Genomic DNA, 53,450 nt, shown 5'->3' on the forward strand with positions numbered 1-53,450 from the left:
TGGTAGTGTGGGGTTTCCCCATGTGAGAGTAGGTCATCGTCAAGATTAAACACCGCAGAACCCCGGTCGTGAAAACGATCGGGGTTTTGTCTTTTCTGCATCCCGCCAGATGTGACCATTTCTTTGCATTAGCGCCCGGCATGGCTATCATGCGGGCCTTGTTCAGAAGCAGGTTCTGCCATGCTGGCTTTGTTGAAATTACTGGCGGACGGGCGCTTCCATTCTGGCGAAGTGCTCGGCCAGGCCTTGGGCGTCAGCCGCAGCGCTGTGTGGAAACAGCTGCAGCAGTTGGAGGCGCAGTACCAGGTAGAGGTGCACAAGGTCAGGGGCCGAGGTTATCGCCTGGCGGCCCCGTTGTCCTTGCTTGATGAGGGTGCCCTGCGCCCGACCATCGAAGCACAGGGCATCGCCCTTGAGTTGCATGCCGAGATCGGCTCCACCAATGCCCAGGCACTGAAGCTTGTCACCGAGCGGCGTAATCAGCCTTGCTTGGTACTGGCCGAGTCGCAGAGCGCTGGCCGTGGTAGGCGAGGGCGCCAGTGGGTAAGCCCATTCGGAGTAAACCTCTATTACAGCCTGGCGCTGCCAATCGAAGGCGGCATGCACCGTATCGAAGGGTTGAGCCTTGTCGTGGGCCTTGCCGTGCAAGCGGCCCTGCTCGAGGCTGGCGTGAATAACGCTGCGTTGAAGTGGCCAAACGATGTGCTGGTGGGCGGGCGCAAGATTGCCGGCATCCTTCTGGAGATGGTGGGTGATCCCGCGGACCTGTGCCACGTCGTGCTGGGTATCGGCATCAATGTGAACATGAAACTGGCGCCTGAAGTCGACCAGGCCTGGACATCGCTGCAGCTGTGCAAGGGGGCGATGGTGGATCGTAATGCACTGGTACTCGCGCTGACCCAGCAATTGTGGGCTTATCTTGAAAAGCATAGGCTGCAAGGCTTTACCGCCCTGCGCGGTGAGTGGGAGCGGAACCACGCCTGGCAGGGGCGCGAAGTCACTGTGCACGCCGGCGTTCACCAGACCAGCGGAACGGTATTGGGGATCGACGACCATGGTGCGTTGCGTTTGCACGTGGATGGCCAAGAGCGGGTGTTCAATGGCGGCGAACTCAGCTTGAGGTTGCGAGATGATTCTTGAGCTTGATTGCGGTAACAGCTTCGTAAAATGGCGCGTGACTTCCAGTACCGGGCAGCCGCTGCGCGGCGGAGTGGTCGAGTCCAACAATGAGCTGCTCCACACCCTCAGTGCGGCGAGCGATATTCACCTGCGCGTGGGCAGGGTGGTCAGTGTGCGTAACGAGGAAGAAACCCGAAAACTGACAGACGCCATCGAAGCTGCGTTCTCAATCGAGATGCACGTTGCTTTGCCCCACCAGGAGCAGGCCGGTGTGCACAACGGCTACGACGATTACCAGCGCTTGGGAATGGACCGCTGGGTTGCCGTGTTGGGTGCTTATACGCAAGCGCAAGGCGCCTGTGTGGTCATCGACTTCGGCACCGCCGTGACTTCCGATTTCGTTGATGCGCAGGGCCAGCACCTGGGTGGTTACATCTGCCCTGGGCTTCCACTGATGAGAACGCAACTGCGCACCCACACCCGGCGTATTCGTTACGATGACTTCTCCGCCGAGCAGGCCTACCACGCGCTTCGCCCTGGCACGGCGACGGTCCAGGCAGTGGAGCGTGGCTGCATATTGATGCTGCGTGGTTTTGTGACCACCCAGCTCGAGCAGGCCGCGTTGTTGTGGGGTGAGGCCTATACCTTGTTCCTCACCGGCGGCGATGCGCAACTGGTGGCGGATGTCGCCCCTGGCGCGCGTTACATTCCGGACTTGGTGTTCCAAGGGCTGGCTATCGCCTGCCCATTGAAGTGAGGTCATGATGCGCTGGTTGTTCGTGCTGCTGGTGGTACTCAATGGTTTCTATTTTGTCTGGAGCCAACTGGAAGCGCCGGTCAGGCCCAAGGAAATCGCCGGCGCCGCCGCTGGGCGCCCGGCCGGTAAAGACATCCGCCTGCTCAGCGAAGGGGGAGACGGGCCGGGTTGCTTGTATCTCGGCGGCTATGCCGATCGCGGCGGCTTGGCTCCGTTGCTGGAGCGGCTCCAGGCGCAGGGCATAGAGGCGCGCGCCTACGCGCTGCCGGCCTCCGCAGGTGGTGGCCATTGGGCGCGGGTCTCGCCGCAGCGCCGCGAAGCGGCCGACGATCAGGTGGTGGAACGGCTCTCCAAGGATATCAAAGACTTAAAACGTAAAATAATGATGTGCGAAGGCATTGCAACTCCCGAATAAGTTGCATAGAATGGCGCCCGCTTCGCAGGGTAAAGCAACACCGCGAAGCGCTGTCAAAATAGCTAACCTCAAGATTTTAATGAGAAAATGCTTGACAGTGATGTGGGATAGGTTAAAATGCCGCCCACGTTCGGAGGGGTTCCCGAGCGGCCAAAGGGATCAGACTGTAAATCTGACGTCTACGACTTCGAAGGTTCGAATCCTTCCCCCTCCACCAGTTTTAGCGAGAGCCGCAAGCTCCGCGGGTATAGTTTAGTGGTAGAACCTCAGCCTTCCAAGCTGATGATGCGGGTTCGATTCCCGCTACCCGCTCCAAGTTTGCAGCTGTTGCGCAGTGTTTCGCTCTTGTAGCTCAGTTGGTAGAGCACACCCTTGGTAAGGGTGAGGTCAGCGGTTCAAATCCGCTCAAGAGCTCCACTTTTACAGAGGCAGATATGAAAATATCTGCCTTTGTTTTATCGATCAAAGTGTTTCGCTTAATTCTTCCGCCGGAGATCGCGTAGATGGCTAAGGAAAAGTTCGAACGGAATAAGCCGCACGTTAACGTGGGCACCATCGGTCACGTTGACCATGGCAAAACTACTCTGACCGCGGCGCTGACCCGCGTTTGCTCGGAAGTTTTCGGTTCCGCTCGCGTTGACTTCGACAAGATCGACAGCGCCCCGGAAGAGAAAGCCCGTGGTATCACCATCAACACCGCGCACGTAGAGTACGACTCGAACGAGCGTCACTACGCGCACGTTGACTGCCCGGGTCACGCCGACTACGTCAAGAACATGATCACCGGTGCTGCCCAGATGGACGGCGCTATCCTGGTCTGCTCGGCCGCTGATGGTCCGATGCCTCAGACTCGCGAGCACATCCTGCTGTCCCGTCAGGTTGGCGTGCCGTACATCGTCGTGTTCCTGAACAAGGCCGACATGGTTGACGACGCTGAGCTGCTGGAACTGGTCGAGATGGAAGTTCGTGACCTGCTGAGCACCTACGACTTCCCAGGCGACGACACGCCGATCATCATCGGTTCGGCGCTGATGGCCCTGAACGGCCAGGACGACAACGAGATGGGCACCACTGCCGTCAAGAAGCTCGTTGAGACCCTGGACAGCTACATTCCGCAACCAGAGCGCGCTATCGACAAGCCGTTCCTGATGCCGATCGAAGACGTGTTCTCGATCTCGGGTCGCGGTACTGTAGTCACCGGTCGTGTTGAGCGTGGCATCGTCCGCATCCAGGAAGAAGTCGAGATCGTTGGCCTGCGTCCAACCACCAAGACTACCTGCACCGGCGTTGAAATGTTCCGCAAGCTGCTCGACGAAGGTCGTGCGGGTGAGAACTGCGGCGTTCTGCTGCGTGGTACCAAGCGTGACGACGTAGAGCGTGGTCAGGTTCTGGCCAAGCCGGGTTCGGTCAAGCCGCACACCAAGTTCACCGCTGAGGTGTACGTGCTGTCGAAAGAAGAAGGTGGTCGTCACACACCGTTCTTCAAAGGCTACCGCCCACAGTTCTACTTCCGTACCACCGACGTAACCGGTTCGTGCGAACTGCCGGAAGGCGTTGAAATGGTCATGCCAGGTGACAACGTCCAGATGGTCGTTACCCTGATCAAAACCATCGCCATGGAAGACGGCCTGCGCTTCGCTATTCGCGAAGGCGGCCGTACCGTTGGCGCCGGTGTTGTGGCAAAGATCATCGAATAAAAGCTTGAAATGTCTCCATCAGGCCGGCATAATGGCCGGCCTGATTCAGTTCTAGGTCAGTAGCTCAATTGGCAGAGCGACGGTCTCCAAAACCGTAGGTTGGGGGTTCGATTCCCTCCTGGCCTGCCAGATTCACTCTCGGTGAACCTGGCTTTCTTCTCCACAGGATTTCCCTAGATGACTCCGAAGGCCGAAGCCCAAGATTCCCGTTTCGATCTGCTCAAGTGGTTGGTCGTTGTCGTGTTGGTGGTCGTTGGTGTTGTTGGTAATCAGTATTTCGCCGGCACGCCTCTGCTTTATCGTGTGCTTGGCTTGATCGTGATTGCCGCCGTCGCTGCCTATGTGGCGCTGCAAACCGGCAAGGGTAAGTCGTTCTTCGTCCTGGCGAAGGAAGCGCGCACCGAGATTCGCAAAGTCGTTTGGCCTACGCGCCAAGAGACTACGCAGACCACCATGATCGTGGTGGCTGTGGTTCTGGTTATGGCCTTGCTGTTGTGGGGGCTCGATTCCCTCCTCGGCTGGCTGGTTTCCTTGATTGTAGGCTAAGGGTGTCCCGTGGCTAAGCGTTGGTACGTCGTGCATGCTTACTCGGGTTACGAGAAGCATGTTATGCGCTCGCTGATCGAGCGTGTAAAGCTGGCTGGCATGGAAGACGGGTTTGGCGAAATTCTGGTCCCTACCGAAGAAGTGGTAGAGATGCGTAATGGCCAGAAGCGCAAAAGTGAACGCAAGTTCTTCCCGGGCTACGTGCTGGTACAGATGGAAATGAACGAGGGCACTTGGCACTTGGTCAAGGATACCCCTCGTGTAATGGGCTTTATCGGTGGTACTGCCGACAAGCCTGCGCCGATCACCGACAAGGAAGCTGAAGCTATCCTCCGTCGCGTTGCTGATGGCAGCGATAAGCCCAAGCCGAAGACGCTCTTCGAGCCGGGTGAAGTGGTTCGCGTTATCGACGGTCCGTTCGCAGATTTCAACGGCACGGTCGAAGAGGTCAACTACGAAAAGAGTCGCATCCAGGTGGCTGTGCTCATTTTCGGCCGCTCTACTCCGGTGGAGCTGGAATTCAGCCAGGTCGAGAAAGTCTGACCCGGCAATAGATCCCATACCCCGCAGCGTTGGCTGCGGGGTTTTGTCGTCACTGGGATAAACGAAAGCAACCGGGGAGCCGCAGCGCGGCGTTCGTACCCGACAGTGGAGTAGCTCATGGCTAAGAAGATTCAGGCTTATATCAAGCTGCAAGTCAAGGCCGGCCAGGCCAACCCAAGCCCGCCCGTAGGCCCGGCTCTGGGTCAACATGGCGTGAACATCATGGAATTCTGCAAGACCTTCAACGCCCGTACCTCGGGTATGGAGCCAGGTCTGCCGACTCCGGTGATCATCACTGTTTACAGTGACCGTAGCTTCACGTTCGAAACCAAGAGCACCCCGGCTTCGGTACTGCTGAAAAAAGCAGCAGGCCTGACCAGCGGTTCGGCTCGCCCGAACACCGTTAAGGTCGGTACCGTGACCCGTGCTCAGCTCGAAGAGATCGCGAAAACCAAAAACGCTGATCTGACTGCTGCCAGCCTGGACGCCGCTGTGCGCACCATCGCCGGCTCTGCCCGCAGCATGGGCCTGAACGTGGAGGGTGTGTAATGGCTAAGCTGACCAAACGCCAAAAGGCGATTGCTGCCAAAGTAGAAGCTGGCAAACTGTACGGCTTCGAAGACGCCGCCACCCTGCTGGCTGAAATCTCCAACGTCAAGTTCACCGAGTCGTTCGACATCGCCGTGAACCTGGGCGTTGACCCGCGTAAATCCGACCAGGTCGTGCGTAGCGCTACCGTGCTGCCTCACGGCACCGGCAAAACCGTTCGCGTAGCCGTCTTCACCCAGGGCCCAGCTGCTGAAGCCGCTCTGGCTGCCGGCGCTGACCGCGTTGGCATGGACGAACTGGCTGCCGAAATGAAAGGCGGCGACCTGAACTATGACGTCGTCATCGCCTCCCCGGATGCCATGCGCGTTGTAGGCCAGCTCGGCCAGGTACTGGGTCCTCGTGGCCTGATGCCTAACCCGAAAGTCGGCACCGTAACTCCTGATGTCGCCACCGCGGTTAAAAACGCCAAGGCTGGTCAGGTTCGTTACCGCACCGACAAAAACGGCATCATCCACACCTCCGTTGGCAAGGTTGGCTTCGAAGCCGGCAAGCTGAAGGAAAACGTCGAAGCGCTGATCGCTGACCTCAAGCGTATCAAGCCTGCCTCGTCGAAAGGTATTTACGTCAAGCGCGTCACCCTGAGCACCACCATGGGCCCAGGTCTGGTCATCGACCAGAGCTCGCTGGACGCTTGATGTCGCGGCGCGGGCTTGGCCCGCGCCCAACCAAATTGGGGTCCCTGCCTGGCGGGGGCTATCCAAGACCGTAGGCGGCGCAAGCCTTAAACCCTACAGCCTACGCAGATGGTGCTCCCGATTCGTTACCGAATCAGACACCAAAACGACACCCGGCTCCGGCCAGGTAACGGTAAAAACCAGGAGTAAACCCGTGGCAATTAAACTCGAAGACAAGAAGGCCATCGTCGCTGAAGTCAACGAGGCTGCCAAAGTCGCTCTGTCTGCTGTCGCGGCTGATGCCCGTGGCGTGACTGTGAGCGCAATGACCGGACTCCGTAAAGAGGCCCGCGAAGCTGGCGTATACGTACGTGTCGTACGTAACACCCTGCTGCGCCGCGCCGTTGAAGGTACTGCTTTCAGCAACCTCAACGACGTGTTCAAAGGCCCGACCCTGATCGCGTTCTCCAATGAACATCCGGGCGCTGCTGCCCGTATTTTCAAAGAGTTCTCGAAGGGTCAGGACAAGTTCGAGATCAAGGCAGCATCGTTCGAGGGCCAGTTCCTCGCAGCTAACCAGATCGACGTACTGGCATCCCTGCCGACCCGCGACGAAGCCATTTCGCAGCTGATGAGCGTGATCCAAGGCGCCACCAGCAAGCTGGCTCGTACTTTGGCGGCTATTCGCGACCAGAAAGAAGCAAGCGCGGCCTAAGCCTCGTAAGCCTTTCAGTTTATTTGTTTATTCTGATGGCCGCGAAGGCTGTCCCCCAATACAGGAATTAGAGTCATGGCTCTGTCTCAAGAAGATATCATCAACGCCGTTGCCGAAATGTCGGTTATGCAAGTCGTTGAGCTGATCAAGGCAATGGAAGAGAAGTTCGGCGTTAGCGCAGCTGCTGCTGTTGCTGCTGGCCCGGCTGCTGCCGCTGTTGTTGAAGAACAAACCGAGTTCACCGTTACCCTGACCTCCGCTGGCGAGAAAAAAGTCAACGTGATCAAGGCTGTACGTGAGCTGACCGGTCTGGGCCTGAAAGAAGCCAAAGACCTGGTTGACGGCGCTCCGAAAGCAATCAAAGAGAACGTCTCCAAGGACGAGGCCGCCGCGGCCAAGAAATCCCTGGAAGAAGCAGGCGCCCAAGTCGAAGTCAAGTAAGCTTCGACCTTGGATCTGCAGCCTGAGCTTCACGCAGACGGCTGACGGCTGGTGGCTTACGCCACCGGCCTTTTTCCGTTACAGCATCTGATACGATCAGGGGTTGTGACGAGCGGTATCCACCCTGAACGGGTGCTGCAAACCAAGGGGTTTGCAAGATTTTCTGGCCACTCCCGCCGGGAGGGGCCAAACAAGCAGGTGACCAAGCTGGGGAACGCTGATGGCTTACTCATACACTGAGAAAAAACGTATCCGCAAGGACTTTAGCAAGTTGCCGGACGTCATGGATGTGCCGTACCTCCTGGCCATCCAGCTGGATTCCTATCGTGAATTCCTGCAGGCGGGAGTGACCAAGGATCAGTTCCGCGACGTCGGCCTGCATGCGGCCTTCAAATCTGTTTTCCCGATTATCAGCTACTCCGGCAACGCTGCCCTGGAGTACGTTGGTTATCGCCTGGGCGAGCCCGCGTTCGACGTTAAAGAATGCGTGTTGCGTGGTGTGACCTTCGCGGTTCCGCTGCGCGTGAAGGTGCGCCTGATCATTTTCGACAAAGAATCGTCGAACAAAGCGATCAAGGACATCAAAGAGCAAGAAGTCTACATGGGCGAAATCCCATTGATGACCGAGAACGGTACCTTCGTCATCAACGGTACCGAGCGTGTGATCGTTTCCCAGCTGCACCGCTCGCCGGGCGTGTTCTTCGACCACGACCGTGGCAAGACCCACAGCTCCGGTAAGCTGCTGTACTCCGCCCGCATCATTCCGTACCGCGGTTCGTGGCTCGACTTCGAATTCGACCCGAAAGACTGCGTGTTCGTCCGTATCGACCGCCGCCGTAAGCTGCCGGCCTCGGTACTGCTGCGCGCGCTGGGCTACAGCACTGAAGAAGTGCTCGACACCTTCTACACCACCAACGTATTCCACGTGAAAGGCGAGAGCCTGAGCCTGGAGCTGGTGCCTCAGCGCCTGCGCGGTGAAGTCGCTGCGCTGGACATCACCGACGGCAGCGGCAAGCTGATCGTCGAGCAGGGCCGCCGTATCACCGCGCGCCACATCAACCAGCTCGAGAAGGCTGGTGTGACCGAGCTGGACGTGCCTCTGGACTACATCCTGGGCCGGACCACCGCGAAGGCGATCGTGCACCCCGCAACCGGCGAAATCATCGCCGAGTGCAACACCGAGCTGACCACCGAGCTGCTGGCGAAGATCGCCAAGGCCCAGGTTGTTCGCATCGAGACCCTGTACACCAACGACATCGACTGCGGTCCGTTCATCTCCGACACGCTGAAGATCGATTCGACCACCAACCAGCTCGAAGCGTTGGTCGAAATCTATCGCATGATGCGCCCGGGCGAGCCGCCGACCAAGGATGCCGCCGAGACCCTGTTCAACAACCTGTTCTTCAGTGCCGAGCGCTACGACCTGTCGGCCGTGGGCCGGATGAAGTTCAACCGTCGTATCGGCCGCACCGAGATCGAAGGTTCGGGCGTGCTGAGCAAGGACGACATCGTCGCCGTGCTGCGTACCCTGGTCGACATCCGTAACGGCAAGGGCATCGTCGACGACATCGACCACCTGGGTAACCGCCGCGTCCGTTGCGTCGGCGAGATGGCCGAGAACCAGTTCCGTGTTGGCCTGGTGCGTGTTGAGCGCGCGGTCAAGGAACGCCTGTCGATGGCCGAAAGCGAAGGCCTGATGCCGCAAGACCTGATCAACGCCAAGCCTGTGGCTGCCGCGGTCAAGGAATTCTTCGGCTCCAGCCAGCTTTCGCAGTTCATGGACCAGAACAACCCGCTCTCGGAGATCACCCACAAGCGCCGCGTTTCCGCGCTTGGCCCGGGCGGCCTGACCCGCGAACGTGCGGGCTTCGAAGTTCGTGACGTACACCCGACCCACTACGGCCGTGTGTGCCCGATCGAAACGCCGGAAGGTCCGAACATCGGCCTGATCAACTCCCTGGCCGCTTATGCCCGCACCAACCAGTACGGCTTCCTCGAAAGCCCGTACCGCGTGGTGAAAGAGGGCGTGGTCAGCGACGACATCGTGTTCCTGTCCGCCATTGAAGAGGCCGATCACGTGATCGCCCAGGCTTCGGCCGCGATGAACGACAAGAAACAGCTGATCGACGAACTGGTTGCCGTGCGCCACCTGAACGAATTCACCGTCAAGGCGCCGGAAGACGTCACCCTGATGGACGTTTCGCCGAAGCAGGTTGTGTCGGTCGCCGCGTCGCTGATTCCGTTCCTCGAGCACGACGACGCCAACCGTGCGTTGATGGGTTCGAACATGCAGCGCCAGGCCGTTCCGACCCTGCGTGCCGACAAGCCGCTGGTCGGCACCGGCATGGAGCGTAACGTTGCCCGTGACTCCGGCGTGTGCGTCGTGGCCCGCCGCGGTGGCGTGATCGACTCCGTCGATGCCAGCCGCATCGTGGTGCGCGTGGCGGACGACGAAGTTGAAACCGGCGAGGCGGGTGTAGACATCTACAACCTGACCAAGTACACCCGTTCGAACCAGAACACCTGCATCAACCAGCGCCCGCTGGTCAATAAAGGTGACGTGGTCAACCGCGGTGACATCATGGCCGACGGCCCGTCCACCGACATGGGTGAACTGGCGCTGGGCCAGAACATGCGCATCGCGTTCATGGCGTGGAACGGCTTCAACTTCGAAGACTCCATCTGCCTGTCCGAGCGTGTGGTTCAGGAAGACCGCTTCACCACGATCCACATTCAGGAACTGACCTGTGTGGCGCGTGACACCAAGCTCGGCCCGGAAGAAATCACCGCGGACATCCCGAACGTCGGTGAAGCCGCGCTGAACAAGCTCGACGAAGCCGGCATCGTGTACGTAGGTGCTGAAGTCAGCGCCGGCGACATCCTGGTGGGCAAGGTCACCCCGAAAGGCGAAACCCAGCTGACCCCGGAAGAGAAGCTGCTGCGCGCGATCTTCGGTGAAAAAGCCAGCGACGTGAAAGACACCTCCCTGCGCGTGCCGACCGGCACCAAGGGTACCGTGATCGACGTCCAGGTCTTCACCCGTGATGGCGTTGAGCGCGACTCGCGCGCCCTGTCGATCGAGAAGAGCCAGCTCGACCAGATCCGCAAGGACCTGAACGAAGAGTTCCGTATCGTCGAAGGCGCGACCTTCGAGCGCCTGCGTTCGGCCCTGGTTGGCCAGATCGTCGACGGCGGCGCGGGCCTGAAAAAAGGCACCGAGCTGACCAACGAAGTACTGGACGGCCTCGAGCATGGCCAGTGGTTCAAGCTGCGCATGGCTGAAGACGCCCTCAACGAACAGCTGGAAAAAGCCCAGCAGTACATCGTTGACCGTCGCCGCCTGCTCGACGACAAGTTCGAAGACAAGAAGCGCAAGCTGCAGCAGGGCGATGACCTGGCTCCGGGCGTACTGAAGATCGTCAAGGTCTACCTGGCTATCCGCCGTCGCATCCAGCCGGGCGACAAGATGGCCGGCCGCCACGGTAACAAGGGTGTGGTCTCGGTGATCATGCCGGTCGAAGACATGCCGCACGACGCCTACGGTACCCCGGTCGACGTGGTCCTGAACCCGCTCGGCGTACCGTCGCGGATGAACGTCGGGCAGATCCTCGAAACCCACCTGGGCCTCGCGGCCAAGGGCCTGGGCGAGAAGATCAACCGCATGCTCGAAGAGCAGCGCAAGGTCGCCGAACTGCGCCAGTTCCTGACCGAGATCTACAACGAAATCGGTGGCCGCCAGGAAAACCTGGAAAGCTTCACCGACGCCGAAGTGCTCGAGCTCGCCAGCAACCTGAAGAAGGGCGTGCCGATGGCAACGCCGGTCTTCGACGGTGCCAAGGAAAGCGAGATCAAGGCCATGCTGAAGCTGGCAGACATGCCAGAAAGCGGCCAGATGGTGCTGTTCGACGGCCGGACCGGCAATAAGTTTGAGCGCTCGGTTACAGTCGGCTACATGTATATGCTGAAACTGAACCACTTGGTGGACGACAAGATGCACGCGCGTTCCACTGGTTCGTACAGCCTGGTTACCCAGCAACCGCTGGGTGGTAAGGCGCAGTTCGGTGGCCAGCGTTTCGGGGAGATGGAAGTGTGGGCACTGGAAGCATACGGTGCCGCCTATACCCTCCAGGAAATGCTCACGGTCAAGTCGGACGATGTGAACGGTCGGACCAAGATGTACAAGAACATCGTGGACGGCGATCACCGTATGGAGCCGGGCATGCCCGAGTCCTTCAACGTGTTGATCAAAGAAATCCGTTCGCTCGGTATCGACATCGATCTGGAAACCGAATAACACGTGACGTGAAGGGGAGTGGGCCGGGCGGCCCGCTCCCTGCTCCGCCAGGAGGAAAAGGCCTTGAAAGACCTGCTGAATCTGCTGAAAAACCAGGGTCAAGTCGAAGAATTCGACGCCATCCGTATTGGTCTCGCTTCGCCTGAAATGATCCGTTCGTGGTCGTTCGGTGAAGTCAAGAAGCCAGAGACCATCAACTACCGTACGTTCAAGCCTGAGCGTGACGGCCTGTTCTGCGCCAAGATCTTTGGCCCGGTCAAGGACTACGAGTGCCTGTGCGGTAAGTACAAGCGCTTGAAGCACCGCGGCGTGATCTGCGAGAAGTGCGGCGTTGAAGTCGCGCTGGCCAAGGTGCGCCGCGAGCGCATGGCTCACATCGAGCTGGCTTCGCCTGTCGCCCACATCTGGTTCCTGAAGTCGCTGCCGTCGCGTATCGGCCTGCTGATGGACATGACCCTGCGTGACATCGAACGCGTGCTCTATTTCGAGAGCTACGTCGTTATCGACCCGGGCATGACCACCCTCGAGAAGGGCCAACTGCTCAACGACGAACAGTACTTCGAAGCCCTCGAAGAGTTCGGTGACGACTTCGACGCCCGCATGGGTGCCGAGGCCGTTCGCGAGCTGCTGCACGCCATTGACCTGGAACACGAGATTGGTCGCCTGCGCGAAGAGATTCCGCAGACCAACTCGGAAACCAAGATCAAGAAGCTGTCCAAGCGCCTGAAACTGATGGAAGCCTTCCAGGAATCCGGCAACCTGCCGGAGTGGATGGTCCTGACCGTACTGCCGGTGCTGCCGCCTGACCTGCGCCCATTGGTGCCGCTGGACGGTGGCCGCTTCGCGACCTCCGACCTGAACGACCTGTATCGCCGTGTCATCAACCGTAACAACCGCCTCAAGCGCCTGCTGGACCTCTCCGCGCCCGACATCATCGTGCGCAACGAGAAGCGCATGCTGCAGGAAGCGGTCGACGCGTTGCTCGACAACGGCCGCCGCGGCCGTGCGATCACCGGTTCGAACAAGCGCCCGCTGAAATCCCTGGCTGACATGATCAAGGGTAAGCAAGGCCGCTTCCGTCAGAACTTGCTCGGTAAGCGCGTTGACTACTCCGGCCGTTCGGTGATCACCGTAGGCCCGACCCTGCGCCTGCATCAGTGCGGCCTGCCGAAGAAGATGGCCCTCGAGCTGTTCAAGCCGTTCATTTTCGGCAAGCTTGAAGTGCGTGGCCTGGCCACCACCATCAAAGCCGCCAAGAAGATGGTCGAGCGCGAGCTGCCCGAGGTTTGGGACGTTCTGGCTGAAGTGATTCGCGAACACCCCGTGCTGCTCAACCGTGCACCGACCCTCCACCGTCTGGGTATCCAGGCGTTCGAGCCGGTGTTGATCGAAGGTAAGGCAATCCAGCTGCACCCGTTGGTGTGTGCGGCGTACAACGCCGACTTCGACGGTGACCAGATGGCCGTTCACGTGCCGCTGACCCTCGAGGCGCAACTCGAAGCTCGCGCCCTGATGATGTCGACCAACAACATCCTCTCGCCGGCGAACGGCGAGCCGATCATCGTGCCGTCCCAGGACGTGGTTCTGGGCCTGTACTACATGACCCGCGAGGCGATCAACGCCAAGGGTGAAGGCCGCGTATTCGCCGACCTGCAGGAAGTCGACCGTGTCTTCCGCGCCGGTGAGGCCGCGCTGCACGCCAAGATCAAGGTTCGTATCACCGAAACGGTGAATGAGCGTGACGGCACCTCGCAGACCAACACCCGCATCGTCGACACCACCGTCGGCCGCGCGCTGTTGTTCCAGGTCGTGCCTGCTGGCCTGTCGTTCGACGTGGTCAACACGCCGATGAAGAAAAAGGCGATTTCCAAGCTGATCAACCAGTGCTACCGCGTGGTTGGCCTGAAAGAAACCGTTATCTTCGCTGACCAGCTGATGTACACCGGTTTCGCCTACTCGACCATCTCCGGTGTGTCGATCGGCGTGAACGACTTCGTTATCCCGGACGAAAAAGCCCGCATCATCGGTGTCGCCACCGACGAAGTGAAAGAGATCGAAAGCCAGTACGCATCGGGCCTGGTTACCCAGGGCGAGAAGTACAACAAGGTGATCGACCTCTGGTCCAAGGCGAACGATGAAGTGTCCAAGGCGATGATGGCCAACCTCTCGAAAGAGAAGGTCATCGACCGCGAGGGCAACGAAGTCGATCAGGAATCGTTCAACTCGATGTACATGATGGCTGACTCGGGTGCGCGGGGTTCCGCCGCACAGATTCGCCAGTTGGCCGGTATGCGTGGCCTGATGGCCAAGCCGGACGGCTCCATCATCGAAACGCCGATCACGGCGAACTTCCGTGAAGGCCTGAGCGTTCTGCAGTACTTCATCTCCACGCACGGTGCGCGGAAAGGTCTGGCGGATACCGCGTTGAAAACCGCGAACTCCGGTTACCTGACTCGCCGTCTGGTAGACGTGGCGCAAGACTTGGTCGTGACCGAGATCGATTGCGGTACCGAGCAAGGCCTGATCATGACCCCGCACATCGAAGGCGGTGACGTGGTCGAGCCGTTGGGTGAGCGCGTACTGGGCCGTGTTATCGCCCGCGACGTGTTCAAGCCTGGCACCGAGGACGTGATCGTTCCGGCCGGTACCCTGGTCGACGAGAAGTGGGTCGAGTTCATCGAAATGAACAGCATCGACGAAGTCGTCGTGCGTTCGCCGATCAGCTGCGAAACCCGTTTCGGTATCTGCGCCAAGTGCTACGGTCGCGATCTGGCTCGCGGGCATCAGGTGAACATCGGTGAAGCGGTCGGCGTTATCGCTGCCCAGTCCATCGGTGAGCCGGGTACCCAGCTGACCATGCGTACCTTCCACATCGGTGGTGCGGCCAGCCGTACTTCCGCCGCGGACAGCGTACAGGTCAAGAACGGTGGCGTGGTGCGCCTGCACAACCTCAAGCACGTCGAGCGCCTCGACGGCAACCTGGTTGCCGTATCGCGTTCCGGTGAGTTGGCCGTGGCTGACGAATTCGGCCGCGAGCGTGAGCGCTACAAGCTGCCGTACGGTGCCGTGCTGTCGGTGAAGGAAGGTGACAAGGTCGAAGCTGGCGCCATCGTCGCCAAGTGGGACCCGCACACCCACCCGATCGTGACCGAAATGAAAGGTACGGTGAACTTCGTTGGCATGGAAGAAGGCATCACCATCAAGCGCCAGACCGACGAACTGACCGGCCTGACCAACATCGAAGTCCTCGATGTGAAGGACCGCCCAGCCGCCGGTAAGGAAATCCGCCCTGCCGTCAAGCTGGTCGGCGCCGATGGCAAAGACTTGCTGCTGCCAGGTACCGACGTACCCGCGCAGTACTTCCTGCCAGCCAACGCCTTGGTCGGTGTGGCTGACGGTGCTCAGGTGGGCGTAGGTGACGTGGTTGCGCGTATCCCGCAAGAAACTTCCAAGACCCGCGACATCACCGGTGGTCTGCCACGCGTGGCCGACCTCTTCGAAGCGCGCCGCCCGAAAGAAGCCTCGATCCTGGCGGAAATCAGCGGCACCATCGCCTTCGGCAAGGAAACCAAAGGCAAGCGCCGCTTGGTGATCACGCCGACCGATGGCAGCGATCCGTACGAAGAGCTGATCCCGAAATGGCGCCACCTGAACGTGTTCGAAGGTGAGCAGGTCAACAAGGGCGAGGTTATCTCCGACGGCCCGAGCGACCCGCATGACATCCTGCGTTTGCTGGGTGTGAGCGCGCTGGCCAAGTACATCGTCAACGAGATCCAGGACGTGTACCGCCTGCAGGGCGTGAAGATCAACGACAAGCACATCGAGACCATCCTGCGTCAGATGCTGCGTAAGGTGGAAGTGGCCGAAGCCGGCGACTCCAGCTTCATCAAGGGCGACCAGGTCGAACTGACCCAGGTGCTGGGCGAGAACGAGCGCCTGGCCACCGAAGACAAGTTCGCGGCCAAGTACTCCCGTGTGTTGCTGGGTATTACCAAGGCTTCGCTGTCGACCGAGTCGTTCATCTCCGCGGCATCGTTCCAGGAGACCACCCGCGTCCTCACCGAGGCGGCGGTCACCGGCAAGCGCGATTACCTGCGCGGCCTGAAAGAAAACGTGGTCGTGGGTCGCCTGATCCCGGCCGGTACCGGTCTGGCGTATCACAGCGAGCGTAAGCGCCGCCGTGAAGCAGACAAACCACTGCGAGTGAGCGCGAGCGAGGTCGAAGCAGCACTGACCGAAGCGCTGAACTCCAGCGGTAACTGATCGAGGGCTGCACCTGCCCCTCCTGCCCGAAAGGGTAGGGTGGGGCAGGTGCTGTTGCCTTGACGGGGGGGAGTATCCTCTTTAGACTCTCGTACCCCTAAATTGGCGGGACTTCGTTCCTGCCTCTTTTTGTTTATGTCGAAAGACAACAGTGGAGCTAGTAGATGGCAACGATCAACCAGCTGGTACGTCAGCCGCGCAAGCGTATCGTCGAGAAATCCGACGTACCTGCGCTGCAGAACTGCCCGCAACGCCGTGGCGTGTGCACCCGTGTGTACACCACCACGCCGAAGAAACCGAACTCTGCATTGCGTAAAGTTTGCCGTGTTCGCCTGACCAACGGTTTCGAGGTTTCCTCGTACATCGGCGGTGAAGGCCACAACCTGCAAGAGCACAGCGTCGTCCTGATTCGCGGCGGCCGTGTAAAAGACTTGCCAGGTGTGCGTTATCACACCGTTCGCGGTTCGCTCGACACCTCGGGTGTCAAGGGCCGTAACCAAGGTCGTTCGAAATACGGTACCAAGCGTCCGAAGTAATCGGCCGCTTGCTGTGTTTTGCAGTCAACATTTTTACTGAGTCGATAAGAGTAAGGTCGGGCGGCAGCTTGCCAGTCCCGGGCTAACCTGAAGACCGTTTGAGGGCTTATCAATGCCAAGACGTCGTGTAGCAGCCAAGCGTGAGATCCTTGATGATCCGAAATACGGGTCCCAGATCCTCGCCAAATTCATGAACCACGTGATGGAAAGCGGCAAAAAGGCCGTGGCCGAGCGCATCGTTTACGGTGCTCTGGACACTGTCAAAGCTCGCAAGAACAGCGACCCCCTGGAGATCTTCGAGAAAGCTCTCGACGCCATCGCTCCGCTGGTCGAAGTTAAGTCCCGCCGTGTCGGCGGTGCCACTTACCAGGTTCCGGTCGAAGTTCGTCCATCCCGTCGTAACGCGCTGGCCATGCGCTGGCTGGTAGACTTCGCGCGCAAGCGCGGCGAGAAGTCCATGGCCCTGCGCCTGGCTGGCGAGCTGCTGGATGCTGCTGAAGGCAAAGGTGCTGCAGTCAAGAAGCGTGAAGACGTGCACCGTATGGCCGAGGCCAACAAGGCCTTCTCGCACTACCGCTTCTAAACCCAGCGTCACTCAATTTGCGAGGGCTTTATGGCTCGTACTACTCCGATTAATCGCTACCGTAACATCGGTATCGTTGCACACGTGGACGCGGGTAAAACCACTACCACCGAGCGCGTACTGTTCTATACGGGCGTGAATCACAAGATGGGCGAGGTGCACGACGGCGCCGCGACCATGGACTGGATGGTGCAGGAGCAGGAGCGGGGTATTACCATTACCTCCGCTGCGACCACCGCCTTCTGGGCTGGCTCGAACAAGCAGTTCGACAAGCACCGCTTCAATATCATCGATACCCCCGGCCACGTTGACTTCACCATTGAAGTAGAGCGTTCGCTGCGTGTACTCGACGGTGCTGTCGTGGTGTTCTGCGGCACCTCCGGCGTTGAGCCGCAGTCTGAAACCGTATGGCGCCAAGCCAACAAGTACGGTGTTCCGCGCCTGGTCTACGTCAACAAGATGGACCGCGCCGGTGCCAACTTCCTGCGCGTAGTCGGCCAGATCAAACAGCGCCTGGGTCACACCCCGGTGCCTATCCAGCTGGCCATCGGTGCCGAAGACAACTTCCAAGGTCAGATCGACCTGATGACCATGGAAGCCGTCTACTGGAACGACGACGACAAGGGCATGGCCGCACGCCGCGAGCCGATCCCTGCCGAGCTTCAGTCCCTGGCTGAAGAGTGGCGCGCGAACATGGTCGAGGCAGCCGCCGAAGCCACTGAAGAGCTGATGAACAAGTACCTCGAGGGCGAAGAGCTCACCATCGAGGAAATCAAAGGCGCCCTGCGTCAGCGTACCATCGCTGGCGAAATCGTCTTGGCTGTTTGCGGTTCTTCGTTCAAGAACAAGGGCGTTCCCCTGGTTCTCGACGCGGTCATCGACTTCCTGCCTGCGCCGGTCGACATTCCCGCCATCAAGGGTTCGCACCCGGATGACGAGACCAAGGAAATGGAGCGCCATGCAGATGACGCCGAACCGTTCTCCGCGCTGGCCTTCAAGATCGCAACCGACCCGTTCGTGGGTACCCTGACCTTCGCTCGCGTTTACTCGGGCGTGTTGAACTCCGGCGACGGCGTGGTCAACTCGGTCAAGGGCAAGAAAGAGCGTGTGGGCCGTATGGTTCAAATGCACGCCAACACCCGCGAAGAGATCAAAGAAGTACGCGCTGGCGACATCGCGGCCCTGATCGGCATGAAGGACGTCACCACCGGTGACACCCTGTGCTCGGCTGAACAGCCAATCATCCTGGTTCGCATGGACTTCCCGGAGCCGGTTATCTCGGTTGCCGTAGAGCCTAAAACCAAGGACGACCAGGAAAAAATGGGTATCGCACTGGGCAAGCTCGCTCAGGAAGACCCATCCTTCCGCGTCAAGACCGACGAAGAGACCGGCCAGACCATCATCTCGGGCATGGGCGAGTTGCACCTCGACATTCTCGTAGACCGTATGCGTCGCGAGTTCAACGTCGAAGCCAACATCGGCAAGCCGCAAGTGTCCTACCGTGAGCAGATCACCAAGGACAACGTCGAGATCGAAGGCAAGTTCGTTCGCCAGTCCGGCGGCCGCGGCCAGTTCGGTCACTGCTGGGTTCGTTTCTCGAAACCCGATGCTGACGAAAACGGCAACATCACCGAAGGCCTGGTGTTCTCCAACGAAGTCGTGGGCGGTGTGATTCCGAAGGAATACATCCCTGCTATTCAGAAGGGCATCGAAGAGCAGATGAAAAACGGCGTAGTTGCCGGCTATCCTCTGATCGGCCTGAAGGCGACTGTGTTCGACGGTTCGTACCACGACGTCGACTCCAACGAAATGGCGTTCAAGGTCGCGGCCTCGATGGCTACCAAGCAACTGGCCCAGAAGGGCGGTGGCGAGGTGCTCGAGCCGATCATGAAGGTCGAAGTAGTGACCCCTGAGGACTACATGGGTGACGTGATGGGTGACCTGAACCGTCGTCGTGGCATGATCCAGGGTATGGAAGACACCGTCTCCGGCAAGGTTATCCGTGCCGAAGTACCGTTGGGTGAAATGTTCGGTTATGCGACCGACGTTCGTTCCATGTCTCAGGGTCGCGCAAGCTACTCCATGGAATTCTCCAAATACGCGCCAGCTCCGTCGAACATCGTCGAAGCTCTGATCAAGAAACAAGGCTAACCAAGCCCTTTAGGCAAGAGGTTCACAGTCGTGGCTAAAGAAAAGTTCGAACGTAACAAACCGCACGTCAACGTTGGCACCATCGGTCACGTTGACCACGGCAAAACCACTCTGACCGCAGCGCTGACCCGCGTTTGCTCGGAAGTTTTCGGTTCCGCTCGCGTTGACTTCGACAAGATCGACAGCGCCCCGGAAGAGAAAGCCCGTGGTATCACCATCAACACCGCGCACGTAGAGTACGACTCGAACGAGCGTCACTACGCGCACGTTGACTGCCCGGGTCACGCCGACTACGTCAAGAACATGATCACCGGTGCTGCCCAGATGGACGGCGCTATCCTGGTCTGCTCGGCCGCTGATGGTCCGATGCCTCAGACTCGCGAGCACATCCTGCTGTCCCGTCAGGTTGGCGTACCGTACATCGTCGTGTTCCTGAACAAGGCCGACATGGTTGACGACGCTGAGCTGCTGGAACTGGTCGAGATGGAAGTTCGTGACCTGCTGAGCACCTACGACTTCCCAGGCGACGACACTCCGATCATCATCGGTTCGGCGCTGATGGCCCTGAACGGCCAGGACGACAACGAGATGGGCACCACTGCCGTCAAGAAACTCGTTGAGACCCTGGACAGCTACATTCCGCAACCAGAGCGCGCTATCGACAAGCCGTTCCTGATGCCGATCGAAGACGTGTTCTCGATCTCGGGTCGCGGTACTGTAGTCACCGGTCGTGTTGAGCGTGGCATCGTCCGCATCCAGGAAGAAGTCGAGATCGTTGGCCTGCGTCCAACCACCAAGACTACCTGCACCGGCGTTGAAATGTTCCGCAAGCTGCTCGACGAAGGTCGTGCGGGTGAGAACTGTGGCGTTCTGCTGCGTGGCACCAAGCGTGACGACGTAGAGCGTGGCCAGGTTCTGGCCAAGCCGGGTTCGGTCAAGCCGCACACCAAGTTCACCGCTGAGGTGTACGTGCTGTCGAAAGAAGAAGGTGGTCGTCACACCCCGTTCTTCAAAGGCTACCGCCCACAGTTCTACTTCCGTACCACCGACGTAACCGGTTCGTGCGAACTGCCGGAAGGCGTTGAAATGGTCATGCCAGGTGACAACGTCCAGATGGTCGTTACCCTGATCAAAACCATCGCCATGGAAGACGGCCTGCGCTTCGCTATTCGCGAAGGCGGCCGTACCGTTGGCGCCGGTGTTGTGGCCAAAATCATCGAGTAACACTTGATGGTTTAAGAAAAACCCCCGCTCAGCGGGGGTTTTTTTTATCCGGTTGACACTGCAATGGGCCGTCTATAGAATCACGCCTCCTTTTAACGGGCATAGTGCGCCCGTTGGGAATGAGCCTGGAGTCTGAAATCCAATGCAAAATCAGCAAATCCGTATCAGGTTGAAGGCTTTTGACCATCGCCTGATCGACCAATCCACCCAGGAAATCGTGGAAACCGCGAAACGTACTGGTGCACAAGTGCGTGGTCCGATTCCACTGCCTACCCGTAAAGAGCGTTTCACCGTTCTGGTCTCCCCGCACGTCAACAAAGACGCGCGTGACCAGTACGAGATCCGCACTCACAAGCGCGTTCTGGACATCGTTCAGCCCACCGACAAAACCGTCGATGCGCTGATGAAACTGGACCTCGCGGCAGGCGTGGAAGTACAGATCAGCCTCGGCTAAGCCCAGCTTGGTCGTGTAACGCTCTGAAATGGGCGGCCATAGCGGGTGAAAGCCCCGTACACTCATGAGGTTACAACATGACTATTGGTGTAGTCGGTCGTAAGTGCGGTATGACCCGCATTTTTACCGAAGATGGTGTCTCTATTCCGGTTACGGTCATCGAGGTCGAACCGAATCGCGTCACCCAGTTTAAATCCGAAGAAACCGATGGCTATCGCGCAGTGCAAGTCACTGTCGGTGAGCGTCGTGCTTCGCGCGTGACCGCTGCTCAAGCGGGCCACTTCGCAAAAGCGAACGTTGCTGCAGGCCGTAATGTCATGGAATTCCGCCTTGAAGAAGGCGAGTACCAGGCAGGTGACCTGATCAAAGCAGAACTGTTCTCCGCTGGCCAGCTGGTCGATGTGACCGGTCAGTCCAAGGGTAAAGGCTTCGCCGGTACCATCAAGCGTTGGAACTTCCGCGGTCAGGACAACACCCACGGTAACTCCGTTTCCCACCGCGTCCCGGGCTCCATCGGCCAGTGCCAGACTCCTGGTCGTGTATTCAAGGGCAAGAAAATGTCCGGTCACATGGGCGCCGAGCGCGTGACCGTTCAGTCCCTGGAAATTGTCCGCGTTGACGCTGAACGCAATCTGTTGCTGGTCAAGGGTGCCGTTCCGGGCGCAACTGGCGGCGACGTGATTGTACGTCCGGCTGTTAAGGCTCGCGGTTAAGGGGAAGCTGACATGCAATTGAATGTAAATGACGCGCAAGCGATCGAAGTTTCCGAGCGGACTTTCGGTGGCGAGTTCAACGAGACCCTGGTTCACCAGGCAGTCGTAGCCTTCATGGCCGGTGGCCGTCAGGGCAGCAAGCAGCAGAAGACTCGTTCTGACGTTGCTGGTGGCGGCAAGCGCCCATGGCGCCAGAAAGGCACCGGCCGCGCCCGTGCCGGTACTATCCGTAGCCCGCTGTGGCGTGGCGGTGGTACCACTTTCGCTGCTCGCCCTCAGGATCACTCGCAAAAGCTCAACAAGAAGATGTACCGCGCAGCACTGCGCTCCATCCTCGCTGAGCTGGTGCGTACCGATCGCCTGGTCGTGGTTCAGGACTTCGCTGTTGAAGCCCCGAAAACCAAAGACCTGCTGGGCAAGCTGAATGGTATGGGCCTGACCGACGTGCTGATCGTTTCCGAAGCCGTTGACCAGAACCTGTACCTGGCCGCTCGCAACCTGCCGCACGTTGATGTACGTGACGTCCAAGGTTCCGACCCGGTTAGCCTGATCGCCTACGACAAGGTGTTGATCACCGTGTCCGCCGTGAAGAAATTCGAGGAGCTGCTGGGATGAACCAGGAACGCGTATTCAAAGTTCTGCTTGGCCCGCACGTTTCCGAGAAGGCCACGAACCTGGCAGAGAAGAAGAGCCAGTTCGTCTTCAAGGTCGCGACCGACGCTACCAAGCTGGAAATCAAGAAGGCCGTCGAAACCTTGTTTGACGTGAAGGTCGACTCCGTCACTACCCTGAACGTTCTGGGTAAGACGAAGCGCACCGCTCGCGGTCTGGGCAAGCGTAATGACTGGAAGAAGGCAATCGTTGCCCTTCAGCCAGGCCAAGATCTCGATTTCAGCAGCAATGCTGAGTAAGGAAGGGGCGCATCATGGCAATCGTTAAATGCAAACCGACTTCCGCTGGCCGCCGTTTCGTGGTCAAGGTCGTCAACAAGGAGCTCCACAAAGGCGCTCCTCACGCCCCCCTGCTCGAAAAGAAATCGAAGTCTGGTGGTCGTAACAATAATGGCCGCATCACTACGCGTCACGTAGGTGGTGGCCACAAGCAGCACTATCGTCTGGTCGACTTCCGTCGCAACGACAAAGACGGCATCGCCGCCACTGTCGAGCGTATCGAATACGATCCGAACCGTACTGCTTTCATCGCACTGGTTCTGTACGCAGACGGCGAGCGTCGTTACATCCTGGCCCCGAAAGGCGTCAGCGCTGGCGACCAGATCGTTGCAGGTGCTCTGGCTCCAATCAAGCCGGGCAACACGCTGCAGCTGCGCAACATTCCGGTCGGTTCTACCGTTCACGCCATCGAGCTGAAGCCTGGTAAAGGTGCTCAGATCGCGCGTTCCGCTGGTGCTTCGGCTCAGCTGGTCGCTCGTGAAGGTGTATACGTGACCCTGCGTCTCCGCTCTGGCGAGATGCGCAAAGTACTGGCTGAGTGCCGTGCGACCCTGGGCGAAGTCTCGAACTCCGAGCACAGCCTGCGTTCGCTGGGTAAAGCTGGTGCCAAGCGCTGGCGTGGCGTTCGCCCAACCGTTCGTGGTGTTGCCATGAACCCGGTTGACCACCCACATGGTGGTGGTGAAGGCCGTACGTCCGGTGGTCGTCATCCGGTATCGCCATGGGGCTTCCCAACCAAGGGTGCGAAGACCCGTGCTAATAAGCGTACCGACAACATGATCGTCCGTCGTCGCAAGTAAATAGAGGGATACGACAGTGCCACGTTCTCTGAAGAAAGGTCCTTTTATCGATCTTCACCTGTTGAAGAAGGTCGAAGTGGCGGCGGAAAAGAATGATCGCAAACCGGTGAAAACCTGGTCGCGTCGTTCGATGATTCTGCCGCAAATGGTAGGTCTGACCATCGCCGTGCATAACGGCCGTCAACACGTTCCGGTTCTCGTGAGCGAAGACATGGTCGGCCATAAACTGGGCGAGTTCGCCGCTACCCGCACCTATCGCGGGCATGCAGCTGACAAAAAAGCCAAGCGCTAAGGGGTAAGGAAATGGAAGTAGCCGCTAAGCTGTCGGGCGCTCGAATCTCCGCCCAGAAAGCCCGCTTGGTCGCCGACCAGATCCGCGGGAAGAAGGTGGGCGAAGCGCTCAACCTGTTGGCCTTCAGCAGCAAAAAAGCCGCTGAAATCTTGAAGAAAGTCCTTGAATCGGCCGTTGCCAACGCCGAACACAACGAAGGCGCCGACGTCGACGACCTGAAAGTGTCGACTGTCTTCGTTAACGAAGGGCGTTCGCTGAAGCGCATCATGCCGCGTGCCAAAGGCCGCGCTGATCGCATCGTCAAGCGGTCTTGCCATATCACTGTCAAGGTTGCGGACAAGTAACGGAGTCGATCAGATGGGTCAGAAAGTACATCCCGTTGGCATCCGCCTGGGAATCGTCAAGGAGCACACTTCCGTCTGGTATGCAGGCGGCAAGACTTACGCAGACTATCTGCTTGCAGACCTGCAAACGCGTGAGTACCTCCAGGACAAACTAAAAAGCGCGTCCGTGAGCCGTATCGATATTCATCGCCCGGCTCAAACCGCACGCATCACCATCCACACTGCTCGCCCCGGCATCGTGATCGGCAAGAAAGGTGAGGATGTTGAGAAACTGCGTCAGGACCTGACCAAGCAAATGGGTGTGCCTGTGCACATCAACATCGAAGAGATCCGCAAGCCGGAGCTCGACGGTATGCTGGTTGCCCAGAGCGTAGCTCAGCAGCTGGAGCGTCGTGTGATGTTCCGTCGCGCCATGAAGCGCGCCGTACAGAACGCCATGCGCATTGGTGCCAAAGGCATCAAGATCCAAGTGAGCGGTCGTCTCGGCGGTGCTGAAATCGCACGTACTGAATGGTATCGCGAAGGTCGTGTGCCCCTGCACACCCTGCGTGCCGATATCGACTATGCCACCTACGAAGCGCACACCACTTACGGTGTGATCGGTGTCAAGGTTTGGATCTTCAAAGGCGAAGTAATTGGTGGTCGCCAGGAAGAGCTGAAGCCGCAAGCACCTGCGCCTCGTAAAAAAGCTGCCAAGTAAGGGGTACGCCAAATGTTGCAACCAAAGCGTACAAAATTCCGCAAGCAGATGACCGGCCACAACCGTGGTCTGGCTCAGCGCGGTAGCAAAGTCAGCTTCGGTGAATTCGCACTGAAAGCTGTCGCTCGCGGTCGCCTCACCGCTCGCCAGATCGAGTCCGCACGTCGTGCGCTGACCCGTCACGTGAAACGTGGCGGCAAGATCTGGATCCGTGTATTCCCGGACAAGCCGGTTACCAAAAAGCCCCTCGAAGTTCGTATGGGTAAAGGTAAGGGTAACGTGGAGTACTGGGTTGCCCAGATTCAACCGGGCAAAGTGCTGTACGAAATCGAGGGTGTTTCCGAGCAACTGGCTCGTGAGGCATTTGCCCTGGCTGCTGCGAAGCTGCCTCTGGCGACCTCCTTTGTTAAGCGGACGGTGATGTGATGAAAGCGAACGAACTTCGTGAGAAATCAGCACAGCAACTGAACGAGCAACTGCTCGGCTTGCTGCGCGATCAGTTCAATCTGCGTATGCAGAAGGCAACTGGTCAGTTGGGGCAGTCTCACCTGCTCTCGCAAGTGAAGCGTGACATCGCTCGCGTGAAAACTGTGCTCAACCAGCAGGCAGGTAAGTGATCATGGCTGAAGCCGAAAAAACCGTCCGTACGCTGACTGGCCGTGTCGTCAGCGACAAGATGGACAAAACTATCACCGTTCTGATCGAGCGTCGCGTTAAGCACCCGATCTACGGTAAATACGTCAAGCGTTCGACCAAGCTGCACGCCCACGACGAGACCAATCAGTGCCACATCGGCGACAAGGTCACCATCCGCGAAGTTCGCCCGATGGCCAAGACCAAGTGCTGGGACCTGGTTGAAGTCGTTGAGCGCGCTGTTGAAGTCTAAGGGCTAGGGGTCGGAGAAATTTTATGATTCAGACTCAATCGATGCTCGATGTGGCCGATAACAGCGGCGCTCGTCGCGTCATGTGCATCAAGGTGCTCGGTGGTTCCCACCGCCGTTACGCCGGAATCGGTGACATCATCAAAGTAACCGTGAAGGAAGCGATTCCTCGTGGCAAGGTCAAAAAAGGCCAAGTCATGACCGCGGTGGTAGTTCGTACTCGTCACGGCGTTCGTCGCCCTGACGGTTCGATCATCCGTTTCGACGGCAACGCTGCTGTTCTGCTGAACAACAAGCAAGAGCCGATCGGCACCCGTATCTTTGGGCCAGTGACCCGTGAACTTCGCTCTGAGAAGTTCATGAAGATCGTCTCGCTCGCCCCAGAAGTGCTGTAAGGAGATCCGACATGCAAAAGATTCGTCGTGACGACGAGATCGTCGTGATCGCCGGCAAAGACAAGGGCAAGCGCGGTAAGGTGCTGAAGGTTCTCGCTGATGACCGTCTGGTCATTGGCGGGGTCAACCTGGTCAAGCGCCACACCAAGCCGAATCCAATGGCTGGCATCCAGGGCGGTATCGTCGAGAAAGAAGCGCCACTGCACGCTTCCAACGTTGCCATTTTCAACAGCGAAACCAACAAGGCTGACCGCGTAGGTTTCAAGGTTGAAGACGGTAAGAAAATTCGTGTCTTCAAGTCGACCCAAAAAGCGGTTGATGCTTGAACACTGCTAGGTAAATGACCATGGCACGACTGAAAGAGATTTACCGGAAGGAAATCGCCCCCAAGCTTAAGGAAGAACTTAAGCTGGCCAACGTGATGGAAGTTCCGCGCGTTACCAAGATCACCCTGAACATGGGTCTGGGCGAAGCAATCGGTGACAAAAAAGTCATCGAGCACGCTGTTGCCGATCTTGAAAAAATCACCGGCCAAAAAGCCGTGGTGACCTTTGCTCGCAAATCGATCGCTGGGTTCAAAGTCCGCGAAGGTTGGCCGATTGGCGTCAAAGTCACCCTGCGTCGCGATCGTATGTACGAGTTCCTGGATCGCCTGCTGTCCATCTCCCTGCCTCGGGTTCGCGACTTCCGCGGCCTGAATGCCAAGTCCTTCGACGGTCGTGGCAACTACAGCATGGGCGTGAAAGAGCAGATCATCTTCCCGGAAATCGATTACGACAAGATCGATGCTCTTCGCGGTCTGGACATTACCCTGACCACCACTGCCCGTACGGACGACGAAGGCCGCGCTCTGCTGCGTGCATTCAAGTTCCCGTTCCGCAACTGATTGGAGTCGGATAATGGCTAAGACGAGCATGAAGAACCGCGAGCTGAAGCGCCAGAAACTGGTTGCCAAGTTCGCTACCAAACGCGCTGCGCTGAAAGCAATCATCGTGAATCAGGAAGCAACGCCTGAAGAGCGCTGGAACGCTACCATCGCACTGCAGAAGCAGCCGCGTGACGCGAGCTCCTCGCGCCTGCGCAACCGCTGCCGCCTGACCGGTCGTCCGCACGGTGTATACCGTAAGTTCGGCCTGTCGCGTAACAAGCTGCGCGAAGCTGCCATGCGCGGTGACGTACCAGGCCTGGTCAAAGCCAGCTGGTAAGCACTGCGCTCGGTACCGGTGGTCTCCGACCGCCGGTGCACCGGCACAACGATCAAGCCCCTTTTGGGGCTTGATTCGTTTCTGGTGTGTCTCTAGAATGACCGGCTCGCCCGAGCCCGGGTATCCCGGCTGCGTTCGGGCGGTCTATGCGGCCGAAAGGCCAGTTTTTTTCGTATCAGGAGCATCTAGCCCATGAGTATGCAGGACCCGTTAGCGGACATGCTAACTCGCATCCGTAATGCCCAGATGGCTGAAAAGTCCGTTGTAAGCATGCCTTCGTCGACTCTGAAGGTTGCTGTTGCCAAAGTTCTCAAGGACGAAGGCTACATCGCGGGTTATCAGGTCACTGGCGACGCGAAGCCTTCGCTCTCTCTCGAGCTGAAATACTACGAAGGCCGTCCGGTCATCGAAGAAGTCAAACGCGTCAGCCGTCCTGGCCTTCGCCAGTACAAGTCCGTCGATGATCTGCCGAAAGTACGCGGCGGTCTTGGCGTTTCCATCGTCTCCACCAACAAAGGTGTGATGACGGATCGCGCTGCGCGCGCTGCCGGTGTCGGCGGCGAAGTGCTCTGCACCGTGTTCTAAGGGGGGATCAGCAATGTCTCGCGTCGCTAAGAACCCCGTCAAGCTCCCAGCTGGCGTAGAAATCAAACTCGCTGGTCCGGTGCTGTCGATCAAGGGTGCAAAGGGTACTCTGGAACTGAACGTTCACAACTCTGTTGAAATCACCGAAGAAAGCGGCGAGCTGCGTTTCGCTGCCCGCAACGGCGACCAACAGACCCGCGCCATGGCCGGTACTACCCGCGCTCTGGTGAACAACATGGTCCAGGGCGTAAGCCAGGGCTTCGAGCGCAAGCTTCAGCTGGTTGGTGTTGGTTACAAGGCGCAAGCCAAGGGCCAAGTCCTGTCGCTGGCGCTGGGCTTCTCCCACCCTGTGGAATATCAGCTGCCGGAAGGCATCACCGCTGAAACTCCTAGCCAAACCGATATCCTGATCAAGGGCATCGACAAGCAGCTCGTAGGCCAGGTTGCCGCGGAAATCCGCGACTTCCGTCGTCCAGAGCCGTACAAAGGCAAGGGTGTCCGTTACGCGGATGAAGTCGTCCGCCGTAAAGAAGCCAAGAAGAAGTAGGGCCTAGCAAATGACCGACAAAAAAGTTACTCGTCTGCGTCGCGCTCGCAAAGCACGCCTGAAAATGCACGAGCTCGAAACCGTGCGTCTGTGCGTGTATCGCTCTTCGCAGCACATCTATGCCCAGGTCATTTCGGCCGACGGCAGCAAGGTTCTGGCCAGCGCCTCTACCTTGGACAAAGAACTGCGTGATGGTGCCACTGGCAACGTCGATGCCGCCTCCAAGGTCGGCAAACTGGTTGCCGAGCGCGCCAAGGCTGCCGGTATTTCTCAAGTCGCTTTCGACCGTTCCGGCTTCAAGTACCACGGCCGTGTCAAAGCACTGGCTGATGCTGCTCGTGAAGGCGGGCTGGAGTTCTAAGTTATGGCAAATAACGACCAAAAACGCGACGAAGGCTACATTGAGAAGCTGGTTCAGGTTAACCGCGTAGCCAAGACCGTCAAAGGCGGCCGTATCTTCACCTTCACCGCGCTGACCGTGGTAGGTGATGGCAAGGGCCGCGTTGGCTTCGGTCGCGGTAAGTCCCGCGAAGTGCCGGCTGCTATCCAGAAGGCTATGGAAGCTGCACGTCGCAACATGATTCAGGTAGACCTGAAGGGCACCACCCTGCAGTACGCCACCAAGTCCACCCACGGTGCGTCGAAGGTGTACATGCAGCCCGCTTCGGAAGGTACCGGCATCATCGCCGGTGGCGCCATGCGTGCCGTGCTGGAAGTGGCTGGCGTGCATAACGTTCTGGCCAAGTGCTATGGCTCGACCAACCCGGTGAACGTGGTACACGCCACTTTCAACGGCCTGAAAGCCATGCAGTCTCCTGATTCCATCGCCGCCAAGCGCGGTAAGAGCGTCGAGGAGATTCTGTAATCATGGCTACCGTCAAAGTCACGCTGATCAAGAGCACCGCCGGCCGTATCCCTAACCACAAACTGTGCGTTAAGGGCCTGGGTCTGCGCCGTATCGGTCACACCGTAGAAGTCGAAGATACTCCCTCCAACCGTGGGATGATCAACAAGGCTTACTACATGCTGCGCGTCGAGGGTTAATCGATGAAACTCAATGATCTGAGTCCAGCGCCGGGTTCCCGTCGCGAGAAGCATCGTCCAGGTCGTGGCATCGGCAGCGGTCTGGGTAAGACCGGCGGCCGTGGTCACAAAGGCCAGACTTCCCGTTCCGGTGGCACCATCGCTCCGGGCTTCGAGGGTGGTCAACAGCCGCTGCACCGTCGCCTGCCGAAATTCGGCTTCGTTTCCCTGAAAGCCATGGACCGCGCTGAAGTTCGCACTTCGGAGCTGGCCAAGGTTCAAGGCGACGTCGTTTCGGTTCAGTCGCTGAAAGAAGCAAACGTCATCAACCAGAACGTTCAGCGCGTTAAAGTCGTGCTGTCTGGTGATGTGACTCGTGCCGTAACCCTGAAGGGCATCAATGCCACCAAGGGCGCGCGCGCGGCTATCGAAGCAGCTGGCGGCAAGTTCGAGGAATAAATGGCTAAGCAAGGTGCTCTCTCAGCGCTCGGCAAAGGCGGGTTGTCCGAACTCTGGGCTCGTCTGCGTTTCCTGTTCCTGGCGATTATCGTCTACCGGATCGGCGCGCACATCCCAGTTCCCGGCATCAACCCGGACCGCCTGGCGGATCTGTTCCGACAGAATGAGGGGACCATTCTTAGCTTGTTCAACATGTTTTCCGGCGGTGCGCTGGAGCGCATGAGCATTTTTGCACTGGGGATCATGCCGTACATTTCGGCGTCGATCATCATGCAGCTCATGACCGCGATCAGCCCGCAGCTGGAGCAGTTGAAGAAGGAAGGGGAAGCTGGCCGTCGCAAGATCAGCCAGTACACCCGCTATGGCACCGTTGTGCTGGCACTGGTTCAGGCGATTGGCATGTCCATCGGCCTGGCCAACCAGGGCGTCGCGTTCGCGTCGGGCCCAACCTTCTACATCCTGGCAGTGTCCACCTTCGTGGCGGGCGCGCTGTTCATGATGTGGCTGGGCGAGCAGATCACCGAACGTGGTGTTGGCAACGGCATTTCGATGCTGATTTTCTCGGGCATCGTCGCCGGCTTGCCGCGCGCGGTGGGGCAGTCTTTCGAGTCTGCCCGTCAGGGTGATATCAACATTTTCGCTCTGGTCGCCGTAGGCCTGGTCGCAGTAGCGATCATCGGTTTCGTGGTGTTCATCGAGCGTGGGCAGCGCCGCATTGCGGTGCACTACGCCAAGCGCCAGCAAGGCCGCAAGGTTTTCGCTGAGCAGCGCAGCCACTTGCCGTTGAAAGTGAACATGGCGGGGGTTATCCCGGCCATTTTCGCGAGCAGCATCTTGCTGTTCCCGGCTTCGTTGGGCTCCTGGTTTGGTCAGTCTGAAGGTATGGGCTGGCTGCAGGATGTCTCGCAGTCGATCGCTCCTGGCCAGCCGTTGAACATTTTGCTGTTTAGTGCAGGGATCATTTTCTTCTGCTTCTTCTACACGGCATTGATGTTCAACCCGAAGGACGTAGCGGAGAACCTGAAGAAGTCCGGTGCCTTTATTCCGGGCATCCGTCCGGGCGAGCAGTCCGCACGCTACATTGATGGCGTTCTGACCCGCTTGACCATGTTCGGTGCTCTTTACATGACGGCCGTGTGCCTGGTGCCCCAGTTCCTGGTGGTTGCAGCAAACGTTCCGTTCTACCTTGGCGGGACCTCGTTGCTGATCGTGGTCGTGGTTGTGATGGACTTTATGGCCCAAGTACAATCCCACCTCGTTTCGCACCAGTACGAATCCCTGATGAAGAAAGCCAACCTGAAGGGCTACGGCGGCAGCAGCTTGCTGCGCTGAGAGGCCCGTAAGGTTCGAGGAGTTGGTCATGAAAGTTCGCGCATCGGTGAAAAAGCTGTGCCGCAACTGCAAGATTATTCGCCGTGAAGGTATCGTGCGAGTGATCTGCAGCGCGGAACCACGCCACAAGCAGCGCCAAGGCTGAGTGTGAGCCGTGCTAAAAGCCCAGCAGCTAGTGTGCTGCTGGGTTGATTATTTGTTACTACAGCGATATTATCGCGCGCCCTATTTCTTGGCTTCCGGGGCGCAGGTAGCTGTCAATTGGAGTCCCACTGAATGGCCCGTATTGCAGGCGTTAACATTCCAGATAACAAGCACACTGTTATCTCGCTGACCTACATCTACGGTGTTGGTCGCACGACTGCCCAGAAAATCTGTGCAGACACTGGGGTCAACCCAGCCGCGAAGATCAAGGATCTGAGCGACGAGCAAATCGAACAGCTGCGTAGCGAAGTGGCGAAGATCACCACCGAAGGTGACCTGCGTCGTGACATCAACATGAAGATCAAACGCTTGATGGACCTGGGTTGCTACCGCGGCCTGCGTCATCGTCGCGGTCTGCCGGTGCGCGGTCAGCGTACCAAGACCAACGCGCGTACCCGTAAGGGCCCACGCAAGCCGATCCGCAAGTAATCGCTCCAGCGAATCGACAGGAAAATAGACATGGCAAAGCCTGCTGCTCGTCCTCGTAAAAAAGTCAAAAAGACAGTGGTTGATGGGATCGCCCACATCCACGCGTCTTTCAACAACACCATCGTGACCATTACCGACCGTCAAGGTAACGCCCTGTCCTGGGCTACCTCCGGTGGTTCGGGCTTCCGTGGTTCGCGTAAGTCCACCCCGTTCGCTGCCCAGGTGGCTGCTGAGCGTGCTGGTCAAGCTGCCCTGGAATATGGCCTGAAGAACCTCGACGTCAACGTCAAGGGTCCAGGTCCAGGCCGTGAGTCTGCTGTTCGCGCACTGAACAGCTGTGGCTATAAAATCGCCAGCATCACCGACGTGACGCCTATCCCGCATAACGGGTGCCGTCCGCCGAAGAAGCGCCGCGTGTAATCCAGGAGGCAGAGAGAAATGGCACGTTACATTGGTCCAAAATGCAAACTGTCTCGTCGTGAAGGCACCGATCTGTTCCTGAAAAGCGGCGTTCGCGCCCTGGAATCGAAGTGCAACATCGAAACCGCACCGGGTATTCACGGCCAACGCCGTGGCCGTCAGTCTGACTACGGTACCCAGCTGCGCGAGAAGCAAAAAGTCCGTCGCATCTATGGTGTTCTCGAACGCCAGTTCAGCGGTTACTACAAACTGGCTGCGAGCAAGAAAGGCGCAACCGGCGAGAACCTGCTGCAACTGCTCGAGTGCCGTCTGGACAACGTCGTTTACCGTATGGGCTTTGGTGCTACCCGCGCCGAGTCTCGCCAGCTGGTTTCGCACAAAGCGATCAGCGTTAATGGCGCTACCGTAAACGTTCCGTCTTACCAGGTTCGTCCAGGTGATGTAGTGGCCGTTCGCGAGAAATCGAAGAACCAGCTGCGTATCGTTCAAGCCCTTGAACTGAACGCCCAGCGTGGCCGCGTTGAGTGGGTCGAAGTAGACAGCGAGAAAAAATCCGGTGTGTTCAAAAACATCCCGGCTCGCGCTGATCTATCGGCCGACATCAACGAAAACCTGATCGTCGAGCTCTACTCCAAGTAAGGGCTAGAAAGTAGGTGCATCCATGCAGATTTCGGTAAATGAGTTTCTGACGCCCCGTCACATTGATGTGCAGGTCGTCAGCCCAACCCGCGCCAAGATCACGCTCGAGCCTCTCGAGCGTGGCTTTGGCCACACCCTGGGCAACGCGCTGCGTCGCATCCTGTTGTCCTCCATGCCTGGCTGCGCAGTTGTAGAAGCCGAGATCGACGGTGTACTCCACGAGTACAGCGCGATCGAAGGCGTTCAGGAAGATGTCATCGACATCCTGCTGAACGTCAAAGGCCTCGCTATCAAACTGCACGGTCGTGACGAAGTTACGCTGACCTTGTCGAAAAAAGGTTCGGGGGTGGTTACCGCTGCCGATATTCAGCTGGATCATGATGTCGAGATCGTCAATCCCGAGCATGTGATCGCGAACCTGGCTACCAACGGTGCTTTGAACATGAAGCTCGTTGTTGCCCGTGGCCGCGGTTACGAGCCGGCTGACGCCCGTCAGAGCGACGACGACGAAAGCCGCAGCATTGGTCGTTTGCAGCTGGATGCTTCGTTCAGCCCGGTACGCCGTATCGCATACGTGGTGGAAAACGCCCGTGTCGAGCAGCGCACCAACCTGGACAAGCTGGTCATCGACCTGGAAACCAACGGTACCCTGGACCCAGAAGAAGCTATCCGTCGTGCCGCGACCATCCTGCAACAGCAGCTGGCCGCGTTCGTGGATCTCAAGGGTGACAGCGAACCAGTCGTCGTCGAGCAAGAAGATGAAATCGATCCGATTCTTCTGCGCCCGGTTGATGATCTGGAACTGACTGTTCGTTCGGCAAACTGCCTTAAGGCGGAAAACATTTACTACATCGGCGACCTGATTCAGCGTACCGAAGTAGAACTGTTGAAGACTCCGAACCTGGGCAAGAAGTCCCTGACTGAAATCAAGGACGTTCTGGCCTCCCGCGGTCTCTCCCTCGGCATGCGCCTCGACAACTGGCCGCCTGCAAGTCTTAAGAAGGACGATAAGGCCACTGCCTGATCGTCGTAATCACCGAACGTACAGTTTGGTAAGGAATTCACCATGCGTCATCGTAAAAGTGGTCGTCACCTGAGCCGCACCAGCGCGCACCGCAAGGCCATGTTCCAAAACATGGCGGTGTCGCTGTTCGAGCACGAGCTGATCAAAACTACCCTTCCGAAAGCCAAGGAACTGCGCCGCGTTGCCGAGCCGCTGATCACCCTGGCCAAAGAAGACAGCGTTGCCAACCGCCGCCTGGCTTTCGACCGTACCCGTTCGAAGTCGGCTGTGGGTAAACTGTTCAACGATCTGGGCAAGCGCTACGCCACCCGTAACGGCGGCTACCTGCGCATCCTCAAGTGCGGTTTCCGCGCTGGGGACAACGCTCCGATGGCTTATGTCGAGCTGGTTGACCGTCCGGTCGGCGGCGAAGCCGTAAGCGCTGAATAAGGCCTCGCGCCACTCAATAAAAAACCGGGCTTGCCCGGTTTTTTATTGCCTGTAATTCCGTGCAATCGCGCTTAGGGATTTTCTATCAGGCCGTAATAATTAATGCATTAGAACCTAGCGAGACGGTGAATATACTGGTCCTAAACGGCAGCCATAGCCGAACGGCATTCACCTGACAGAGGAAGATAGTGCATGAGCCAGGACAAGGTATTGACCACCGCCAGCGGCGCCCCCGTTGCAGACAACCAGAACTCCCGTTCCGCCGGCCCCCGCGGCCCCCTGCTTCTCGATGACTTCCACCTGATCGAAAAGCTCGCCCACTTCAACCGCGAGAACATCCCGGAGCGCCGTGTCCACGCCAAGGGTTCCGCGGCATTCGGTACCTTTACCGTCACCCAAGACATCACCGGTTACAGCAGCGCGGCGCTGTTCAGCGAAGTGGGCAAGCAAACCGACGTGTTGCTGCGCTTTTCCACTGTTGGCGGTGAACGCGGCTCGGCCGACACCGAGCGCGACCCCCGTGGCTTTGCGGTGAAGTTCTACACCGAGGAAGGCAACTGGGACATCGTCGGCAACAACACCCCGGTGTTCTTTATCCGCGACCCGCTGAAGTTTCCCGATTTTATCCACACGCAAAAGCGCCACCCGCAAACCAACCTGAAAAGCGCGCAGATGATGTGGGACTTCTGGTCTCATTCGCCAGAAGCCACCCACCAGGTCACCATTTTGTTCTCTGACCGCGGCATCCCTGACGGCTACCGCTTTATGCACGGCTTTGGCAGCCACACCTATAGCTTGATCAGCGCCAAGGGTGAGCGCCACTGGGTGAAGTGGCACTTCAAGACCCAGCAAGGCATCAAGAACCTCGCGCCTGCAGACGCCGCGCGCTTGGCCGGTACCGACCCGGATTACGCCCAGCGTGACCTGTTCTCGGCGATCGAGCGCCAGGACTTCCCGAAATGGCGGGTGTGCGTGCAGATCATGAGCGAGGCCCAAGCCCAGGCCCACCACGAGAACCCCTTTGACGTGACTAAAACCTGGTCGCAACAGGAATACCCGCTGATCGAGGTGGGCGAGCTGGAACTGAACCGCAACCCCGACAACTACTTCGCCCAGGTTGAGCAGGCCGCCTTCGCGCCCAGCAACATGGTGCCTGGTGTCGGCCTGTCGCCCGACAAGATGTTGCAAGGCCGTGTGTTCGCCTACGCCGATGCACACCGCTACCGGGTGGGCACCAACCACCAGCAGTTGCCGGTCAATGCCCCACGCAATGCCGCCAACACCTACCAGCGTGACGGCGCCATGGCGTTTGGCAGCAACGGCGGCGCGGCCCCTAACTACGAGCCCAACAGCTACAGCTACGCGCCCAAGCAGGCCCCTCGCTATGCCGAGCCGCCGTTGGCCCTCAGTGGTGCCGCCGACCGCTGGAACCAGCGTGATGACAAAGACTACTTCAGCCACGCCGGCGCGCTGTTCCGGCTGATGAGCGACGCCCAACGCGAGCTGCTGATCAACAACATCGCCGGGGCCATGGCCGGCGTGAGCAGCGAAGTGGTTCAACGCCAGTTGCAGCACTTCTTCCAGGCAGACCCTGCCTACGGCGAAGGCGTGGCCAAAGCCTTGGGGGTAACGCTCGGGTAAGTCGTAACGAGAAACATAACCGCCCGCAATTGGGCGGTTTTTCGCTTCTAAGCCCTGCATTTCGGCGAATTTCAGCCATTTTTGCCCAATGCGGCCGTGACCTCGGGCGGGGGATGGTTCACAATAGTGCTTTAGCAATCCCAGGAGAGTTGGCCGCCATGCAAGGTCATCCAGACGTCATCGATTACCTCAATACGCTGCTGACCGGCGAGCTCGCGGCCCGCGACCAGTACTTCATCCATTCGCGCATGTACGAGGATTGGGGCTTTACCCACCTGTACGAGCGGATCAACCACGAAATGGAAGAAGAGGCGCAACACGCGGATGCACTGATGCGCCGCATCCTGATGCTCGAAGGCACCCCGCGCATGCGCCCAGACGATCTCGACGTAGGCACCAGCGTGCCGACCATGCTCGAGAGCGACCTGCGCCTGGAGTACAAAGTGCGTGATGCCCTGCGCAAGGGCATCGAGTTGTGCGAGCGCCACAATGACTATGTCACCCGCGAAATCCTCCGCGTGCAGTTGAACGACACTGAAGAAGATCACACCTACTGGCTCGAAAAACAGCTGGGTTTGATCAAGGCCATCGGCCTGCAAAACTACCTGCAGTCCCAAGCCCAGGGCCTGTAAGGCGCGATAAAAAAAAGCCGCTCATTCGAGCGGCTTTTTCATGCCTGCTGCCTGGGCTCAGGCCCGGTCGCGTTCCAGCAGCGGCGCCAGGTACTTGCCGGTGTAAGACTGGGGCATCTTCGCCACTTCTTCCGGCGTGCCATAGGCGATGATCTGGCCACCCTTGGAACCGCCCTCGGGGCCGAGGTCCACCAGCCAGTCGGCGGTCTTGATCACATCCAGATTGTGTTCGATCACCACCACGGTGTTGCCGTGGTCGCGCAGGCGGTGCAGCACATCGAGCAGCTGCTGGATGTCTGCGAAGTGCAGCCCGGTGGTCGGTTCGTCGAGGATGTACAGGGTTTTGCCAGTATCGCGCTTGGACAGCTCGCGCGAGAGCTTCACCCGCTGCGCTTCGCCCCCAGACAACGTGGTCGCCGATTGGCCCAGCTTGATGTAAGACAGCCCCACGTCCATCAGGGTTTGCAGCTTGCGCGCCAGCGCTGGCACCGCGTCGAAGAAGCCGCGGGCGTCTTCGATGGTCATGTCGAGCACTTCGTCGATGCTCTTGCCCTTGTAGCGGATCTCCAGGGTTTCGCGGTTGTAGCGCTTGCTCTTGCACACGTCGCAGGGCACGTAGATGTCTGGCAAAAAGTGCATCTCGACCTTGATCAGGCCGTCGCCCTGGCACGCTTCGCAGCGCCCGCCCTTGACGTTGAACGAAAAGCGCCCCGGGCCGTAGCCGCGCGCGCGGGCCTCTGGCACGCCGGCGAAGAGTTCGCGGATGGGGGTGAACAGGCCGGTGTAGGTGGCCGGGTTGGAGCGCGGCGTGCGGCCGATCGGGCTTTGGTCGATGTCTACGACTTTATCCAGGTGTTGCAGCCCATTGATGCTGTCGTGGGGCGCCGCCTCGAGCGTGGTGGCGCCGTTCAGCGCCGTGGAGCTGAGCGGGAACAGGGTGTTGTTGATCAGCGTCGACTTGCCCGAGCCGGACACACCCGTCACGCAGGTGAGCAGCCCCACGGGGATTTCCAGGTCGACCTTTTGCAGGTTGTTGCCGCGTGCGCCCTTGATGGTCACGTTGAGCTTCTTGTTGCGCGGGGTGCGCTTGGCCGGGACCACGATCTTCTTGCGCCCGGAGAGGTACTTGCCGGTTTCCGAATCCGGGTGGGCCATCACGTCGGCCGGGCTGCCCTGGGCGACGATTTCACCACCGTGCACGCCGGCGCCGGGGCCGATGTCGACCACGTAGTCGGCCAGGCGAATGGCGTCTTCGTCGTGCTCGACCACGATCACCGTATTGCCGATGTCGCGCAGGTGGTTCAGGGTCGCCAGCAGGCGGTCGTTGTCGCGCTGGTGCAGGCCAATGGACGGCTCATCGAGGATGTACATCACCCCCACCAGGCCGGCGCCGATCTGGCTGGCCAAGCGGATGCGCTGGGCTTCACCGCCAGACAACGTGTCGGCGCTGCGGTCCAGGGTCAGGTAGTCGAGGCCGACGTTGACCAGGAACTGCAGGCGCTCGCGGATTTCCTTGAGGATCTTGTCGGCGATCTCGCCCTTGCGGCCGGTCAGCGCCAGCCCGCCAAAGTAGGCGAAGGCTTCGCCGATCGGCATGCCGCTGACCGCCGGCAGGTTCTTGTCGCCCACCCACACGTGGCGCGCCTCGCGGCGCAGGCGGGTGCCGCGGCAGTCGGGGCAGGGCTGGGTGCTGAGGAATTTGGCCAGTTCTTCGCGCACGGTGGCCGACTCGGTCTCGCGGTAACGGCGCTCCAGGTTCGGGATGATGCCCTCGAACGGGTGCGAGCGCTTGACGATGTCGCCGCGGTCATTGAGGTACTTGAAGTCGACGTTCTTGTTGCCGGTGCCGTACAGCAGCAGCTTTTGCTCGTCGGCGCCCAACGCGTTGAACGGGTGCTCGAGGCTGAAGCCGAAATGCCCGGCAAGCGAGCCGAGCATCTGGAAGTAGTACACGTTGCGCCGGTCCCAGCCGCGGATGGCACCCTCGGCGAGGGTGAGTTCGCCATTGACCAGCCGCTTGGCATCGAAGAACTGCTTCACGCCCAGGCCGTCGCAGGTAGGGCAGGCACCGGCGGGGTTGTTGAAGGAGAACAGCTTGGGCTCCAGCTCGCTGATCGAATGCCCGCAGATTGGGCAGGCGAAGCGCGCGGAGAAAATCATCTCTTCGCCTTCATCGCCGTCCATGGGCGCGACCAGGGCGATACCGTCGGCCAGGTTCAAGGCGGTTTCGAAGGATTCCGCCAAGCGCTGTTGCAGGTCTTCGCGCACCTTGAAGCGGTCGACCACCACCTCGATGGTATGTTTTTTCTGTTTGTCGAGCTTGGGCAGTTCGTCGAGCTCATGCAGGCGGCCGTCGACCCGGGCACGCACGAAACCCTGGGCGCGGAGTTCTTCGAACACCGCCAGGTGCTCGCCCTTGCGCTCGCGGATCACTGGCGCCAGCAGCATCAGCCGGCGGCCCTCGGGCAGCGCCAGCACTTGGTCGACCATCTGGCTGACGGTTTGCGCCTCCAGCGGGATGTCGTGGTCCGGGCAGCGCGGGGTGCCCACCCGCGCGTAGAGCAGGCGCAGGTAGTCGTAGATTTCGGTGATGGTGCCCACGGTCGAGCGCGGGTTGTGCGAGGTGGATTTCTGCTCGATGGAGATCGCCGGCGACAAGCCTTCGATGGTGTCGACGTCGGGTTTTTCCATCATCGACAGAAACTGCCGGGCGTAGGCCGACAGCGACTCGACATAGCGGCGCTGGCCTTCGGCGTAGAGCGTGTCGAAGGCCAGCGACGACTTCCCTGAACCCGACAGCCCGGTGATCACGATCAGCTTGTCGCGCGGCAGGGTCAGGTCGATGTTCTTCAGGTTGTGGGTGCGGGCCCCACGAATAAGGATCTTGTCCAAAACGGCCTCGCTCGGCGGGCTTAAACGCAGCAGTATAAGGGGGGAGGGTGGTGCACTGCACGGCTGTATGAAAAGCCGGCGCCGCGCGTAGGGCGCATCGGCCAGCCCAGGGTGAATTTCCCTTAATGTGGCAAAGCGTCGCCGCCTGTGCCGACACTCGATGGGACTGGTAGAATCGCCGCCGGTTCATACGAGGTTATTTATGCACGATCTTCAGCGAGAACGCATGAGCGCCGGCGAAACCCGCGCCGCGGGCAGCTTGGCACTGGTATTTGCGTTTCGCATGCTGGGCATGTTCATGGTGCTGCCGGTGCTGGCCACCTATGGCATGGACCTGGCGGGTGCCTCGCCGGCGTTGATCGGCCTGGCCATCGGTGCCTACGGGCTGACCCAGGCGGTGCTGCAGATCCCCTTCGGTATGCTCTCCGACCGCATCGGCCGGCGCCCGGTGATCTACGCCGGGCTGGTGGTGTTCGCCCTCGGCAGCTTGCTGGCGGCCCATGCCGACTCCATCTGGGGAGTGATCGGCGGGCGCGTGCTGCAGGGCGCCGGGGCGATCTCCGCCGCGGTGATGGCGCTGCTCTCAGACCTCACCCGCGAGCAGAACCGCACCAAGGCGATGGCCATGATCGGCATGAGCATCGGGGTGTCGTTCGCCGTGGCGATGGTAGTAGGGCCCCTGCTGACCCGTGCCTTTGGCTTGAGCGGGTTGTTCCTCGCCACCGCAGGCCTGGCGGTGGTCGGCCTGGGCCTGGTGGCGTTCGTGGTGCCGCGCAGCAGCGGTGTGCTGATGCACCGTGAATCCGGCGTGGCGCGCCAAGCGCTGCGGCCCACCCTGCGCAATACCGAGCTGCTGCGGCTCAATGCGGGTATCTTCATCCTCCACGCGATTCTCATGTCCAGCTTCGTGGCGCTGCCGCTGGCGCTGGTCGAGCGGGCCGGGCTGCCCAAGGAGCAGCACTGGTGGGTGTACCTCACGGCGCTGTTTGTGTCGTTCTTCGCCATGGTGCCGTTCATCATCTATGGCGAGAAAAAACGCCGGATGAAGCGCGTGTTGGTCGGCGCGATCGTGGTGCTGATGCTCAGCGAGCTGTTCTTCTGGGCCTTTGGCTACAGCCTGGCGGCACTGGTGATCGGCACCGTGGTGTTTTTCACCGCGTTCAACCTGCTCGAAGCCTCACTGCCGTCGCTGGTCAGCAAGGTCTCGCCGGCCGGCGGCAAGGGCACGGCGATGGGGGTGTACTCCACCAGCCAGTTCCTCGGCGCGGCGCTGGGCGGGATCCTCGGCGGCTGGATGTTCCAGCACGGTGGCCTGGGCGGTACATTCATAGGTTGTGCCGTTTTGCTGGCCCTGTGGGTTGCGATTGCTGGTACTATGCGTGAACCACCCTATGTCACCAGCCTGCGTATGCCGCTGCCTGCCCAGGCGCTGCGCGACGCCAGCCTCGGTGACCGGCTGATGGCCGTGCCAGGGGTAACTGATGCCGTAGTAGTGGCCGACGAGGCCGCCATCTACATCAAATTCGACACACAAACAGTGGATCGCGCGGCGATCGAAGCGCTGGTCAATCCGCCTTCGAACACCGGTGATGCCTAGGAGAACACTATGGCCCGCGGGGTTAACAAAGTCATATTGGTCGGTACCGCCGGCCAGGATCCTGAAGTGCGCTACCTGCCCAACGGCAACGCGGTCACCAACCTGAGCCTGGCCACCAGCGAGCAGTGGACCGACAAGCAGAGCGGGCAGAAGGTCGAGCGTACCGAGTGGCACCGCGTGTCGCTGTTCGGCCGCGTCGCCGAAATCGCCGGCGAGTACGTGCGCAAGGGTTCGCAAATCTACATCGAAGGCAAGCTGCAAACCCGCGAGTGGGAAAAAGACGGCATCAAGCGCTACACCACCGAAATCATCGTCGACATGCAGGGCACCATGCAGTTGCTCGGCAGCCGCCAGCAGAACTCGGCGGGCGGCGGTGACTGGAACCAGGGCGGCGCCGAAGGCGGCCAGGGTGGCAACCGTGGTGGCAACTACGATCGCCCGCAAGGCCAGGCTCCTCGCCAGCAGGCTCCGCGCCCGCAGCAGGCTGCCCCTCGCCAGCAACCCGCCCAGCCGGCGCCGCAGCCCGCCGCGGACTTCGACAGCTTCGACGACGACATCCCGTTCTAAGGGTGTTTCGTTAAGATGCAAAAAGCCCAGCCGATGCTGGGCTTTTTTGTGGCTGCGTTTTACACCTGGCGTCAGCGCCCTGCGAGAGTGCTACCACCGCACTTACAATCGATAAGCCATGAAACTTAATGTTATTTAAACAGTCTGTAACTTGCCTGCCTCATACTTCACTGTTGTGAAAACTTGTGAAATATCGTGCGCCCCGCGAATTGCTGTGAAACCGTCTCGCAGTGGCCTTTTGCTTCATGCTACCGTCATGGACGTGGGCCATCGTCCTACTGGTGTGTCCTAAACCTCATCTAGGGAAGCGAGCCAATGTCTACGACCGTTTCAGCAACTGGCGGCAATACCTCGACGCCGAACCCTTCAACTTCTGCTTTTGACGCGAAGTTGAACATCGCTCAATCCAGCAAGATTATCGCCGATTACATGCGCCAGACTGGCAAGGGTGCAATCAGTGGTAAAGACTTGGCCAACATGGCCAAGGATACTTCCGGCAAAGTACCGGCAGACGTTAAAGCCGCCGCGCAATACATGCAAAGCCACCCGGATGTATTCACCGCCATCGAAACCCACGACGTGGCTGGCGCCGACAGCTACTCCGGCACCTGGAACTTCGACTGGGCGGCCAACGGTGGCCTGAACGGCACCCCGACCGACGCCATCGCCAAGATGCAAGACACCTTCGACTTCGCCATCGCCAAGTCTGCCAAGATCACCGAGATCAGCACTGGCAAGAAGGCCGAGCTCGACGGCACCAAGCAACGCCCGCAAAACTGATTGCCCGCGCGGCAGGCAGTGGCTCGAAAATCCCGGTGGCGAAAGCCCCCGGGATTTTTTTCGAACTCACGCTGGCCCAGGCTTCTAGGCTGTGTGCGAAATTGATTGAGACGCGGGTTAGGCAAGGCGAAAACCGGCGAGGAAGCGGAGTTGACGGGTTGTCAATGAGCATTCCGAGCCGGTTTTCAACGCCGCATAACCAAGTTTCAAGCGATTTCGTACATAGCCTAAGCTGAGGAGTTCTCTCTGCCTATGGAGCCCCCCATGAAAGCCATGACCCTACGCGCCCCTGGTGGCCTCGACCAACTGCAGCTGCAAGACCTCCCCGACCCTGGCCAGCCGGGCCCTGGGCACATTCGCGTGGCGCTGCACGGCAGCTCGCTCAATTACCACGACCTGCTGGTGGCCAACGGCAGCATCCCAGCCGAGAACGGCCGTGTGTTGATGGCTGATGGCGCCGGGGTGGTCGAGGCCGTGGGCGCGGGCGTGAGCGAGTTCAAGGCCGGCGACGCGGTGGTGTCGACCTTCTTCCCCCACTGGCCTGCGGGCCCGGCGTTTACCGCCGTGGGTAATTTCGCCGGCACCCCGGGCGACGGCATCGACGGTTTTGCTTGCGAGGTCGCGGTGCGCTCGGCGCAGGCCTTCACCCACGCGCCCAAGGGCTGGAGCGCTGCCGAAGCGGCGACCATCACCACTGCCGGGCTGACCGCGTGGCGCGCCTTGGTCGGCGACGGCCTGCTCAAGGCGGGTGAAACCATTCTCACCCTGGGCACCGGCGGGGTATCTATCGCCGCGTTGCAGATCGGCAAGCTGATGGGCGCGCGGGTGATCGTCACCTCTTCTTCGGATGAAAAGCTCGAGCGCGCGCGGCAGTTGGGCGCCGACGCCACGGTGAACTACCGCACCCAGCCGCAGTGGGCCGAGCAGGTGCTGGCGCTGACCGGCGGGCGTGGCGTTGACCATGTGATCGAGCTGGGTGGGCCGGGCACCCTGGCGCAGTCGCTGCAGGCGGTGCGCGTGGGCGGCCACATCTCGCTGATCGGCGTGCTCACCGGGCGCCAGGGTGAAGTGCCCACGGCGCTGCTGATGGCCAAGCAGGTGCGCTTGCAAGGCTTGATCGTCGGCAGCCGGCGCCAGCAGCAGGACTACATCGCGGCCCTGGAGCAGGGCGGCGTGCGCCCGGTGATCGACCGCACCTACGGGCTCGAGCAACTGGCGGAGGCTTTTGCCCACCAGGCCAGTGGGGGGCACTTCGGCAAGCTGTGCCTGCAGTGGTGATCAGCGCACGCCGGGCACGAGCACGTCGTTCTGCTGGCATTGGCCCTTGAGCGGCGCGCCGCAACTGATCGGGCTGAGGTCTTTGCTCAGGCATACCCGCACCTCGCTGAGCTGGTTGCGGTTGCAATACACCGCGATGCCGCCCTCGGGCAGGGCCGGGTTGGCCTGCTGGAACAACGCTTTGATCTGCCGCGCTGGCAACCGCTGGGCGCGGGCCGAGGGTTCCAGGGCAGGCGGGATCTTCACCCGCGCCAGCGCGGCGTCGGTTGCCCGCAGATAACCCTCGGCGCCCAGGCCGCTGCAGGTGCCGTGTTTTGCCCATTCATGGGCCATCAACTGTGGGGAGGGGAACAGGCTCATGCCTTTAGCCCGCTCGGCAGCGCTCAGCGGCGTGAGCGGCGCGCAAAACTGCGGCCAGCGATTGTTGGCGAATTGCGGCCACAGCCCGTGCAGCACGAACCCGTAGCCCTTGCCGCTGCATTGTTGCGTGTCTTGCGGGTGTGCCAGGCACCAACTGGGTGACCACGACAGGCTCAACACATAGAAGTCGAACACCCCCGGCGCATCGCCCGAGGCTTGCGGCCCGCGGGCGTGGGCGGTGCTGGCGAGCAGGCAGAGCAAAGCGGCAGTGGCAAGGCGTTGGAAACAATGCATGATGGGCGGCCAGGCGGTGAGCGATGGCGCACCATAGCGCCCTGGCCCGCCTGCCCGCCACCCCGAGCGTGGCGGCACGCGGCCATGGGGTGACGAATGCGCCGGAAAGCCGCAAAATACTTCGCTTTGATTGATGCCGAGTTCCCCATGCTACCGAGACAGGACCTGCTGCCCCTATGCGAATGCGCCTGATGTTGCTGGGCGGTGGCAGCGCGCTGGGCCAGGCGCTGATCCGCCTGGGTGCTGAAGAAGACATCAGCTTCCTTGCCCCCCGCCCGCCCGAGGCCGGCTGGGACGCCGCGAGCCTGACCGAACTGCTCGAAGAAACCCGCCCCGCCGCGTTGATCAACCTGGCCTACTACTTCGACTGGTTCCAGGCGGGCGCGGTCAGCGCCGAACGCCTCGAAGCCCAGGAGCGCGGCGCCGAGCGCCTGGCCGGGTTGTGCCAGCAGTATTCGGTGGCGCTGGTACAGCCGTCGAGCTACCGGGTGTTCGACGGCGCCCGCGCGACGGCCTATAGCGAGAAAGACGAGCCGCTGCCGCTGGGTGAGCGGGGCCAGGCCTTGTGGCGCATCGAACAAAGCGTGCGCGCCATTTGCCCGCAGCACGTGTTGCTGCGCTTTGGTTGGCTGCTCGATGAAAGCGCCGGCGGTATTCTCGGGCGCTTTCTGGCCCGCGCCGAACGGGGCGAGGCCATTCCCTTGGCCGATGACCGCCGCGGCAACCCGACCCCGGTCGACGATGCCGCCCGGGTGATCCTCTCGGTGCTCAAGCAACTCGATTGTGACGCGCCGCTGTGGGGCACCTACCACTACGCCGGTAACGAGGCCACCACCGCCCTGGCGCTGGGCCAGGCAATCCTCGCCGAGGTCGGCGCCGCGCGGGCGGTCAACCCCGAGCAGGCCACCGCCCAGGCCCATGCCGCCTGCGACGACGCCCTGCAAGAGCCGCAGCACGCGGTGCTGGCCTGCAAGAAGATCTTCCACACCTTTGGCATCAAGCCGCGTGCCTGGCGCGCGGGGTTGCCCGCATTACTGGAGCGTTATTTCCGCCATGGCTGAGGCTACTGTACTGATCACCGGCGGCGCCGGCTTCATTGGCTCGCACCTGGCGGCCGCCTTGTTGGCCAAGGGCTACGCGGTGCGCGTGCTCGACGACCTGTCTACCGGCAAGCGGGAAAACCTCGACCTGGCCCACCCTCGGCTGGCGCTGACCGTCGGTGATGTGGCCGATGCCGCGCTGGTCGCCCGCGCCACCGAGGGGTGCAGCGCGGTGGTGCACCTGGCCGCGGTGGCCTCGGTGCAGGCCTCGGTCGACGACCCGGTAAAAACCCACCAGAGCAACTTCATTGGCAGCCTCAACGTGTGCGAGGCGATGCGCAACGCCGGCGTGCGGCGCGTGGTGTTCGCCTCCAGTGCCGCGGTGTACGGCAACAATGGCGAAGGCGTGGCCGTGCTCGAAAGCACCCCCAAGGCGCCGCTGACCCCTTACGCCTCAGACAAACTCGCCAGCGAGTACTACTTCGAGTTCTACGCCCGCGAGCATGGCCTGGAACCGGCGATTTTCCGTTTCTTCAACATCTACGGGCCGCGGCAAGACCCTTCCTCGCCGTACTCCGGGGTGATCAGCATCTTTGCCGAGCGCGCGCAGAACGGCACCCCTATCCAGGTGTTCGGCGACGGTGAGCAAACCCGGGATTTCTTCTACGTCGAAGACTTGGTCGAGCTGCTGCTGCAGGCGCTGGAGCAACCCCAGGTGGTGGCGGGCGCGGTGAATGTCGGGCTCAACCATGCCACCTCGCTCAATGACCTGCTGGCCGCCCTGGCCACCGTGGTCGGCGAACTGCCGCCGGTGAGCCACAAGGCCGCGCGGGCCGGAGACATCCGCCATTCGCGCGCCAACAACGACCGCCTGCGCCAGGCCTATACCCTGAAAACGCCAACGCCGCTGGCGGAGGGCCTGCGGCGTTTGCTCAATAGCCGGTAGGGCGGCGGGCCCCTCGCCCGGCTGTGCCGGGCAACGGGCCCTCAACCGTTAAAACTTATACCCAAGCCCCACCATGTAAACCCACGGGTCAACCTCAACATTGACCTTGGTTTTACCCACGCCCAGCGCCGTCGGGCCGTTTACCGTGCCCTTGGTGTCGATGTCGACATACCAGACCGAGGCGTTGAACAGCAGGTGGTCGCTGAGCGCGTAGTCAAAACCCAGCTGGCCCGCCAGGCCGAACGAGTCTTGCAGCTTGAGGTTGCTGAAGCCCTGCTGCTTGCGCTGGCTGCTGAGGTCCTCATCGAAAAACAGCGTGTAGTTGATGCCGATACCGGCGTAGGGCTGGAACTTCGAGCTGGGCGCCAGTGGGTAGTACTGCAGCGACAAGGTCGGCGGCAGTTGCTTGACGTCGGCCAGCTTGCCGTCCAGGCCGGCGCCTTTCACGCCTACGGTGTGCTGGAACGGCGTGGCCGCCAGCAACTCGATGCCGACGTGCTCGCTGAGCATGTAGGCGAAGGCCAGGCCGAGCTGGGTGTCGCTGTCGAGGGTGGCCTTGGTGCCGGCGACCTTGGCGCCGTCGATGCGCAGGTTGCCGCTGCTTTCGTTAGGCGCCACGGTGGCGGCGCCGGCGCGGATGATGAAGTCACCGGCTTGGTAGGCCTGTGCGGCGGGAGAGGCGGCCAGTGCCAGGGCGGCGAACAAGGTGCCGAGCATTGCGGTTTTCATGGGGGCTCCAGTGATAAAACAGAAATCGCTGGCGCCATGGTATTTACCCCGCCCGGTGTGCCCCTTGACCTGGCTCAATGAACCGCCCGGTTAGGGCTCGGGCAGTTCGTACACGCTGATGCGCTCGCCGCTCATCTGGTAGCCGGCCTCGGCCAGGTCGCTGCTGCTGGCCTTTACCTGCATCGGGCCTTCGATCCAGTACGGCTGGTACAACTCTTCCACCTTCACTCCCAGTTCGGAAGTCACGTGCACGATCTGGTTCGAGGGCGGCGGTGGCACGTGGATGCAGGCGCCGTAGTAGGGCACCAGCAGGAAGTCCGTGGTGCGGCCTTCTTCGTTCACCTCCAGCGGCACGATGTACCCGGGCAGGCGTACCTGCTGGCCATCCAGGGCCTTGACCACCGGCGCGTGGGGCGCCTGCTGGTGAGCGGCGGGGGCGTCTTCCTGCAGCGCGGTGCCGAGGGTGGACAGGTCGTGCAGCGGGGCCATTTGCGGGGCGATTTTCGGCGCGCCGGCGGGGATCAGGTCATCCCAGCTAAGCACCCGCGGCGGGCCGGCCAATGCGCTGCCGGCGAGCAGGCAGAGCAGCAACAGCCAGTGCCTACACATGGATGGCCAACCCATCGGCCAGCGACTGGCGGTACGCCCTCCAGGCTGGAATCACGCTCATCAGCAGCGCCGCGGCGAGGGTGATCCCCAGCAGTGACCACTCATAGGCGCTGGGCGCCGCCAGTGGCAGGTAGATGCCGAAGTTCGCTTGCACATAGCCTTGCGCCGCGGCGATCACGGCATACAGCACGCCCACCCCGGCAACGATGCCCGCCAGCGCCAGAGCGGCGGCCTCGGCCACCAGCAACCCGGCGATGTGCCAAGGCCGTGCGCCCACCGAGCGCAGAATGGCCATTTCCCGGCGGCGTTCGTTCAGGCCGGTGAGGATCGCCGTGAGCATGCCGATCAGCCCGGTCAGTACCACGAAGCTGGAGACCACCAGCAGGGCCTGTTCGGCGGTGCTCATCAGGCTCCACAGCTCTTGCAGCGCCACCCCCGGGAGGATCGCCATCAGCGGCTCGCCGCGGTAGTCGTTGATTTCCCGCTGCACGGCGAAGGTGGTGACCTTGCTGTTCAGGCCCACCAGCATGGCGGTGATCGCCGCCGGGGTGAGGTCCATGTTGCGCGCCTGCTCGGCGCTGACGCGCGCCGCGCCGCGGGCCGGCACGCCGTTGTGCCAGTCGATGTGGATCGCCTCCATGCCGCCCAGGCTGATGTGCAGAGTGCGGTCGACCGGGGTGCCGGTGGGTTGCAGGATGCCGACCACGGTAAACGGCTTGTCATCGTGCTTGACCAGGCTGATGGCGGCCACGCCATGGGCCAGCACCAGCGCATCACCCAGCTTGTAGTTCAGGGCCTTGGCCACTTCGGCGCCGAGCACCACCTCGAACGGGTCGCTGGCGAACGGCCGGCCCTGGGCCAGTTGCAGGGGTTGGTGGTGGCCGTACTCGTAATGCTCGAAATAGTTATGGTCGGTGCCCAGCACCCGGTAGCCACGGTGCGAGTCGCCCAGCGACAGCGGGATCGCCCACTTCACCCGTGGGTCGGCGGCGATCTCCTGGTAGCTGCCCCAGCGGATGTTGTTGGTGGCGTTGCCGATGCGGAACACCGAGTACAGCAACAGGTTCACCGCGCCAGAGCGCGCGCCGACCACCAGGTCGGTGCCGCTGATGGTGGCGGCGAAGCTGGCGCGGGCTTCGGTGCGCACTCGCTCCACCGCCAGCAGCAGGCACACCGAGAGGGCGATCGCCGACGCCGTGAGCAGCGCGGTGAAGCGGCGGTTGGCGAGGCTCGCCAGGGCCAGGCGGAACAAATACATCAGAGGCTCTCCGGGCGGCTGGCCAGGTTGAGTTCGGCCAGCGACGCGCTGCGGTCGAACAGCGGCGCCAGGCTTTGGTCGTGGCTCACGAACAATAGCCCGGCCTGGGCTTTGCGGCATTCCTCGAACAGCAGGCCGAGAAACGCCTCGCGGGCGTCGGCGTCGAGCGCCGAGGTGGGTTCGTCGGCGATCACCAATTCCGGCTGGCCAATCAGCGCGCGGGCCGCGGCCACGCGCTGCTGCTGGCCGATCGACAGGCTGCCGGCGCGCCGTTGCAGCAGGCTGGGGGCGTCGAGCCCGAGGTGCCCGAGCAGGGTCTCGGCGGCCTGGGCCACGCTGCCGTGGCGCTGGCAGGCCCGTTCGGCGCGCAGCCGGGAAAACCGGCAGGGCAGCTCAACGTTCTGCTGCACCGACAAGAACGGCAGCAGGTTGAACTGCTGGAAAATATAACCGGTGTGGTCCACCCGGAAGCGGTCCCGCGCCCCTTGAGACAGCAGGGCGAGGTCTTGCCCAAGCAGGCTGATGCGCCCCCGCTGCGGCAACTGCACGCCGCCCAGCAGGCCCAGCAGTGTGGTTTTGCCGCTGCCGCTAGGGCCGCGCAGGAACAGGCTTTCGCCGGCGCCCAGGCGCAACTGCGGGATATTCAGCAGTTCTGCCTGGCCTGGCCAGGCAAAGCCGACCTGGCAGAGGTCGATCAACGTGCTTGGCATGGCGCTAGAACTGCATCTGGGTGTTGGCGGGGGTGGCGTCCATGGCTTGCTGGCCCTTGCCGGTGATGGCCTGCACGGTCAGCTTATGGGTGCCGGGGAAGGCCTGGAACAGCGGCTCGAAACCGATACCGACCAGCGCCTCGGGGTGGTCACACTGGAATTGGTAATGGGCGTGGATGTCGGCGTGCTCATGGCCTTCGTGGTCATGGTCGTCAGCGTCGTCATCATGCCCTGTGTGGGCCTCGGCGGCGGCGTTGCCGAACAACGCGCTTTGTACCTGCTGCTGGGCGGCGATGCACTTGGCCGCGGCCGGCAGGGCGAACAGGGTGCCGGGCAGGCCGAGGCGGTGTTGGGCATTGGCCAGGGTAGTTTTGTCTTGCACGCTGGTGGCCGGGTGCTCGAAGCCGAGCACGTTCATCGCCGGGGTGTCGAGTTCGATCTCCAACGTTTGCCCGTCGACCGCCAGGTTCAGTTGCGCCACGCCGTGTTCATGGGGCGCCAGGCTGCCGTGCTCATGGTCGTCGTGGGCCAAGGCGGCGAGGGGCAACAGGGCAAAGGGCAGGGCAAGCAACGTAACGCGCATGGCAGCTCCAGGGTGGGGGCAAAAGTGGCGTTATGTTATAACGAGTTTTATTGGCGAGCCAGTGCTGCTGCGTTAAGGTCGCTGCCTGAACAACCCAAGGTAAACGCAATGATCAGGATACGCGGCAGCCTCGGCCCCTGGCCGGTGGACCTCAGCATCGAACTGGGCGCCGAAGATTGGCAGCAACTGGCCGCCCACCTGCCCGCCGCGGCCGCGCCTGCCGCCACCCCCGCCGCGCCCGCTGCCGCGCCCACGGCTAGCCGTGATGACGCGCTGTGGGGCGCGGCCCTGCGGTTGGTGGAGCAGGCCGGCGAAGTGAACGGCCCGGCCTTGATGGAGCAACTCGAGGGCCTGGCCGGTGGCGCCGCCGCTGCCAAGCGCCTGCTGGTGCGCCTGCGCCATTGCGCGCAGGTGCGGGTGCGCACCGAGCCTGATGCCCCGATGTATTGCTGGGTGGGTTAAAAGGTGTCTGGGTCTGGCCCCAGGCGCTGGCCACGGTCAAGCCCGGCTATGGCGGCCAGGTCTTCATCGTCGAGGCGGAAGTCGAACACTTCGGCATTGCTGCGGATGCGCTTGGGCGTGACGGATTTCGGGATCACGATCAAGCCGCTGTCCAGGTGCCAGCGGATCACCACCTGGGCCACTTCCTTGCCGTGCTTGGCGGCGATCTTGGCCAGCACCGGGTCGTCCATCACCTTGCCCTGGGCCAACGGGCTCCAGGCCTCGGTGTGAATGCCCAAACGCTTGTGCACCTCGCGCAGCGGCTGCTGCTGCAGGTAGGGGTGTAGCTCGATCTGGTTGACCGCCGGGGTTTCGCCGGTCTCGTCGATGATCCGCTGCAAGTGCGGCGCGTGGAAGTTCGACACGCCGATGGCGCGGGCCAGGCCGCGTTTTTTCAGCTCGATCAGCGCGTGCCAGGTTTCCAGGTAGAGGTTCTTCGACGGCTGCGCCCAGTGGATCAACAGCAGGTCGACGTAGTCCATCTTCAGCCGTTTCAGGCTGCTTTCGAGTGCGGCGATGGCTTTGTCGTAGCCCTGGTCGTCGTTCCACACCTTGGTGGTGATGAACAACTGCTCACGGGGCTTGCCGGCCTGGCGCACGCCTTCGCCCACGCCGGTTTCGTTCTTGTAGATGGCCGCGGTGTCGATGGCCAGGTAGCCGGCCTTGATCGCCTCGGCGACCGCCTGGGTGGCTTCGCTGTCGCTGGCTTGCCAAACGCCCAGGCCCAGTTGAGGCATCACCGTGGTGTCGGCCAGTTGAATGCGTGGGTGGTCAGTGCTCATAGCGGTCTCCCGAGGGCTTAAAGGGATGTGGACCGGGGCGAAGCGCGGGCCGTTCAACAAAAGCCCGCGGCGCAGGTAAACTGGCGGTTGAAAGGCAGCCGGCCCCCACAGAAACCCTGGTGTATTTACCCTGAGAGGTCATATTTGGACCGTTTGCGCAGCCTGCAAACCTTCGTGACAGCCGCCGACCTGGGCAGCTTCAACCACACCGCCCGGTTGCTGGGGGTGACCCCGCAGGCGGTCAGCAAAGCGGTGCGTGAACTGGAGCGTGACCTCGGCGTGCGGTTGTTCCACCGCAGCACCCGCACCAGCACGCTGACCGAAGAGGGCGCGCGGTTTCTCGAGCAACTGCGCGGCGGGCTCGACACCGTCACCGCCGCCTGGGCCCAGGCCCAGGCCAGCCAGTCCAGCGCCGGCGAGGCGGGGCTGATCCGCATCGCCTGTGGCTCGACCGTGGCGCGGCGGGTGCTGGTGCCGTTGATCGCGGAGTTCCGCAGCCTCAACCCCGGCGCCGATTTCGACCTGGTGGTCGAAGACCGCTTCACCCACTTCGTTGCCGCCGGCATCGACGTGGGCTTCCGCTCAGGTTTCGCGCCAGACGCCCAGGTGATCGCCCGCGAGTTGATGCGCATGCAACTGGTGCCCTGCGCCAGCCCTGCCTACCTCGATGCCCACGGCATGCCGCGCACCCTGGCAGACCTCGCCCGGCACACCTGCACGGGCTTTCGCCTGCCCAATACTGGGCGGCTGGAACCGTGGGAGTTCAAGGTGGACGGCGAAATGGTGTTCCAGAACGTGGTGGCGCCGTTCTGCACCAATGACCCGGAAACCGAGCTGCAACTGCTGTTGCAGGGCTTGGGCATCGGTTTGATCGACTTGGTCACCGCTGGCCCCGAGCTGCGCGCTGGGCGCCTGGTGCCGGTGTTGTGCAGCACCGTCAGCGAGCGCTTCGGGGTGTTCATGTATTACGCCCAGCGAACGCAGATGCCGCGGCGGGTGCGCAACTTCATCGATTTCGTCGCGGGCAAGCCCGGGCTGGCGGATAGCTTCCGCTTCAGCCCGGGTGAACTGCAGGCGCTACAGGATCAATACAGCGCCGAGAACAGCTTGCGCCGGTAGGTGGTCACCAGCGGGTGGTCATTGCCCAGCAGGTCGAACACCTGCAGCAAGGTTTTGTGCGCCAGCCCTTCGTTCCAGCCACGGTTGCGCTTGAACAGCTTGAGCAGGCCGTCGAGCGCGGCTTCGTACTGCTGGCGCGCCAGTTGCCGCACCGCCAGTTGGTAGGTGGCTTCGTCGTCGTTCGGGTCTTGCGCCACGCGGGCCTTGAGGTCAGCCGCGTCGGGCAGGGTTTCGGCCTGGCTGAGGAAGGTCAGCTGCGCCTTGGCGCCGGCCAATTCCGCCTTGTGCTCGTCGCTGCTGACCGCGTCGAGGATGGTCCGCGCCTCGCCCAACTCACCGCGCTCGGCGATGCAACGGGCGTAGAGGATCAGCGCCGAGGCGTTGCTGTTGTCTTCACTGAGCATCGCCTTGAGGGTGGCTTCGGCCTGGGCGTACTGGCCTTCGGCGAAGGCCTGCTGGGCGGCCTCAAACGGGTCGTCGGCCTTGGGCGCCGGCAGCGCCACGTGGGGCTCGAGCATGGCGCGCACGGCTGATTCCGGCTGGGCGCCGGCAAAGCCGTCGACCGGTTGGCCATCCTTGAACAGCACCACGGTGGGCAGGCTGCGGATGCCGAACATGCCGACCACTTGCTGCTCGACATCGCAGTTGACCTTGGCCAGCAGCAACTCGCCCTGGTAGCTCTCGGCGATCTGCTCGAGCATCGGCATCAGCACCTTGCACGGGGCGCACCAGTCGGCCCAGAAATCCACCAGCACCGGCTTGTTGAAGGAGTTCTCGATCACCGTTTGCTGGAAGTCG

At 60.9% G+C, this 53,450-nt stretch carries 63 protein-coding genes and 4 tRNA genes (1 of these 67 running past the window's edge); 58 read left to right on the top strand and 9 right to left on the bottom strand.

Annotated features, from left to right (window positions below):
- Positions 1-180: 180 nt before the first annotated feature.
- The 50 genes from birA (at position 181) to bfr (ending at position 36,607) form a co-directional block, all read left to right on the top strand.
- Positions 181-1,140 carry a bifunctional biotin--[acetyl-CoA-carboxylase] ligase/biotin operon repressor BirA gene (gene birA, locus ACFZCE_RS20610; protein WP_390942382.1) on the top strand — a complete coding sequence of 320 codons (960 nt, stop codon included), beginning with the start codon at positions 181-183 and terminating at the stop codon, positions 1,138-1,140.
- Entirely contained in the window at positions 1,130-1,876 is a 747-nt protein-coding gene (locus ACFZCE_RS20615) for a pantothenate kinase (protein WP_390942383.1), read from the top strand. Before birA ends, ACFZCE_RS20615 begins: the two co-directional genes overlap by 11 nt.
- A gap of 4 nt (positions 1,877-1,880) precedes the next feature.
- Positions 1,881-2,291 (top strand): hypothetical protein, encoded by a 411-nt coding sequence (locus ACFZCE_RS20620; protein WP_390942384.1) that lies wholly within the window; start codon positions 1,881-1,883, stop codon positions 2,289-2,291.
- Between the two features lie 132 nt (positions 2,292-2,423).
- Positions 2,424-2,508 (top strand) — tRNA-Tyr (locus ACFZCE_RS20625).
- Positions 2,509-2,532: 24 nt separating this feature from the next.
- A tRNA-Gly gene (locus tag ACFZCE_RS20630) sits at positions 2,533-2,606 on the top strand.
- Between the two features lie 26 nt (positions 2,607-2,632).
- Positions 2,633-2,708, top strand: a tRNA-Thr gene (locus ACFZCE_RS20635).
- An 86-nt stretch (positions 2,709-2,794) separates the two neighbouring features.
- On the top strand, positions 2,795-3,988 hold the full coding sequence (gene tuf / locus ACFZCE_RS20640; RefSeq protein WP_390942385.1) for an elongation factor Tu: 1,194 nt from the start codon (positions 2,795-2,797) through the stop codon (positions 3,986-3,988).
- A 53-nt stretch (positions 3,989-4,041) separates the two neighbouring features.
- Positions 4,042-4,117 (top strand) — tRNA-Trp (locus ACFZCE_RS20645).
- Positions 4,118-4,165: 48 nt separating this feature from the next.
- Positions 4,166-4,534 (top strand): preprotein translocase subunit SecE, encoded by a 369-nt coding sequence (gene secE / locus ACFZCE_RS20650; RefSeq protein ID WP_390942386.1) that lies wholly within the window; start codon positions 4,166-4,168, stop codon positions 4,532-4,534.
- Positions 4,535-4,543: 9 nt separating this feature from the next.
- Entirely contained in the window at positions 4,544-5,077 is a 534-nt protein-coding gene (gene nusG / locus ACFZCE_RS20655; protein WP_136474250.1) for a transcription termination/antitermination protein NusG, read from the top strand.
- 117 nt (positions 5,078-5,194) lie between these two features.
- Positions 5,195-5,626, top strand: coding sequence for a 50S ribosomal protein L11 (rplK, locus tag ACFZCE_RS20660; protein WP_390942387.1), 432 nt, complete (start codon positions 5,195-5,197; stop codon positions 5,624-5,626).
- A complete protein-coding gene (rplA, locus tag ACFZCE_RS20665; protein ID WP_390942388.1) occupies positions 5,626-6,321 on the top strand; it encodes a 50S ribosomal protein L1 in 696 nt (231 codons plus the stop codon). Before rplK ends, rplA begins: the two co-directional genes overlap by 1 nt.
- Before the next feature lie 193 nt (positions 6,322-6,514).
- A complete protein-coding gene (rplJ, locus tag ACFZCE_RS20670) occupies positions 6,515-7,015 on the top strand; it encodes a 50S ribosomal protein L10 (protein ID WP_390942389.1) in 501 nt (166 codons plus the stop codon).
- A gap of 75 nt (positions 7,016-7,090) precedes the next feature.
- Positions 7,091-7,456: a 50S ribosomal protein L7/L12 gene (gene rplL / locus ACFZCE_RS20675; RefSeq protein WP_390942390.1), complete on the top strand. Its 366-nt coding sequence runs from the start codon at positions 7,091-7,093 to the stop codon at positions 7,454-7,456.
- Positions 7,457-7,676: 220 nt separating this feature from the next.
- Positions 7,677-11,750, top strand: a complete 4,074-nt coding sequence (rpoB, locus tag ACFZCE_RS20680; protein ID WP_390942391.1) for a DNA-directed RNA polymerase subunit beta — start codon at positions 7,677-7,679, stop codon at positions 11,748-11,750.
- 63 nt (positions 11,751-11,813) lie between these two features.
- Positions 11,814-16,013: a DNA-directed RNA polymerase subunit beta' gene (rpoC, locus tag ACFZCE_RS20685; RefSeq protein ID WP_390942392.1), complete on the top strand. Its 4,200-nt coding sequence runs from the start codon at positions 11,814-11,816 to the stop codon at positions 16,011-16,013.
- A gap of 164 nt (positions 16,014-16,177) precedes the next feature.
- The gene (rpsL, locus tag ACFZCE_RS20690) at positions 16,178-16,549 is read left to right on the top strand and encodes a 30S ribosomal protein S12 (RefSeq protein WP_003186084.1); all 372 of its coding nucleotides are present in this window, start codon (positions 16,178-16,180) and stop codon (positions 16,547-16,549) included.
- A gap of 112 nt (positions 16,550-16,661) precedes the next feature.
- On the top strand, positions 16,662-17,132 hold the full coding sequence (gene rpsG / locus ACFZCE_RS20695) for a 30S ribosomal protein S7 (RefSeq protein WP_009397350.1): 471 nt from the start codon (positions 16,662-16,664) through the stop codon (positions 17,130-17,132).
- Between the two features lie 30 nt (positions 17,133-17,162).
- Positions 17,163-19,283 carry an elongation factor G gene (gene fusA / locus ACFZCE_RS20700; protein ID WP_390942393.1) on the top strand — a complete coding sequence of 707 codons (2,121 nt, stop codon included), beginning with the start codon at positions 17,163-17,165 and terminating at the stop codon, positions 19,281-19,283.
- A gap of 30 nt (positions 19,284-19,313) precedes the next feature.
- Positions 19,314-20,507, top strand: coding sequence for an elongation factor Tu (tuf, locus tag ACFZCE_RS20705; RefSeq protein ID WP_390942385.1), 1,194 nt, complete (start codon positions 19,314-19,316; stop codon positions 20,505-20,507).
- Between the two features lie 142 nt (positions 20,508-20,649).
- On the top strand, positions 20,650-20,961 hold the full coding sequence (rpsJ, locus tag ACFZCE_RS20710) for a 30S ribosomal protein S10 (protein ID WP_003186070.1): 312 nt from the start codon (positions 20,650-20,652) through the stop codon (positions 20,959-20,961).
- 77 nt (positions 20,962-21,038) lie between these two features.
- On the top strand, positions 21,039-21,674 hold the full coding sequence (gene rplC, locus ACFZCE_RS20715) for a 50S ribosomal protein L3 (protein WP_390942394.1): 636 nt from the start codon (positions 21,039-21,041) through the stop codon (positions 21,672-21,674).
- Between the two features lie 12 nt (positions 21,675-21,686).
- Entirely contained in the window at positions 21,687-22,289 is a 603-nt protein-coding gene (gene rplD / locus ACFZCE_RS20720) for a 50S ribosomal protein L4 (protein ID WP_390942395.1), read from the top strand.
- Positions 22,286-22,585 carry a 50S ribosomal protein L23 gene (gene rplW / locus ACFZCE_RS20725; protein ID WP_390942396.1) on the top strand — a complete coding sequence of 100 codons (300 nt, stop codon included), beginning with the start codon at positions 22,286-22,288 and terminating at the stop codon, positions 22,583-22,585. Before rplD ends, rplW begins: the two co-directional genes overlap by 4 nt.
- A 14-nt stretch (positions 22,586-22,599) precedes the next feature.
- Positions 22,600-23,424 (top strand): 50S ribosomal protein L2, encoded by an 825-nt coding sequence (gene rplB, locus ACFZCE_RS20730; RefSeq protein ID WP_390942397.1) that lies wholly within the window; start codon positions 22,600-22,602, stop codon positions 23,422-23,424.
- A gap of 16 nt (positions 23,425-23,440) precedes the next feature.
- Positions 23,441-23,716: a 30S ribosomal protein S19 gene (gene rpsS / locus ACFZCE_RS20735; RefSeq protein WP_190422803.1), complete on the top strand. Its 276-nt coding sequence runs from the start codon at positions 23,441-23,443 to the stop codon at positions 23,714-23,716.
- A gap of 11 nt (positions 23,717-23,727) precedes the next feature.
- Complete coding sequence (gene rplV / locus ACFZCE_RS20740) at positions 23,728-24,060, top strand: 50S ribosomal protein L22 (protein ID WP_002555485.1); 333 nt, start codon at positions 23,728-23,730, stop codon at positions 24,058-24,060.
- A gap of 13 nt (positions 24,061-24,073) precedes the next feature.
- Complete coding sequence (rpsC, locus tag ACFZCE_RS20745; RefSeq protein WP_390942398.1) at positions 24,074-24,760, top strand: 30S ribosomal protein S3; 687 nt, start codon at positions 24,074-24,076, stop codon at positions 24,758-24,760.
- Positions 24,761-24,772: 12 nt separating this feature from the next.
- On the top strand, positions 24,773-25,186 hold the full coding sequence (gene rplP, locus ACFZCE_RS20750) for a 50S ribosomal protein L16 (RefSeq protein WP_390942399.1): 414 nt from the start codon (positions 24,773-24,775) through the stop codon (positions 25,184-25,186).
- Positions 25,186-25,377 (top strand): 50S ribosomal protein L29, encoded by a 192-nt coding sequence (gene rpmC / locus ACFZCE_RS20755; protein WP_002555481.1) that lies wholly within the window; start codon positions 25,186-25,188, stop codon positions 25,375-25,377. The genes rplP and rpmC overlap by 1 nt, the downstream gene beginning before the upstream one ends.
- A 2-nt stretch (positions 25,378-25,379) precedes the next feature.
- Positions 25,380-25,646, top strand: coding sequence for a 30S ribosomal protein S17 (gene rpsQ, locus ACFZCE_RS20760; RefSeq protein WP_390942400.1), 267 nt, complete (start codon positions 25,380-25,382; stop codon positions 25,644-25,646).
- Between the two features lie 23 nt (positions 25,647-25,669).
- On the top strand, positions 25,670-26,038 hold the full coding sequence (gene rplN / locus ACFZCE_RS20765; protein WP_003289207.1) for a 50S ribosomal protein L14: 369 nt from the start codon (positions 25,670-25,672) through the stop codon (positions 26,036-26,038).
- Between the two features lie 11 nt (positions 26,039-26,049).
- Complete coding sequence (rplX, locus tag ACFZCE_RS20770; protein ID WP_390942401.1) at positions 26,050-26,364, top strand: 50S ribosomal protein L24; 315 nt, start codon at positions 26,050-26,052, stop codon at positions 26,362-26,364.
- A 20-nt stretch (positions 26,365-26,384) separates the two neighbouring features.
- A complete protein-coding gene (gene rplE / locus ACFZCE_RS20775) occupies positions 26,385-26,924 on the top strand; it encodes a 50S ribosomal protein L5 (RefSeq protein WP_390942402.1) in 540 nt (179 codons plus the stop codon).
- A gap of 13 nt (positions 26,925-26,937) precedes the next feature.
- Positions 26,938-27,243 (top strand): 30S ribosomal protein S14, encoded by a 306-nt coding sequence (rpsN, locus tag ACFZCE_RS20780; protein ID WP_390942403.1) that lies wholly within the window; start codon positions 26,938-26,940, stop codon positions 27,241-27,243.
- A 192-nt stretch (positions 27,244-27,435) separates the two neighbouring features.
- Positions 27,436-27,828 (top strand): 30S ribosomal protein S8, encoded by a 393-nt coding sequence (gene rpsH, locus ACFZCE_RS20785; protein WP_390942404.1) that lies wholly within the window; start codon positions 27,436-27,438, stop codon positions 27,826-27,828.
- A gap of 13 nt (positions 27,829-27,841) precedes the next feature.
- Complete coding sequence (gene rplF, locus ACFZCE_RS20790; protein WP_390942405.1) at positions 27,842-28,375, top strand: 50S ribosomal protein L6; 534 nt, start codon at positions 27,842-27,844, stop codon at positions 28,373-28,375.
- Positions 28,376-28,385: 10 nt separating this feature from the next.
- On the top strand, positions 28,386-28,736 hold the full coding sequence (rplR, locus tag ACFZCE_RS20795) for a 50S ribosomal protein L18 (RefSeq protein ID WP_390942406.1): 351 nt from the start codon (positions 28,386-28,388) through the stop codon (positions 28,734-28,736).
- 3 nt (positions 28,737-28,739) lie between these two features.
- Positions 28,740-29,240, top strand: coding sequence for a 30S ribosomal protein S5 (gene rpsE, locus ACFZCE_RS20800; protein WP_390942407.1), 501 nt, complete (start codon positions 28,740-28,742; stop codon positions 29,238-29,240).
- 2 nt (positions 29,241-29,242) lie between these two features.
- Complete coding sequence (rpmD, locus tag ACFZCE_RS20805) at positions 29,243-29,419, top strand: 50S ribosomal protein L30 (protein ID WP_390942408.1); 177 nt, start codon at positions 29,243-29,245, stop codon at positions 29,417-29,419.
- Between the two features lie 3 nt (positions 29,420-29,422).
- Entirely contained in the window at positions 29,423-29,857 is a 435-nt protein-coding gene (gene rplO, locus ACFZCE_RS20810) for a 50S ribosomal protein L15 (RefSeq protein ID WP_390942409.1), read from the top strand.
- Entirely contained in the window at positions 29,858-31,189 is a 1,332-nt protein-coding gene (gene secY, locus ACFZCE_RS20815; protein ID WP_390942410.1) for a preprotein translocase subunit SecY, read from the top strand.
- Between the two features lie 28 nt (positions 31,190-31,217).
- Positions 31,218-31,334, top strand: coding sequence for a 50S ribosomal protein L36 (rpmJ, locus tag ACFZCE_RS20820; RefSeq protein WP_011531897.1), 117 nt, complete (start codon positions 31,218-31,220; stop codon positions 31,332-31,334).
- Positions 31,335-31,465: 131 nt separating this feature from the next.
- Positions 31,466-31,822 (top strand): 30S ribosomal protein S13, encoded by a 357-nt coding sequence (rpsM, locus tag ACFZCE_RS20825; protein WP_390942411.1) that lies wholly within the window; start codon positions 31,466-31,468, stop codon positions 31,820-31,822.
- 30 nt (positions 31,823-31,852) lie between these two features.
- Positions 31,853-32,242, top strand: a complete 390-nt coding sequence (gene rpsK, locus ACFZCE_RS20830; protein ID WP_065759197.1) for a 30S ribosomal protein S11 — start codon at positions 31,853-31,855, stop codon at positions 32,240-32,242.
- Between the two features lie 18 nt (positions 32,243-32,260).
- Positions 32,261-32,881, top strand: coding sequence for a 30S ribosomal protein S4 (rpsD, locus tag ACFZCE_RS20835; RefSeq protein ID WP_390942412.1), 621 nt, complete (start codon positions 32,261-32,263; stop codon positions 32,879-32,881).
- Positions 32,882-32,903: 22 nt separating this feature from the next.
- Positions 32,904-33,905: a DNA-directed RNA polymerase subunit alpha gene (locus ACFZCE_RS20840; protein WP_390942413.1), complete on the top strand. Its 1,002-nt coding sequence runs from the start codon at positions 32,904-32,906 to the stop codon at positions 33,903-33,905.
- A 42-nt stretch (positions 33,906-33,947) separates the two neighbouring features.
- Positions 33,948-34,334, top strand: a complete 387-nt coding sequence (gene rplQ, locus ACFZCE_RS20845) for a 50S ribosomal protein L17 (protein ID WP_390942414.1) — start codon at positions 33,948-33,950, stop codon at positions 34,332-34,334.
- Between the two features lie 192 nt (positions 34,335-34,526).
- Positions 34,527-35,975, top strand: coding sequence for a catalase (locus tag ACFZCE_RS20850; protein WP_390942415.1), 1,449 nt, complete (start codon positions 34,527-34,529; stop codon positions 35,973-35,975).
- 158 nt (positions 35,976-36,133) lie between these two features.
- A complete protein-coding gene (gene bfr, locus ACFZCE_RS20855; RefSeq protein ID WP_390942416.1) occupies positions 36,134-36,607 on the top strand; it encodes a bacterioferritin in 474 nt (157 codons plus the stop codon).
- 57 nt (positions 36,608-36,664) lie between these two features.
- On the opposite strand, the gene uvrA is transcribed toward bfr, so the two are convergent.
- Positions 36,665-39,499: an excinuclease ABC subunit UvrA gene (gene uvrA / locus ACFZCE_RS20860; protein ID WP_390942417.1), complete on the bottom strand. Its 2,835-nt coding sequence runs from the start codon at positions 39,497-39,499 to the stop codon at positions 36,665-36,667.
- Positions 39,500-39,701: 202 nt separating this feature from the next.
- On the opposite strand from uvrA, the gene ACFZCE_RS20865 reads away from it, so the two are divergent.
- The 4 genes from ACFZCE_RS20865 (at position 39,702) to ACFZCE_RS20880 (ending at position 43,721) form a co-directional block, all read left to right on the top strand.
- Positions 39,702-41,096 carry an MFS transporter gene (locus ACFZCE_RS20865; protein ID WP_390942418.1) on the top strand — a complete coding sequence of 465 codons (1,395 nt, stop codon included), beginning with the start codon at positions 39,702-39,704 and terminating at the stop codon, positions 41,094-41,096.
- A 9-nt stretch (positions 41,097-41,105) separates the two neighbouring features.
- Entirely contained in the window at positions 41,106-41,663 is a 558-nt protein-coding gene (gene ssb, locus ACFZCE_RS20870) for a single-stranded DNA-binding protein (protein ID WP_390942419.1), read from the top strand.
- A 477-nt stretch (positions 41,664-42,140) separates the two neighbouring features.
- Positions 42,141-42,443 (top strand): hypothetical protein, encoded by a 303-nt coding sequence (locus tag ACFZCE_RS20875; RefSeq protein WP_390942512.1) that lies wholly within the window; start codon positions 42,141-42,143, stop codon positions 42,441-42,443.
- 264 nt (positions 42,444-42,707) lie between these two features.
- A complete protein-coding gene (locus ACFZCE_RS20880; RefSeq protein WP_390942420.1) occupies positions 42,708-43,721 on the top strand; it encodes a zinc-binding dehydrogenase in 1,014 nt (337 codons plus the stop codon).
- Here ACFZCE_RS20880 and ACFZCE_RS20885 read toward each other — a convergent pair whose 3' ends face one another.
- Positions 43,722-44,375 (bottom strand): ribonuclease, encoded by a 654-nt coding sequence (locus ACFZCE_RS20885; RefSeq protein ID WP_390942421.1) that lies wholly within the window; start codon positions 44,373-44,375, stop codon positions 43,722-43,724.
- Positions 44,376-44,551: 176 nt separating this feature from the next.
- On the opposite strand from ACFZCE_RS20885, the gene ACFZCE_RS20890 reads away from it, so the two are divergent.
- Together ACFZCE_RS20890 and ACFZCE_RS20895 are read left to right on the top strand one after the other, a co-directional pair.
- Positions 44,552-45,436, top strand: coding sequence for a sugar nucleotide-binding protein (locus ACFZCE_RS20890; RefSeq protein WP_390942422.1), 885 nt, complete (start codon positions 44,552-44,554; stop codon positions 45,434-45,436).
- Entirely contained in the window at positions 45,429-46,361 is a 933-nt protein-coding gene (locus ACFZCE_RS20895; RefSeq protein ID WP_390942423.1) for an NAD-dependent epimerase/dehydratase family protein, read from the top strand. The genes ACFZCE_RS20890 and ACFZCE_RS20895 overlap by 8 nt, the downstream gene beginning before the upstream one ends.
- A 48-nt stretch (positions 46,362-46,409) precedes the next feature.
- Here ACFZCE_RS20895 and ACFZCE_RS20900 read toward each other — a convergent pair whose 3' ends face one another.
- From ACFZCE_RS20900 to ACFZCE_RS20920, 5 genes are all read right to left on the bottom strand, one after another.
- Entirely contained in the window at positions 46,410-47,090 is a 681-nt protein-coding gene (locus tag ACFZCE_RS20900; RefSeq protein WP_390942424.1) for an OmpW family outer membrane protein, read from the bottom strand.
- A gap of 90 nt (positions 47,091-47,180) precedes the next feature.
- Entirely contained in the window at positions 47,181-47,699 is a 519-nt protein-coding gene (locus ACFZCE_RS20905) for a DUF3299 domain-containing protein (RefSeq protein WP_390942425.1), read from the bottom strand.
- On the bottom strand, positions 47,692-48,957 hold the full coding sequence (locus tag ACFZCE_RS20910) for an FtsX-like permease family protein (protein ID WP_390942426.1): 1,266 nt from the start codon (positions 48,955-48,957) through the stop codon (positions 47,692-47,694). Before ACFZCE_RS20910 ends, ACFZCE_RS20905 begins: the two co-directional genes overlap by 8 nt.
- Complete coding sequence (locus ACFZCE_RS20915; protein WP_390942427.1) at positions 48,957-49,667, bottom strand: ATP-binding cassette domain-containing protein; 711 nt, start codon at positions 49,665-49,667, stop codon at positions 48,957-48,959. The genes ACFZCE_RS20910 and ACFZCE_RS20915 overlap by 1 nt, the downstream gene beginning before the upstream one ends.
- A gap of 4 nt (positions 49,668-49,671) precedes the next feature.
- Positions 49,672-50,250 carry a DUF2796 domain-containing protein gene (locus ACFZCE_RS20920; protein ID WP_390942428.1) on the bottom strand — a complete coding sequence of 193 codons (579 nt, stop codon included), beginning with the start codon at positions 50,248-50,250 and terminating at the stop codon, positions 49,672-49,674.
- Positions 50,251-50,358: 108 nt separating this feature from the next.
- Here ACFZCE_RS20920 and ACFZCE_RS20925 point away from each other — a divergent pair, with 108 nt between their 5' ends.
- Positions 50,359-50,712: a hypothetical protein gene (locus ACFZCE_RS20925; protein ID WP_390942429.1), complete on the top strand. Its 354-nt coding sequence runs from the start codon at positions 50,359-50,361 to the stop codon at positions 50,710-50,712.
- On the opposite strand, the gene ACFZCE_RS20930 is transcribed toward ACFZCE_RS20925, so the two are convergent.
- On the bottom strand, positions 50,709-51,533 hold the full coding sequence (locus ACFZCE_RS20930; RefSeq protein WP_390942430.1) for an aldo/keto reductase: 825 nt from the start codon (positions 51,531-51,533) through the stop codon (positions 50,709-50,711). The two genes, ACFZCE_RS20925 and ACFZCE_RS20930, sit on opposite strands and share 4 nt — an antisense overlap.
- Positions 51,534-51,677: 144 nt before the next feature.
- On the opposite strand from ACFZCE_RS20930, the gene ACFZCE_RS20935 reads away from it, so the two are divergent.
- The gene (locus tag ACFZCE_RS20935) at positions 51,678-52,652 is read left to right on the top strand and encodes a LysR substrate-binding domain-containing protein (RefSeq protein WP_390942431.1); all 975 of its coding nucleotides are present in this window, start codon (positions 51,678-51,680) and stop codon (positions 52,650-52,652) included.
- Here ACFZCE_RS20935 and trxA read toward each other — a convergent pair.
- Positions 52,619-53,450 carry the 3' portion of a thioredoxin gene (gene trxA, locus ACFZCE_RS20940; protein ID WP_390942432.1) on the bottom strand. Its footprint extends 41 nt past the window's final position, so only the last 832 of its 873 coding nucleotides appear in the window; its start codon lies beyond the right edge, outside the window; the stop codon is at positions 52,619-52,621. The genes ACFZCE_RS20935 and trxA overlap by 34 nt on opposite strands.

Source organism: Pseudomonas sp. NPDC007930, from assembly GCF_042958985.1.
GTDB lineage: Bacteria > Pseudomonadota > Gammaproteobacteria > Pseudomonadales > Pseudomonadaceae > Aquipseudomonas.

Excerpts from the sequence above, each read along its gene's own strand:
- rplA (WP_390942388.1), top strand. The coding sequence starts at position 5,626 with ATGGCTAAGCTGACCAAACGCCAAAAGGCGATTGCTGCCAAAGTAGAA.
- rpsH (WP_390942404.1), top strand. The coding sequence starts at position 27,436 with ATGAGTATGCAGGACCCGTTAGCGGACATGCTAACTCGCATCCGTAAT.
- rplW (WP_390942396.1), top strand. The coding sequence starts at position 22,286 with ATGAACCAGGAACGCGTATTCAAAGTTCTGCTTGGCCCGCACGTTTCC.
- rplN (WP_003289207.1), top strand. The coding sequence starts at position 25,670 with ATGATTCAGACTCAATCGATGCTCGATGTGGCCGATAACAGCGGCGCT.
- ACFZCE_RS20840 (WP_390942413.1), top strand. The coding sequence starts at position 32,904 with ATGCAGATTTCGGTAAATGAGTTTCTGACGCCCCGTCACATTGATGTG.
- ACFZCE_RS20890 (WP_390942422.1), top strand. The coding sequence starts at position 44,552 with ATGCGAATGCGCCTGATGTTGCTGGGCGGTGGCAGCGCGCTGGGCCAG.
- rplV (WP_002555485.1), top strand. The coding sequence starts at position 23,728 with ATGGAAGTAGCCGCTAAGCTGTCGGGCGCTCGAATCTCCGCCCAGAAA.
- rplC (WP_390942394.1), top strand. The coding sequence starts at position 21,039 with ATGACTATTGGTGTAGTCGGTCGTAAGTGCGGTATGACCCGCATTTTT.
- rpsC (WP_390942398.1), top strand. The coding sequence starts at position 24,074 with ATGGGTCAGAAAGTACATCCCGTTGGCATCCGCCTGGGAATCGTCAAG.
- tuf (WP_390942385.1), top strand. The coding sequence starts at position 2,795 with ATGGCTAAGGAAAAGTTCGAACGGAATAAGCCGCACGTTAACGTGGGC.
- rpsN (WP_390942403.1), top strand. The coding sequence starts at position 26,938 with ATGGCTAAGACGAGCATGAAGAACCGCGAGCTGAAGCGCCAGAAACTG.
- rpsK (WP_065759197.1), top strand. The coding sequence starts at position 31,853 with ATGGCAAAGCCTGCTGCTCGTCCTCGTAAAAAAGTCAAAAAGACAGTG.
- rplX (WP_390942401.1), top strand. The coding sequence starts at position 26,050 with ATGCAAAAGATTCGTCGTGACGACGAGATCGTCGTGATCGCCGGCAAA.
- rpsQ (WP_390942400.1), top strand. The coding sequence starts at position 25,380 with ATGGCTGAAGCCGAAAAAACCGTCCGTACGCTGACTGGCCGTGTCGTC.
- ACFZCE_RS20920 (WP_390942428.1), bottom strand. The coding sequence starts at position 50,250 with ATGCGCGTTACGTTGCTTGCCCTGCCCTTTGCCCTGTTGCCCCTCGCC.
- ACFZCE_RS20910 (WP_390942426.1), bottom strand. The coding sequence starts at position 48,957 with ATGTATTTGTTCCGCCTGGCCCTGGCGAGCCTCGCCAACCGCCGCTTC.
- ssb (WP_390942419.1), top strand. The coding sequence starts at position 41,106 with ATGGCCCGCGGGGTTAACAAAGTCATATTGGTCGGTACCGCCGGCCAG.
- rpsL (WP_003186084.1), top strand. The coding sequence starts at position 16,178 with ATGGCAACGATCAACCAGCTGGTACGTCAGCCGCGCAAGCGTATCGTC.
- secE (WP_390942386.1), top strand. The coding sequence starts at position 4,166 with ATGACTCCGAAGGCCGAAGCCCAAGATTCCCGTTTCGATCTGCTCAAG.
- rplP (WP_390942399.1), top strand. The coding sequence starts at position 24,773 with ATGTTGCAACCAAAGCGTACAAAATTCCGCAAGCAGATGACCGGCCAC.
- rpsG (WP_009397350.1), top strand. The coding sequence starts at position 16,662 with ATGCCAAGACGTCGTGTAGCAGCCAAGCGTGAGATCCTTGATGATCCG.
- birA (WP_390942382.1), top strand. The coding sequence starts at position 181 with ATGCTGGCTTTGTTGAAATTACTGGCGGACGGGCGCTTCCATTCTGGC.
- rplR (WP_390942406.1), top strand. The coding sequence starts at position 28,386 with ATGACCGACAAAAAAGTTACTCGTCTGCGTCGCGCTCGCAAAGCACGC.
- rplE (WP_390942402.1), top strand. The coding sequence starts at position 26,385 with ATGGCACGACTGAAAGAGATTTACCGGAAGGAAATCGCCCCCAAGCTT.
- rpmC (WP_002555481.1), top strand. The coding sequence starts at position 25,186 with ATGAAAGCGAACGAACTTCGTGAGAAATCAGCACAGCAACTGAACGAG.
- rpsD (WP_390942412.1), top strand. The coding sequence starts at position 32,261 with ATGGCACGTTACATTGGTCCAAAATGCAAACTGTCTCGTCGTGAAGGC.
- ACFZCE_RS20925 (WP_390942429.1), top strand. The coding sequence starts at position 50,359 with ATGATCAGGATACGCGGCAGCCTCGGCCCCTGGCCGGTGGACCTCAGC.
- rpsE (WP_390942407.1), top strand. The coding sequence starts at position 28,740 with ATGGCAAATAACGACCAAAAACGCGACGAAGGCTACATTGAGAAGCTG.
- ACFZCE_RS20930 (WP_390942430.1), bottom strand. The coding sequence starts at position 51,533 with ATGAGCACTGACCACCCACGCATTCAACTGGCCGACACCACGGTGATG.
- rplQ (WP_390942414.1), top strand. The coding sequence starts at position 33,948 with ATGCGTCATCGTAAAAGTGGTCGTCACCTGAGCCGCACCAGCGCGCAC.
- ACFZCE_RS20885 (WP_390942421.1), bottom strand. The coding sequence starts at position 44,375 with ATGCATTGTTTCCAACGCCTTGCCACTGCCGCTTTGCTCTGCCTGCTC.
- rplF (WP_390942405.1), top strand. The coding sequence starts at position 27,842 with ATGTCTCGCGTCGCTAAGAACCCCGTCAAGCTCCCAGCTGGCGTAGAA.
- rplD (WP_390942395.1), top strand. The coding sequence starts at position 21,687 with ATGCAATTGAATGTAAATGACGCGCAAGCGATCGAAGTTTCCGAGCGG.
- fusA (WP_390942393.1), top strand. The coding sequence starts at position 17,163 with ATGGCTCGTACTACTCCGATTAATCGCTACCGTAACATCGGTATCGTT.
- bfr (WP_390942416.1), top strand. The coding sequence starts at position 36,134 with ATGCAAGGTCATCCAGACGTCATCGATTACCTCAATACGCTGCTGACC.
- ACFZCE_RS20850 (WP_390942415.1), top strand. The coding sequence starts at position 34,527 with ATGAGCCAGGACAAGGTATTGACCACCGCCAGCGGCGCCCCCGTTGCA.
- rpmJ (WP_011531897.1), top strand. The coding sequence starts at position 31,218 with ATGAAAGTTCGCGCATCGGTGAAAAAGCTGTGCCGCAACTGCAAGATT.
- rpmD (WP_390942408.1), top strand. The coding sequence starts at position 29,243 with ATGGCTACCGTCAAAGTCACGCTGATCAAGAGCACCGCCGGCCGTATC.
- ACFZCE_RS20895 (WP_390942423.1), top strand. The coding sequence starts at position 45,429 with ATGGCTGAGGCTACTGTACTGATCACCGGCGGCGCCGGCTTCATTGGC.
- rplK (WP_390942387.1), top strand. The coding sequence starts at position 5,195 with ATGGCTAAGAAGATTCAGGCTTATATCAAGCTGCAAGTCAAGGCCGGC.
- rpsM (WP_390942411.1), top strand. The coding sequence starts at position 31,466 with ATGGCCCGTATTGCAGGCGTTAACATTCCAGATAACAAGCACACTGTT.
- ACFZCE_RS20865 (WP_390942418.1), top strand. The coding sequence starts at position 39,702 with ATGCACGATCTTCAGCGAGAACGCATGAGCGCCGGCGAAACCCGCGCC.
- ACFZCE_RS20875 (WP_390942512.1), top strand. The coding sequence starts at position 42,141 with ATGGCCAAGGATACTTCCGGCAAAGTACCGGCAGACGTTAAAGCCGCC.
- ACFZCE_RS20915 (WP_390942427.1), bottom strand. The coding sequence starts at position 49,667 with ATGCCAAGCACGTTGATCGACCTCTGCCAGGTCGGCTTTGCCTGGCCA.
- ACFZCE_RS20905 (WP_390942425.1), bottom strand. The coding sequence starts at position 47,699 with ATGTGTAGGCACTGGCTGTTGCTGCTCTGCCTGCTCGCCGGCAGCGCA.
- ACFZCE_RS20615 (WP_390942383.1), top strand. The coding sequence starts at position 1,130 with ATGATTCTTGAGCTTGATTGCGGTAACAGCTTCGTAAAATGGCGCGTG.
- rpsJ (WP_003186070.1), top strand. The coding sequence starts at position 20,650 with ATGCAAAATCAGCAAATCCGTATCAGGTTGAAGGCTTTTGACCATCGC.
- ACFZCE_RS20900 (WP_390942424.1), bottom strand. The coding sequence starts at position 47,090 with ATGAAAACCGCAATGCTCGGCACCTTGTTCGCCGCCCTGGCACTGGCC.
- secY (WP_390942410.1), top strand. The coding sequence starts at position 29,858 with ATGGCTAAGCAAGGTGCTCTCTCAGCGCTCGGCAAAGGCGGGTTGTCC.
- rplO (WP_390942409.1), top strand. The coding sequence starts at position 29,423 with ATGAAACTCAATGATCTGAGTCCAGCGCCGGGTTCCCGTCGCGAGAAG.
- rpoB (WP_390942391.1), top strand. The coding sequence starts at position 7,677 with ATGGCTTACTCATACACTGAGAAAAAACGTATCCGCAAGGACTTTAGC.
- rplL (WP_390942390.1), top strand. The coding sequence starts at position 7,091 with ATGGCTCTGTCTCAAGAAGATATCATCAACGCCGTTGCCGAAATGTCG.
- ACFZCE_RS20880 (WP_390942420.1), top strand. The coding sequence starts at position 42,708 with ATGAAAGCCATGACCCTACGCGCCCCTGGTGGCCTCGACCAACTGCAG.
- ACFZCE_RS20620 (WP_390942384.1), top strand. The coding sequence starts at position 1,881 with ATGATGCGCTGGTTGTTCGTGCTGCTGGTGGTACTCAATGGTTTCTAT.
- rplB (WP_390942397.1), top strand. The coding sequence starts at position 22,600 with ATGGCAATCGTTAAATGCAAACCGACTTCCGCTGGCCGCCGTTTCGTG.